General features: G+C 71.7%; 52 protein-coding genes and 1 pseudogene. 26 read left to right on the forward strand and 27 right to left on the reverse strand.

From position 1 onward, the window contains the following. Positions 1-69 precede the first annotated feature (69 nt). Positions 70-930, reverse strand: a complete 861-nt coding sequence (locus K7787_RS07080) for a helix-turn-helix transcriptional regulator (RefSeq protein WP_223000864.1) — start codon at positions 928-930, stop codon at positions 70-72. 135 nt (positions 931-1,065) lie between these two features. Between K7787_RS07080 and K7787_RS07085 the strand changes: the two genes are divergently transcribed. The 3 genes from K7787_RS07085 to gcl all read left to right on the forward strand — a co-directional run bounded on the left by K7787_RS07085 (position 1,066) and on the right by gcl (position 6,584). Then, positions 1,066-2,739, forward strand: a complete 1,674-nt coding sequence (locus K7787_RS07085) for an AMP-binding protein (RefSeq protein ID WP_009191353.1) — start codon at positions 1,066-1,068, stop codon at positions 2,737-2,739. Then, positions 2,736-4,373, forward strand: a complete 1,638-nt coding sequence (locus tag K7787_RS07090; RefSeq protein ID WP_223000865.1) for an AMP-binding protein — start codon at positions 2,736-2,738, stop codon at positions 4,371-4,373. The genes K7787_RS07085 and K7787_RS07090 overlap by 4 nt, the downstream gene beginning before the upstream one ends. A 426-nt stretch (positions 4,374-4,799) precedes the next feature. Next, positions 4,800-6,584, forward strand: a complete 1,785-nt coding sequence (gene gcl / locus K7787_RS07095) for a glyoxylate carboligase (protein WP_009191355.1) — start codon at positions 4,800-4,802, stop codon at positions 6,582-6,584. Positions 6,585-7,016: 432 nt separating this feature from the next. On the opposite strand, the gene K7787_RS07100 is transcribed toward gcl, so the two are convergent. The 4 genes from K7787_RS07100 to K7787_RS07115 all read right to left on the reverse strand — a co-directional run bounded on the left by K7787_RS07100 (position 7,017) and on the right by K7787_RS07115 (position 11,361). After that, positions 7,017-7,253, reverse strand: coding sequence for a hypothetical protein (locus K7787_RS07100; RefSeq protein ID WP_223000866.1), 237 nt, complete (start codon positions 7,251-7,253; stop codon positions 7,017-7,019). 528 nt (positions 7,254-7,781) lie between these two features. Beyond that, complete coding sequence (locus tag K7787_RS07105) at positions 7,782-9,245, reverse strand: catalase (RefSeq protein WP_019985030.1); 1,464 nt, start codon at positions 9,243-9,245, stop codon at positions 7,782-7,784. Between the two features lie 241 nt (positions 9,246-9,486). After that, positions 9,487-10,377: a 2-hydroxy-3-oxopropionate reductase gene (locus K7787_RS07110; RefSeq protein WP_223000867.1), complete on the reverse strand. Its 891-nt coding sequence runs from the start codon at positions 10,375-10,377 to the stop codon at positions 9,487-9,489. A gap of 144 nt (positions 10,378-10,521) precedes the next feature. Beyond that, a complete protein-coding gene (locus tag K7787_RS07115) occupies positions 10,522-11,361 on the reverse strand; it encodes a TIM barrel protein (protein ID WP_223000868.1) in 840 nt (279 codons plus the stop codon). A 168-nt stretch (positions 11,362-11,529) separates the two neighbouring features. On the opposite strand from K7787_RS07115, the gene K7787_RS07120 reads away from it, so the two are divergent. From K7787_RS07120 to K7787_RS07155, 8 genes are all read left to right on the forward strand, one after another. Then, on the forward strand, positions 11,530-11,781 hold the full coding sequence (locus K7787_RS07120; protein WP_009191360.1) for a YkoF family thiamine-binding protein: 252 nt from the start codon (positions 11,530-11,532) through the stop codon (positions 11,779-11,781). Continuing rightward, positions 11,778-12,140, forward strand: a complete 363-nt coding sequence (locus tag K7787_RS07125) for a helix-turn-helix domain-containing protein (protein WP_009191361.1) — start codon at positions 11,778-11,780, stop codon at positions 12,138-12,140. The genes K7787_RS07120 and K7787_RS07125 overlap by 4 nt, the downstream gene beginning before the upstream one ends. A gap of 166 nt (positions 12,141-12,306) precedes the next feature. Further along, positions 12,307-12,816: a 2-oxo-4-hydroxy-4-carboxy-5-ureidoimidazoline decarboxylase gene (uraD, locus tag K7787_RS07130; protein WP_019985034.1), complete on the forward strand. Its 510-nt coding sequence runs from the start codon at positions 12,307-12,309 to the stop codon at positions 12,814-12,816. A 90-nt stretch (positions 12,817-12,906) separates the two neighbouring features. After that, positions 12,907-13,308, forward strand: a complete 402-nt coding sequence (gene uraH / locus K7787_RS07135) for a hydroxyisourate hydrolase (protein WP_223000869.1) — start codon at positions 12,907-12,909, stop codon at positions 13,306-13,308. A 7-nt stretch (positions 13,309-13,315) separates the two neighbouring features. After that, the gene (gene pucL / locus K7787_RS07140) at positions 13,316-14,251 is read left to right on the forward strand and encodes a factor-independent urate hydroxylase (RefSeq protein WP_009191363.1); all 936 of its coding nucleotides are present in this window, start codon (positions 13,316-13,318) and stop codon (positions 14,249-14,251) included. Between the two features lie 64 nt (positions 14,252-14,315). After that, entirely contained in the window at positions 14,316-15,728 is a 1,413-nt protein-coding gene (locus tag K7787_RS07145; protein WP_009191364.1) for a nucleobase:cation symporter-2 family protein, read from the forward strand. A gap of 66 nt (positions 15,729-15,794) precedes the next feature. After that, on the forward strand, positions 15,795-17,180 hold the full coding sequence (locus K7787_RS07150; RefSeq protein WP_009191365.1) for an 8-oxoguanine deaminase: 1,386 nt from the start codon (positions 15,795-15,797) through the stop codon (positions 17,178-17,180). A 322-nt stretch (positions 17,181-17,502) separates the two neighbouring features. After that, on the forward strand, positions 17,503-18,831 hold the full coding sequence (locus tag K7787_RS07155) for a nucleobase:cation symporter-2 family protein (RefSeq protein WP_223000933.1): 1,329 nt from the start codon (positions 17,503-17,505) through the stop codon (positions 18,829-18,831). Between the two features lie 78 nt (positions 18,832-18,909). Here K7787_RS07155 and K7787_RS07160 read toward each other — a convergent pair whose 3' ends face one another. The 6 genes from K7787_RS07160 to K7787_RS07185 form a co-directional block, all read right to left on the reverse strand. Continuing rightward, positions 18,910-19,332, reverse strand: a complete 423-nt coding sequence (locus K7787_RS07160; RefSeq protein WP_223000870.1) for an acyl-CoA thioesterase — start codon at positions 19,330-19,332, stop codon at positions 18,910-18,912. Positions 19,333-19,403: 71 nt separating this feature from the next. Beyond that, entirely contained in the window at positions 19,404-20,063 is a 660-nt protein-coding gene (locus tag K7787_RS07165; RefSeq protein WP_223000871.1) for a hypothetical protein, read from the reverse strand. Between the two features lie 112 nt (positions 20,064-20,175). Further along, positions 20,176-20,793 carry a histidine phosphatase family protein gene (locus tag K7787_RS07170; RefSeq protein ID WP_223000872.1) on the reverse strand — a complete coding sequence of 206 codons (618 nt, stop codon included), beginning with the start codon at positions 20,791-20,793 and terminating at the stop codon, positions 20,176-20,178. A gap of 95 nt (positions 20,794-20,888) precedes the next feature. Further along, the gene (locus K7787_RS07175; RefSeq protein ID WP_223000873.1) at positions 20,889-21,086 is read right to left on the reverse strand and encodes a DUF397 domain-containing protein; all 198 of its coding nucleotides are present in this window, start codon (positions 21,084-21,086) and stop codon (positions 20,889-20,891) included. Next, a complete protein-coding gene (locus tag K7787_RS07180) occupies positions 21,086-21,295 on the reverse strand; it encodes a DUF397 domain-containing protein (RefSeq protein ID WP_223000874.1) in 210 nt (69 codons plus the stop codon). Before K7787_RS07180 ends, K7787_RS07175 begins: the two co-directional genes overlap by 1 nt. Further along, entirely contained in the window at positions 21,292-22,134 is an 843-nt protein-coding gene (locus K7787_RS07185; RefSeq protein WP_223000934.1) for a helix-turn-helix domain-containing protein, read from the reverse strand. The genes K7787_RS07180 and K7787_RS07185 overlap by 4 nt, the downstream gene beginning before the upstream one ends. Positions 22,135-22,301: 167 nt before the next feature. On the opposite strand from K7787_RS07185, the gene K7787_RS07190 reads away from it, so the two are divergent. Both K7787_RS07190 and thrS read left to right on the forward strand, forming a co-directional pair. Further along, positions 22,302-22,766 (forward strand): ATP-binding protein, encoded by a 465-nt coding sequence (locus K7787_RS07190; protein WP_164392578.1) that lies wholly within the window; start codon positions 22,302-22,304, stop codon positions 22,764-22,766. Positions 22,767-22,979: 213 nt separating this feature from the next. After that, positions 22,980-24,212, forward strand: a pseudogene (gene thrS / locus K7787_RS07195) (threonine--tRNA ligase); the annotation flags it as partial. Positions 24,213-24,265: 53 nt separating this feature from the next. Here the strand turns inward: thrS and K7787_RS07200 are convergent. The 3 genes from K7787_RS07200 to K7787_RS07210 form a co-directional block, all read right to left on the reverse strand. After that, positions 24,266-24,622 (reverse strand): hypothetical protein, encoded by a 357-nt coding sequence (locus tag K7787_RS07200; protein WP_223000876.1) that lies wholly within the window; start codon positions 24,620-24,622, stop codon positions 24,266-24,268. A gap of 197 nt (positions 24,623-24,819) precedes the next feature. Beyond that, a complete protein-coding gene (locus K7787_RS07205) occupies positions 24,820-26,259 on the reverse strand; it encodes a hypothetical protein (protein WP_223000877.1) in 1,440 nt (479 codons plus the stop codon). A 15-nt stretch (positions 26,260-26,274) separates the two neighbouring features. Then, entirely contained in the window at positions 26,275-26,739 is a 465-nt protein-coding gene (locus K7787_RS07210) for a hypothetical protein (RefSeq protein ID WP_164392586.1), read from the reverse strand. 243 nt (positions 26,740-26,982) lie between these two features. On the opposite strand from K7787_RS07210, the gene K7787_RS07215 reads away from it, so the two are divergent. The 4 genes from K7787_RS07215 to K7787_RS07225 are packed head-to-tail and all read left to right on the forward strand — an operon-like array spanning position 26,983 to position 30,731. Continuing rightward, positions 26,983-28,254 carry a DUF262 domain-containing protein gene (locus tag K7787_RS07215; protein ID WP_164392588.1) on the forward strand — a complete coding sequence of 424 codons (1,272 nt, stop codon included), beginning with the start codon at positions 26,983-26,985 and terminating at the stop codon, positions 28,252-28,254. Further along, entirely contained in the window at positions 28,251-29,405 is a 1,155-nt protein-coding gene (locus tag K7787_RS07220) for an AAA family ATPase (protein WP_223000878.1), read from the forward strand. Before K7787_RS07215 ends, K7787_RS07220 begins: the two co-directional genes overlap by 4 nt. Before the next feature lie 25 nt (positions 29,406-29,430). Further along, a complete protein-coding gene (locus tag K7787_RS31635) occupies positions 29,431-30,363 on the forward strand; it encodes a hypothetical protein (RefSeq protein WP_247720646.1) in 933 nt (310 codons plus the stop codon). Next, complete coding sequence (locus K7787_RS07225; protein WP_308036303.1) at positions 30,360-30,731, forward strand: ATP-binding protein; 372 nt, start codon at positions 30,360-30,362, stop codon at positions 30,729-30,731. The genes K7787_RS31635 and K7787_RS07225 overlap by 4 nt, the downstream gene beginning before the upstream one ends. A gap of 185 nt (positions 30,732-30,916) precedes the next feature. On the opposite strand, the gene K7787_RS07230 is transcribed toward K7787_RS07225, so the two are convergent. The 3 genes from K7787_RS07230 to K7787_RS07240 form a co-directional block, all read right to left on the reverse strand. Next, on the reverse strand, positions 30,917-31,321 hold the full coding sequence (locus K7787_RS07230; protein ID WP_223000879.1) for a hypothetical protein: 405 nt from the start codon (positions 31,319-31,321) through the stop codon (positions 30,917-30,919). Between the two features lie 61 nt (positions 31,322-31,382). Then, entirely contained in the window at positions 31,383-33,035 is a 1,653-nt protein-coding gene (locus tag K7787_RS07235; RefSeq protein ID WP_223000880.1) for a serine/threonine-protein kinase, read from the reverse strand. 74 nt (positions 33,036-33,109) lie between these two features. Beyond that, positions 33,110-34,318 (reverse strand): pyridoxal phosphate-dependent aminotransferase, encoded by a 1,209-nt coding sequence (locus tag K7787_RS07240; protein WP_169438120.1) that lies wholly within the window; start codon positions 34,316-34,318, stop codon positions 33,110-33,112. Positions 34,319-34,399: 81 nt separating this feature from the next. Here K7787_RS07240 and K7787_RS07245 point away from each other — a divergent pair, with 81 nt between their 5' ends. Next, a complete protein-coding gene (locus K7787_RS07245; RefSeq protein WP_223000881.1) occupies positions 34,400-35,026 on the forward strand; it encodes a winged helix-turn-helix transcriptional regulator in 627 nt (208 codons plus the stop codon). Between the two features lie 60 nt (positions 35,027-35,086). On the opposite strand, the gene K7787_RS07250 is transcribed toward K7787_RS07245, so the two are convergent. The 5 genes from K7787_RS07250 to K7787_RS07270 form a co-directional block, all read right to left on the reverse strand. Further along, entirely contained in the window at positions 35,087-35,899 is an 813-nt protein-coding gene (locus tag K7787_RS07250; protein ID WP_223000882.1) for a hypothetical protein, read from the reverse strand. Further along, positions 35,899-37,164 (reverse strand): VWA domain-containing protein, encoded by a 1,266-nt coding sequence (locus K7787_RS07255; protein ID WP_223000883.1) that lies wholly within the window; start codon positions 37,162-37,164, stop codon positions 35,899-35,901. The genes K7787_RS07250 and K7787_RS07255 overlap by 1 nt, the downstream gene beginning before the upstream one ends. Positions 37,165-37,238: 74 nt before the next feature. Beyond that, entirely contained in the window at positions 37,239-37,979 is a 741-nt protein-coding gene (locus K7787_RS07260; RefSeq protein WP_223000884.1) for an NUDIX hydrolase, read from the reverse strand. Between the two features lie 36 nt (positions 37,980-38,015). Beyond that, positions 38,016-39,554: a hypothetical protein gene (locus K7787_RS07265; RefSeq protein ID WP_223000885.1), complete on the reverse strand. Its 1,539-nt coding sequence runs from the start codon at positions 39,552-39,554 to the stop codon at positions 38,016-38,018. Between the two features lie 119 nt (positions 39,555-39,673). Then, the gene (locus tag K7787_RS07270) at positions 39,674-41,254 is read right to left on the reverse strand and encodes an IucA/IucC family protein (protein ID WP_223000886.1); all 1,581 of its coding nucleotides are present in this window, start codon (positions 41,252-41,254) and stop codon (positions 39,674-39,676) included. 82 nt (positions 41,255-41,336) lie between these two features. Between K7787_RS07270 and K7787_RS07275 the strand changes: the two genes are divergently transcribed. From K7787_RS07275 to K7787_RS07285, 3 genes are all read left to right on the forward strand, one after another. Next, positions 41,337-42,848: an IucA/IucC family protein gene (locus K7787_RS07275; RefSeq protein WP_372456617.1), complete on the forward strand. Its 1,512-nt coding sequence runs from the start codon at positions 41,337-41,339 to the stop codon at positions 42,846-42,848. A 254-nt stretch (positions 42,849-43,102) separates the two neighbouring features. Then, positions 43,103-44,623, forward strand: coding sequence for a catalase (locus K7787_RS07280; protein ID WP_169438114.1), 1,521 nt, complete (start codon positions 43,103-43,105; stop codon positions 44,621-44,623). 167 nt (positions 44,624-44,790) lie between these two features. Further along, positions 44,791-45,705 carry a HipA family kinase gene (locus K7787_RS07285; protein ID WP_223000887.1) on the forward strand — a complete coding sequence of 305 codons (915 nt, stop codon included), beginning with the start codon at positions 44,791-44,793 and terminating at the stop codon, positions 45,703-45,705. Between the two features lie 143 nt (positions 45,706-45,848). Here the strand turns inward: K7787_RS07285 and aceB are convergent, their stop codons facing one another. Both aceB and K7787_RS07295 read right to left on the reverse strand, forming a co-directional pair. Then, complete coding sequence (gene aceB, locus K7787_RS07290; RefSeq protein ID WP_169438112.1) at positions 45,849-47,474, reverse strand: malate synthase A; 1,626 nt, start codon at positions 47,472-47,474, stop codon at positions 45,849-45,851. 287 nt (positions 47,475-47,761) lie between these two features. Beyond that, positions 47,762-48,439 carry a nucleotidyltransferase family protein gene (locus K7787_RS07295; RefSeq protein ID WP_247720647.1) on the reverse strand — a complete coding sequence of 226 codons (678 nt, stop codon included), beginning with the start codon at positions 48,437-48,439 and terminating at the stop codon, positions 47,762-47,764. A 142-nt stretch (positions 48,440-48,581) separates the two neighbouring features. Here K7787_RS07295 and K7787_RS07300 point away from each other — a divergent pair, with 142 nt between their 5' ends. Further along, on the forward strand, positions 48,582-48,896 hold the full coding sequence (locus K7787_RS07300) for a DUF5955 family protein (RefSeq protein ID WP_164390858.1): 315 nt from the start codon (positions 48,582-48,584) through the stop codon (positions 48,894-48,896). 112 nt (positions 48,897-49,008) lie between these two features. Here K7787_RS07300 and K7787_RS07305 read toward each other — a convergent pair whose 3' ends face one another. Both K7787_RS07305 and K7787_RS07310 read right to left on the reverse strand, forming a co-directional pair. After that, positions 49,009-49,677: a response regulator gene (locus K7787_RS07305; protein ID WP_247720648.1), complete on the reverse strand. Its 669-nt coding sequence runs from the start codon at positions 49,675-49,677 to the stop codon at positions 49,009-49,011. Next, positions 49,674-50,891, reverse strand: a complete 1,218-nt coding sequence (locus K7787_RS07310; protein ID WP_223000888.1) for a sensor histidine kinase — start codon at positions 50,889-50,891, stop codon at positions 49,674-49,676. The genes K7787_RS07305 and K7787_RS07310 overlap by 4 nt, the downstream gene beginning before the upstream one ends. A gap of 134 nt (positions 50,892-51,025) precedes the next feature. On the opposite strand from K7787_RS07310, the gene K7787_RS07315 reads away from it, so the two are divergent. After that, complete coding sequence (locus K7787_RS07315) at positions 51,026-52,060, forward strand: ABC transporter permease (RefSeq protein WP_223000889.1); 1,035 nt, start codon at positions 51,026-51,028, stop codon at positions 52,058-52,060. Beyond that, positions 52,057-52,728 carry an ABC transporter ATP-binding protein gene (locus K7787_RS07320; protein WP_164390853.1) on the forward strand — a complete coding sequence of 224 codons (672 nt, stop codon included), beginning with the start codon at positions 52,057-52,059 and terminating at the stop codon, positions 52,726-52,728. The genes K7787_RS07315 and K7787_RS07320 overlap by 4 nt, the downstream gene beginning before the upstream one ends. A gap of 111 nt (positions 52,729-52,839) precedes the next feature. Here K7787_RS07320 and K7787_RS07325 read toward each other — a convergent pair whose 3' ends face one another. Continuing rightward, on the reverse strand, positions 52,840-53,640 hold the full coding sequence (locus tag K7787_RS07325) for an IclR family transcriptional regulator (protein ID WP_164390851.1): 801 nt from the start codon (positions 53,638-53,640) through the stop codon (positions 52,840-52,842). A gap of 227 nt (positions 53,641-53,867) precedes the next feature. Between K7787_RS07325 and allB the strand changes: the two genes are divergently transcribed. Further along, positions 53,868-55,205: an allantoinase AllB gene (allB, locus tag K7787_RS07330; RefSeq protein ID WP_223000890.1), complete on the forward strand. Its 1,338-nt coding sequence runs from the start codon at positions 53,868-53,870 to the stop codon at positions 55,203-55,205. Between the two features lie 107 nt (positions 55,206-55,312). Next, positions 55,313-56,428, forward strand: coding sequence for an allantoicase (gene alc / locus K7787_RS07335; RefSeq protein ID WP_223000891.1), 1,116 nt, complete (start codon positions 55,313-55,315; stop codon positions 56,426-56,428). Positions 56,429-56,469: the final 41 nt, after the last annotated feature.

Consider the following 56,469-nt stretch of genomic DNA (forward strand, 5'->3'; position numbering starts at 1 on the left):
CGCAGCGCCCGACCACCCCGCCGAGGCGTCCCTCGGCGGCCCGCACCCCGGAGACGGCGCCCCCGCCCCTCACGGCAGCACCCCCGCCCGCCGTGCGGCCGTCACCGCCTCGCCCCGCGTGTGGGCGCCGAGCTTGCGCATGGCCGAGCGGAGGTAGGCCTTGACCGTCTCGGCGCTCAGTCCCAGCCGGGCGGCGGCGCCCGCGTTCGTCGCGCCCGCGGCCACGCAGGCCAGCACGTCCACCTCGCGCGGCGCCAGCCGTACCGCCGCGGCCGGCTCCGGCGTGGCGGCCGTCAGCAGACCGCACGCGGACAGCAGCTCCGCCCGCAGCGCGGGGTCCGCGATCCGCGGCGCCAGCGCCCGCAGCGCCGCGTGCGCCTCCCGCACCTGTTCCCAGGCCGCCCCGGCGGCGGGCTCCCCGGCCCCGGCCCCGGACCCGGTCCCGGCCCCGGGCCGGGCGGCGGCGAGCAGCGCCCGCGCCTCCTCCCGCACCACCAGCGCCTGCTCCACGTCCCGCGCCGCCGCCACGGCCGCGCTCAGCGTGCGGTCGCCGAGCGGCTGCGCGGTGCGCAGCGCGCCGTACAGCACCCCGCGCACCCGCCGCCGCACCACCACCGGCACCGCCAGCACCGACCGCAGGCCCTCCGCGGCGACCGCCGCGTCGTACTCGTGGCTGATCTGCCGGGACATCGAGTAGTCGGTCACCGCGCACGGCCGGGCCAGCGCCACCGCCTTGCCGCCGAGCCCGTTGCCCGAGACCACCGCGAGGGCGCTCAGCGCGAGCGTCGCCGTGCCCGTCAGCTCGCTGATCCGCACTCGGGGGCGGCCAGGTTCGACCAGGCCGCCGAAGGCGACGGGCAGCCCCGTCGCACGCCGCAGCCGCACCAGCGCACCCCGGATCTCCGCCGCCCCGGACGCGTCCGCCGTCACCCGCTCGTCCCTTCGTCACGGACCCGTGCCCCACCACACCCCCGTTCGGGGGTAGTGAGACCTGCATCACGGATTACACGATGGAGCCGAGCCGCACGGCAATGGTCCGGATTCTGGACCGCACATGGAGGACAGATGACGACGGCGACGGAGATCTTCCGCGGGGCGCGGGACTTCCTGCTGGAACACCGTGAGGACTACGCCACGGCGTACGCCGGTTTCCAGTGGCCCCGCCCGGAGCACTTCAACTGGGCGCTGGACTGGTTCGACGCCGTCGCCGAGGGCAACGACCGCACCGCCCTGCACATCGTCGAGGAGGACGGCGGCGAGGTCCGCCTCTCCTTCGCCGAGATGTCCGAGCGCTCCGACCGGGTGGCGAACTGGCTGCGCGACCGGGGCGTGCGGCCCGAGGACCGCGTCCTCGTCATGCTCGGCAACCAGGCCGAGCTGTGGGAGACCGCGCTCGCCGCGATGAAGCTGCGCGCGGTCGTCATCCCCGCCACCCCGCTGCTCGGCCCCGCCGACCTGCGCGACCGCGTCGAGCGCGGCCGGGTCAGGCATGTGATCGCGCGCGCCGAGGACACCGCGAAGTTCGAGCACGTGCCCGGCGCCTACACCCGGATCTCGGTCGGCGGCCTGCCCGTGGCGGGCTGGGAGCCGTACGAGGACGTGTACGCGGCGCCCGCCGAGTTCGTGCCCGACGGCCCGACCCTCGCCGACGACCCGCTGATGCTCTACTTCACCTCGGGCACCACCGCCCGCCCCAAGCTGGTCGAGCACACCCACACCTCGTACCCGATCGGGCACCTGGCCACCATGTACTGGATCGGCCTCAAGCCCGGCGACGTGCACCTGAACATCTCCTCGCCCGGCTGGGCCAAGCACGCCTGGTCGAACCTGTTCGCGCCGTGGAACGCCGAGGCGACCGTCTTCATCCACAACTACACCCGCTTCGACGCCGCCCGGCTGATGGCCGAGATGGACCGCGCCGGCGTCACCACCTTCTGCGCGCCGCCCACCGTGTGGCGCATGCTCATCCAGGCGGACCTGAGCCAGCTGAGCACCCCGCCGCGCGAGGTCGTCGCCGCCGGCGAACCGCTGAACCCCGAGGTCATCGAACAGGTCCGGCGGGCCTGGGGCGTGCGGGTCCGGGACGGCTTCGGGCAGACCGAGACGGCCGTGCAGGTCTCCAACAGCCCCGGCCAGGTCCTGAAGACCGGCTCCATGGGCCGGCCGAGCCCCGGCTTCCGCGTCGAACTGCTCGACCCGGTCTCCGGCGCGCCCGGCGCGCGCGAGGGCGAGATCGCGCTCGACCTGTCCGCCCGCCCGGTCGGCCTGATGACCGGCTACCACGGCGACGCCGACCGCACCGCCGAGGCGATGGCCGGCGGCTACTACCGCACGGGCGACGTCGCATCCCGGGACGAAGACGGATATCTGACGTACATCGGGCGCAGTGACGATGTGTTCAAGGCCTCCGACTACAAGATCAGCCCGTTCGAGCTGGAGAGCGCGCTGCTGGAGCACGAGGCGGTGGCCGAGGCGGCCGTGGTGCCCGCCCCGGACGAGCTGCGGCTGGCTGTCCCGAAGGCGTACGTGGTGCTCGCGGCGGGCTGGGAGCCCGGCCCCGACACGGCCAAGGTGCTCTTCGAGCACTCCCGGCAGGTCCTCGCCCCCTACAAGCGCATCCGCCGCCTGGAGTTCGGGGAGCTGCCCAAGACCGTCTCGGGCAAGATCCGCCGGATCGAGCTGCGCGAGGCCACGGCCGGCGGCTCGGACGCCGAGTACCGCGAGGAGGACTTCCGGTGAGCGCTCAGCTGTCGTACGCCCACGGGACGAGCGGGACGACCCTGCTCGGCGACACCATCGGCGCCAACCTGGGCCGGGCCGTCGCCGCCTGGCCCGACCGCGAGGCGCTGGTGGACGTGCCGTCCGGCCGGCGCTGGACGTACGCGGACTTCGCCGCCGACGTGGACCGGCTGGCCCGCGCGCTGCTGGCGAGCGGCGTCGCCAAGGGCGACCGGGTGGGCATCTGGGCCGTCAACTGCGCCGAATGGGTGCTGGTCCAGTACGCCACCGCCCGGATCGGCGCGATCATGGTGAACATCAACCCCGCCTACCGCACGCACGAGGTCGAGTACGTCCTCAAACAGGCGGGCATCTCCCTGCTGTTCGCCTCGCTGCGGCACAAGAGCAGCGACTACCGGGGGATGATCGGGCAAGTGCGGCACGCCTGCCCCGACTTGCGGGAAGTCGTCTACATCGACGACCCGAGCTGGACGGAGTTCGTCGCCCGCGACACCCCGGACCGCGCCGACGAACTGCTCGCGCGGGCCGCCGAGTTGTCCTGCGACGACCCCATCAACATCCAGTACACCTCGGGCACCACCGGCTTCCCGAAGGGAGCCACGCTCTCCCACCACAACATCCTCAACAACGGCTACTTCGTGGGGGAGTTGATCGCCTACAGCGAGCAGGACCGGGTCTGTGTGCCGGTGCCGTTCTACCACTGCTTCGGCATGGTGATGGGCAACCTCGCGGCCACCTCGCACGGCGCGTGCCTGGTCGTCCCCGCCGCCTCCTTCGATCCGGCGGCCACGCTGGAGGCCGTCCAGCGGGAGCGCTGCACCTCGCTGTACGGCGTGCCGACCATGTTCATCGCCGAGCTGAACCTGCCCGGCTTCGCGGAGTACGACCTGAGCACCCTGCGCACCGGCATCATGGCGGGCTCGCCCTGCCCGGTGGAGGTGATGAAGCGGGTGGTGGCCGAGATGCACATGGCCGAGGTCGCCATCTGCTACGGCATGACCGAGACCTCGCCGGTGTCGTTGCAGACCCGGATGGACGACGACCTCGAACACCGCACCGGCACGGTCGGCCGGGTGCTGCCGCACCTGGAGGTCAAGGTCGTCGACCCGGCCACCGGCGTCACCCGACCACGCGGCAGGGCAGGGGAGTTGTGCACCCGCGGCTACAGCGTGATGCTCGGCTACTGGGAGCAGCCGGAGAAGACCGCCGAGGCGATCGACGCCGGCCGCTGGATGCACACCGGGGACCTCGCGGTGATGCGCGAGGACGGGTACGTCGAGATCGTCGGCCGGATCAAGGACATGATCATCCGGGGCGGCGAGAACATCTACCCGCGCGAGATCGAGGAGTTCCTCTACGCCCACCCCAAGATCCGCGACGTCCAGGTGGTCGGCGTACCGCACGAGAAGTACGGCGAGGAGGTCCTCGCCTGCGTGATCCCGCTGGACCCGGCCGACCCGCTGACGCTGGAGGAACTGCGCGCGTTCTGCGCGGACCGGCTGGCGCACTACAAGATCCCGAGCCGGCTGAGCGTCCTGGACGCCTTCCCGATGACGGTCTCCGGGAAGGTGCGCAAGATCGAACTGAGGCAGCGGTACGGCGCCGGGGAAAACGCGGCGCCCGAGGAGGTGTGAACCGCCGGACAACGAGTATCCGGTAGGGGCAACCGGGGGACCCCGGTCCGAGGAACCGAGTGCGCAGTCGGCGGCGCACACGGCCACGGGCCGGGGTCCTTTGCGTTCCGGGGCCCGCGGGGCGGAGGGGGCTGCGGGGCGGAGGAAGTCTGCGGGGTCGAGGAAGTCTGCGAGTTCCAGGGGGCCTGCGGGCCCCCTTCGTCGTTCCCGGACGCTCGCCGCTCCCGCACGCGCCCCCCGCGCCCGCCCCCGTCCCGGTGCCCGAGACACCCTTGACGCCCTTTCCGCACCCACCTACATTGCTTCCAGATCGTAGAAAACACTTTCCGCTATACGGAAGTACGGAGAAAGCTCACCGCGGGGCGCGACGGGCGTGCGAATCCGGCAGCCGAAGACAGCAGAAGACAGCCGAAGCAGGAGTACTCGATGGCTCGTATGACCGCTGCCCGCGCGGCAGTTGAGATCCTCAAGCGCGAGGGCGTCACCGACGCGTTCGGTGTGCCGGGCGCGGCGATCAACCCCTTCTACGCGGCGCTCAAGGCCTCCGGCGGCATCACGCACACCCTCGCCCGCCATGTCGAGGGCGCGTCCCACATGGCCGAGGGCTACACCCGCACCCACGCCGGCAACATCGGCGTCTGCATCGGCACCTCCGGACCGGCCGGCACCGACATGATCACCGGTCTGTACTCGGCCATCGGCGACTCCATCCCGATCCTGTGCATCACGGGCCAGGCCCCCACCGCCGTGATCCACAAGGAGGACTTCCAGGCCGTCGACATCGCCTCCATCGCCAAGCCGGTGACCAAGATGGCCGTCACCGTCCTGGAGGCCGCGCAGGTCCCCGGCGTCTTCCAGCAGGCCTTCCACCTGATGCGCTCCGGCCGCCCCGGCCCCGTCCTGATCGACCTGCCGATCGACGTGCAGCTGACCGAGATCGAGTTCGACCCGGACACCTACGAGCCGCTGCCCGTCTACAAGCCCGCCGCGACCCGCCCGCAGATCGAGAAGGCGCTCGCGATGCTGACCGCCGCCGAGCGGCCGCTGATCGTCGCGGGCGGCGGTGTCATCAACGCCGACGCGGCCGATCTGCTGGTGGAGTTCGCCGAGCTGACCGGCGTCCCGGTCGTGCCGACCCTGATGGGCTGGGGCATCCTGCCCGACGACCACGAGCTGAACGCCGGCATGGTCGGCCTGCAGACCTCGCACCGCTACGGCAACGCGACCTTCCTGGAGTCCGACTTCGTCCTCGGCATCGGCAACCGCTGGGCCAACCGCCACACCGGCAAACTGGACGTCTACACGGCCGGCCGGAAGTTCGTCCACGTCGACGTCGAGCCCACCCAGATCGGCAAGATCTTCGCCCCGGACTACGGCATCGCCTCCGACGCCAAGGCCGCGCTGGAGCTGTTCGTGACGGTCGCGGGGGAGCTGAAGGCGGCCGGCAAGCTGCCCGACCGCTCGGCGTGGGCCGCGTCCGCGCAGGAGCGGAAGGCCACGCTCCAGCGCCGTACGCACTTCGACGACATCCCGATCAAGCCGCAGCGCGTCTACGAGGAGATGAACAAGGCCTTCGGCCCGGAGACCCGCTATGTCTCCACCATCGGCCTCTCCCAGATCGCCGGCGCGCAGATGCTGCACGTCTACCGGCCGCGGCACTGGATCAACTGCGGCCAGGCGGGCCCGCTCGGCTGGACCGTCCCGGCCGCGCTCGGCGTCGCCAAGGCCGACCCGGACGCCCCGGTCGTGGCCCTCTCCGGCGACTACGACTTCCAGTTCATGCTGGAGGAGCTGGCCGTCGGTGCGCAGCACAAGATCCCGTACGTGCACGTCCTGGTCAACAACTCCTACCTGGGCCTGATCCGCCAGGCGCAGCGGGCGTTCGACATCGACTTCCAGGTCAAGCTGGAGTTCGAGAACGTCAACTCGCCCGAGCTGGGCGTCTACGGCGTGGACCACGTCAAGGTCGCCGAGGGCCTGGGCTGCAAGGCGATCCGGGTGACCGACCCGGCCGAGCTGGGCGCCGCCTTCGAGCAGGCCAAGAAGCTCGCAGCGGAGTTCCGGGTGCCGGTGGTGGTCGAGGCGATCCTGGAGCGCGTCACCAACATCTCCATGTCGGGCACCAACGACATCGGCAACGTCGTGGAGTTCGAGGAGCTGGCCACCGAGCCGGGCCACGCGCCGACCGCGATCAAGCCGCTGAAGGTCTGACGCACACCGGCACGCCAGCACACCGGCACGCCAGCACACCGGCACGCCAGCACACCGGCACACCGGCACACCAGCGCGTCAGCGCACCTGTTCATCCGCACAGCGCGAAGGGGTGGACCGTCCGAGGACGGTCCACCCCTTCGCCGTGCGCGCACAGCGGGCCCCGCGCCCCCGTACCGGCGGGCCCCGCTTCCCCCGTGCCCCCGTGCACCACGGGCCTTGCTTCCCCCGTACCCCCGTGCCCGTGGTCCGCGGGCCCCCTCGCCCCCGTGCCGACGGGCCCCGCGTGAGGGAAGTCTGCCCGCTCCCCACCCCGCCCGAAGCCCCCGTGCCCGGGTTCAGAGCTTGATTTGAGCATGACGTATCCGCACTGCGCCCGATGCAGTACGCGCCCCGGGGCACCGCCGGAGACCCGGGCCCGCCCGGGCCCTCTCAGATCTCCTCGTGTTCCGACAGTCCCGGCCACTCGTCCGGGCCGCCGCCCTGCCACTCGATGAGGTCGCTCTCCTCGACCTCGATGCGGTCCAGGTCGGCCAGGCGGAGGATCTCGACCACGTCGTCCAGGTGGGAGGCGAGCCCGAGCGTCACGTCGCCCTCGGTGACCCGCCGGGAGCCGTCCAGGGCCGGCGGATGCACCACGATGTGCGGATGCTGCGTGAGGTGGTCCATGCCCTCAGCCTCCCGCCCGCGCGCCCGCCCCGCACCCGGAACCGGAGCCGGCCGCAGGAGCCCGCGCACACGGAAAGGCCCGCGCACGCCGAGGAGCGCCGCGCACGCCGAGCAGCGCCGGGCACACCGAAGAGCGCCGGATGCGGGACCGTCCGCATCCGGCGCTCTTCGGCCCGGTGAGGTATCACGTGAGGGTTGGTGCCCGTCCGACGGCACGAGACTGGGCGCGACAGGACATTCGCGCCGCCGGACGGAGTCGGGTGGGGGAGGAGCCTCGCCGGGGCGAGGCGGGGGTTCCGGGCTGGGACCGCGGTGGGTGCGACGGCCGCGCGAGGCCTTCCCTCTGGTCGAGAAGGCGCTGCGCGCGAGCCTTCACCACCGCACTGGCTCGCACTCCACCGCGGTCCTCGCCCTGACCGCGCGGGTGCCGGAGCGACCACCCCTCATCCGGGTCGTCCGGCGCCCGCGCGGGGCGTTGCGCGTCCGGGTCCCGACCTCCCCGTCAGGACACCGGACGCGGTGTGCGGCTCAGTCCTCGCGCAGGGCGCGGACCGCCGCCTCCACGCGCTTGCCGTACTCGGGGTCGGCGGCGTGGAAGTGTGCGAGGTTCTTCTCGACGACGTCGTTGCGGGAGACCTGCGAGAGGCCGCCGGCGATGGTCGCCACCAGACGCTCCTTGGCGTCCTCGGCGAGCAGCCGGTACAGCTCGCCCGCCTGGAAGAAGTCGTCGTCCTTGGTGTGCTGCGGGGCCTCGTGCGTGCCGGTGTGGCCGGAGACGGGCAGCGGGGCCGACAGCGGGCGGCCGGTCTCCACCGGGCCGTCGTAGGAGTTCGGCTCGTAGTTCTTGGCGTACCGGCCCTGGGAGTTGGCGGCCATCAGGCCGTCGCGGCCGTAGTTGGCGGCGCCGCCGGGGACGGCCCTGGGGGCGTTCACCGCGAGCTGGGTGTGGTTGACGCCCAGGCGGTAGCGGTGGGCGTCGGCGTAGGCGAACAGCCGGCCCTGGAGCATCTTGTCCGGCGAGGGGCCGATGCCGGGCACGAAGTTGTTCGGGGAGAACGCGGCCTGCTCGACCTCGGCGAACACGTTGTCCGGGTTGCGGTCCAGCACCAGGCGGCCCACGCGCCGCAGCGGGTAGTCCGCGTGCGGCCACACCTTGGTCAGGTCGAACGGGTTGAAGCGGTAGTTCGCCGCCTCGGCCGCCGGCATGATCTGGACGTACAGGGTCCAGGACGGGTGCACCCCGCGCTCGATGGCCTGGAGCAGGTCGGTCTGGTGCGAGTTGGGGTCCTTGCCCGCCAGCTCGGCGGCCTGCTCGCCGGTCAGGCAGCGGATGCCCTGGTCGGTCTTGAAGTGGTACTTCACGAAGAAGGCCTCGCCGGCCTCGTTCGTCCACTGGTAGGTGTGCGAGCCGAAGCCGTCCATGTGGCGGTACGACGCCGGGATGCCGCGGTCGCCCATCAGCCAGGTCACCTGGTGGGTGGCCTCGGGGGAGTGCGCCCAGAAGTCCCACACATTGTCCGGCTCCTGGCGGCCGGTGAACGGGTCGCGCTTCTGGGAGTGGATGAAGTCGGGGAATTTGATCGGGTCCTTGATGAAGAACACCGGGGTGTTGTTGCCGACGAGGTCGTAGTTGCCCTCCTCGGTGTAGAACTTCACCGCGAAGCCGCGCGGGTCGCGCACCGCGTCCGCGCCGCCGAGCGAGTCGGCCACCGTGGAGAAGCGGACGAACACCTCGGTGCGCTTGCCGATCTCGCCGAGGAAGTCGGCGTGGGTGTAGCCGGTGACGTCGTCGGTCACCTCGAAGCGGCCGTAGGCGCCGGAGCCGCGGGCGTGCACGACGCGCTCCGGGATGCGCTCGCGGTTGAAGCGCGCCAGCTTCTCCAGGAGGTGCTGGTCCTGCAGGAGGAGCGGGCCGCCGATGCCGGCGGAAGCGGAGTTCTGGTTGTCGGCGACCGGGGCGCCGGACTCTGTCGTGAGCACGCGCTTCGACATCGAAGACCTTCCGTACGAGGGGCAGCGGAAACTTGTTTCCGCTTTGTGGAGCCTAGGTTCGGCGCGATCGGAACGTCAACAGTTTGTTGAAGAACGTCGATCGCCGCCGGGAGACGGTGGAGCGCCGCAGGTGAGCCAGGGCGGCACGTGGTTCCGGGCGACGCCGCCGCCTGGGCGCGACAGGACAGGTGTCAGCGGCGGCGTCGCCCGGAGTTCTCGGGCGGGACCCGTAGGAGTCCCGTCAGACCTGGGCGCCCGACAGGCGCTCCACGGCCCGCAGCAGGGCCGAGTGGTCCAGGCCGCCGTCGCCCTGGGCGCGCAGCGAGGCGACCAGCTGGGCGACCACGGCGCCCACCGGCAGCGCGGCGCCGACGTTGCGGGCGGCGTCGGTGACGATGCCCATGTCCTTGTGGTGCAGGTCGATGCGGAAGCCCGGCTTGAAGTCCCGGTTCAGGAAGTTGTCCTTCTTGCGGGTCAGCACGGTCGAGCCGGCCAGGCCGCCGTTGAGGACGTCCAGGGCCGCGGCGAGGTCCACGCCGGACTTCTCCAGGAAGACCACGGCCTCGGCGCACGCCTGGATGTTCACGGCGACGATCAGCTGGTTGGCGGCCTTCACGGTCTGGCCCGAGCCGTGCGGACCGCACAGCACGATGGTCTTGCCGAGCGCGTCGAAGATCGGCTTCGCCTCGTCGAAGTCGGCCTGCTCGCCGCCGACCATGATGGACAGCACCGCCTCGATGGCGCCGGCCTCGCCGCCGGAGACCGGGGCGTCCAGCACGCGGACGCCCTTGTCCTTGGCGGCCTTGGCCAGGTCGACCGAGGTCTGCGGGGTGATCGAGGACATGTCGATCAGCAGCGCGCCGGACCTGGCGTTCTCCAGGATGCCGTCCGGGCCGTAGGCGATGGCCTCGACCTGGGGGGAGGCGGGCACCATCGTGATGATCACGTCGGCGTCCTCGACGGCCTCGGCGATCGAGCCGGCCGCGGTGCCGCCGGCGGCGGCCAGCCGGTCCAGCTTCTCCTGCTCCAGCGTGTAGCCGGTGACCTGGTAACCCGCCTTGATCAGGTTCTCGGACATGGGGGAGCCCATGATGCCGAGGCCGACCCAGGCGATCTTCGGGAGGTTGCTCATAACGGGGGTGCCTCTCTCAAAAGCTGTGCTACGTCTGCGACTTCGGCGGGCCTGTGCGCGGCCCGAGTGCGCTCATCGGCCCGGGGTGCGCCCGGTGACCCGGTGCGCTCACGGGCCCGGAGTGTCCTCCGCGGCCCGGATTGCTCAGCGGGCCGCGCGGGCCTCGGCCGGCAGCCAGTCGAAGGCCTCGGCGCTCGGCCGGTCGCCCGGCTTGTACTCCAGGCCGACCCAGCCGTCGTAACCGGCCTTGCGCAGCTGGTCGAGCAGCTCCTCCAGAGGGAGGGAGCCGGTGCCGGGGGCGCCGCGGCCGGGGTTGTCCGCGATCTGCACATGGCCGGTCTTGGCCGCGTACCGCTCGATCACCGCGGGCAGGTCCTCGCCGTTCATCGACAGGTGGTACAGGTCCATCAGGAACTTGGCGTTGCCGAGGCCGGTGGCCGCGTTCACCTTGTCCACGACCTCGATCGCGGCGGGCGCGCTGACCAGCGGGCACAGCGGCGACTCGGGCTTGTTCAGCGCCTCGATCAGCAGGGTGCCGCCGATCCGGCCGACCGCGCGGGCCGCCAGCACCAGGTTCTCCAGGGCGAGCGCGTCCTGCTCGGCGGGGTCCACGCCCTCGACGCGGTTGCCGTACAGCGCGTTGAACGCCGTGCAGCCGAGGGAGTCGGCGAAGCCGATCGCCACGTCGATGTTGGCGCGGAACCTCTCCGACTCCTCGCCGGGGATCGACAGGGCGCCCCGGTCGGGGCCGGGCAGCTGTCCGGCGTAGAAGTTCAGCCCGGTCAGCCGGACGCCCGCGTCCTCGATCGCCTTCTTCAGCGCGTCGAGTGCGGACTGCTCGGGGGTGGGGGCGTCGACCCAGGGCCACCACAGCTCGACCGCGGTGAAGCCGGCGGCGGCGGCGGCCGCGGGGCGCTCCAGGAGCGGGAGTTCCGTGAAGAGGATCGACAGGTTGACGTTGAAGCGCTGGTCTGCGAATCCCATCGGGGCCGCGCTCCCTTCCGTATCGCTATTCCGTATTGCGGAAGTTCGTTTCTGCTTAATGGAAGACTGCCGGTGAGAGTCGCGGCTTGTCAAGAGGGGAGCCCCGTCCGCGCGTCCCGGACCGTCCGGGAAGGCCCCTGATCACCGCGCCCGCGTTAGGTTGAGCGGGTGCGATTGAGAGTTGAGTTCACGACCGAACCCTTCGACCTGGACGAGGCGCCGCCCCACGCGGTGGTGGCCCGCGAGGTGGTCGAGGCGGCGGAGCTGGACGCCGTGGACGTCGGGCCGTTCGGCAACACCGCGGAAGGGGGCGCCGACGCGGTCCTGACCGCCGTGGACGCCCTGCTGCGCAAGAGCCTGAAGGCCGGCGCCACCCGTATCTCGCTCCAGGTCAATGTGATCGGGGAGGGTGATAGGTGACCGGGCAGGAGCCGTTCATCGCGGCCGTGAAGCCGCTGGTCGACGCGATCGGCGGCGAGCTGCTGCCGCCGGACGAGGCGGGCCTGGACGACGTGGTGCTCGCCTGGGAGGGCGTGGACGCCGTCGCCGTGCGCCTGCCGCAGCTCGCCGACTCCCTCGACCACATCCTGGCCGCCATGGAGCGCCGCAAGGGCGTGCCGCTGGCGGAGCTGGACCGCAAGGCCAAACAGGAGGTCGTCCGGGTGCTGGAGGCGCGCGGCGCCTTCGCGGTGCGGCACGGCGTGGAGACCGTCGCGAGCGCGCTCGGCGTCAGCCGGTTCACCGTCTACAACTACCTCAACCGGGAAAAAGAAGCCTGAGCGGCGTCGACCGGGAGGAGCGCGACGAAGCCGCGGCCGGGCGTAACCGGCCCGACTCCGGGGTTTACCCGGAATTTTCAACAAAGTGTTGACGTGATGTTTCGGAGAGCGTTAGCTATCCGCAGCCCGTTCAGCACGAAGGCCGTTCGCGGCCACGGAGGCTCCCGTGACTACGACTTCCACGCCGTCGGGCCTCGCCCGCTTCAACGCCCTCCCGGATGCCGCGGCCCGCGCCGCGCTCCTGGAGGCGTGCGCCGCCACGGCGTGGGCGGAGCGGCTCCTGGCCGCCCGCCCCTACGCCGGCGCCGACGATCTGTACGCCGCCAGCGACGCCGCCATGGCCGAGCTGACGGAGGCGGACCTGGCCGAGGCGATGGCCGGCCATCCGCCGATCGGCCGGCCGAGGCCCGGCGACCCGACCTCCGCCCGCGAACAGAGCGGCATGGCCGGGGCGTCCGAGGACCTGAAGGCCGAGATGCTCGAACTCAACCTGGCCTACCAGGACAAGTTCGGCCATGTCTTCCTCATCTGCGCCACCGGCCGGACCGGCGAGCAGATGCGGGACGCGGTCAAGGAGCGGATCGGCAACTCGCCCGAGCAGGAGAGGGAGATCGTCCGCACCGAACTGGGGAAGATCAACCGTATCCGGCTCGGGCGGCTGCTCGAAGACGCCTGAGCCCCGCTCGATGACGACCGGGCCGGACCGGGGACGCCGGGCCCGCCCGGCGGCCTCGACACCCGCTCGACGACGCCCGAAGAGGAAACCATGAGCACCGAGACCACCGCCTCCGTGTCCACGCACATCCTGGACACCAGCGTCGGCCGCCCCGCCGAGGCCGTCGCCGTCCGCCTCTCCGCCCGCTCGGGGCGGGAGGCGGACTGGCAGGCGCTCGGCGGGTCCGCCACCGACGCGGACGGGCGGTGCAAGGACCTTCCGGCCCTGCCGGAGGGCACCACCCACGTGCGGCTCGACTTCGAGACCGAGCCGTACTTCGCCAAGAAACAAGCCGCGGCCCAGCAGGACGCCCCCGCGCTCCGGGACAGCGAGAACGGCCGGCCGGTGTTCTTCCCCGAGGTCACCATCACCTTCGCGGTGGTGCCCGGGGAGCACTACCACGTTCCGCTGCTGCTCAACCCGTTCGGCTACTCCGTTTACCGAGGGAGCTGACCGACACATGACCCGTTTCGTCCTGGGACAGAACCAGTACGGCAAGGCAGAGAACCGCGTAGTCAAGATCACGCGTGACGGCGACACGCACCACATCAAGGACCTGAACGTCTCCGTCGCCCTCTCCGGCGACATGGAGGAGGTCCACCGCAGCGGCTCCAACGCCAACGTCCTGCCGACCGACACCACCAAGAACACGGTCTTCGCCTTCGCCAAGGAGCACGGGATCCAGAGCGCCGAGGACTTCGGCGTCAAGCTCGCCCGCCACTTCGTGGACAACAACGAGCCCATCCACCGGGCCCGCATCCGCGTCGAGGAGTACGGCTGGGAGCGGATCGAGACCTCCAAGGGCGGCGCCCGCTTCGTCGGCGCCGAGGAGATCGCCCACTCCTTCGTCCGCACGGGCCAGGAGACCCGGGTCGCGCAGATCACCTACGACGGCCACGGCATCCAGGTGCTCTCCGGCTTCAAGGACCTCACCGTCCTGAACTCGACCAACTCCGAGTTCTTCGGCTTCCTCAAGGACAAGTACACCACCCTCCAGGAGGACCACGACCGCATCCTCGCCACCACCGTCTCCACCTGGTGGCGGCACAACTGGGACGGCATCGACTCGCACGCCCCCGACTGGGAGCGCTCCTACAACGGGGTGCGCAAGCACGCGCTGCAGGCGTTCGCCGAGACCTACTCGTACTCGCTGCAGCAGACCCTGTTCGAGATGGGCGTCCGGGTGCTCAACTCCCGTGACGAGGTGGACGAGATCCGCTTCTCGATGCCCAACAAGCACCACTTCCGCTCGGACCTGTCGCCCTTCGGGATCGACAACGAGGCCAAGGACGGCGCCGTGTACTACGCCGCCGACCGCCCCTACGGCCTGATCGAGGCCACCATCCTGCGCGACGGCGCCGAACAACTCATCCCGGTCGACATGACCAACCTCTGACGCGGGACGCGCGCCACCGGCCCGGCCGCCCGGGCCGGTGGCGCGCCACACCGGAGGGAACACCATGGCACAGCCTGCAACGGAGCCGGCGAAAGGCTCCTGTTCCACCCCGCCGGTGCACACCGAGGACGCCGTCACGTCCGTGCACCCGGTGGACGAGAAGCTCCACCCCTCGCGGCTCGTCCCCGCCGCGCTCCAGCACATCGCCGCCATGTACGCGGGCGTCGTCACTCCTCCGCTCATCATCGGCCAGGCCTGCGGCCTCGACATCGCGGCCCGCACCCGGCTGATCGCCGCCTCGCTGCTCATCGCGGGCGTGGCCACCATCCTGCAGACCATCGGCGTCAAGGGACTGGTCGGCAATCGCCTGCCCTTCGTGAACGCCGCCTCCTCGGCCGGCATCGCGCCCATCCTCGCCATCGCCGAGACCAACTCCACGGGACACCAACTCCCCGCCATCTACGGCGCGGTGATGGTCGCCGGCGTCTTCTGCCTCGCCATCGGACCGTTCTTCGGACGGCTCCTCAGATTCTTCCCGCCGCTGGTCACCGGCGTGGTCATCACGCTCATCGGCGTCACCCTGATGCCCGTGCCCGTCGGCTGGGCGCAGGGCGGCGACAAGACCGCCGCCGACTTCGGCTCGATGCGCAACCTCGCGCTCGCCGGCTTCACCCTCGCCGTCATCCTGCTGATCCAGCGTTTCGGCAAGGGCTTCGTCAAACAAGTCGCTCTGCTCTTCGGCCTGTTGGTCGGCACGCTGGCCGCGATCCCGTTCGGCATGGCCGACTTCAGCGGCATCCGGTCCGCGCCCGTGGCCGCGCTGCCCACCCCGTTCGCCTTCGGCGCCCCCGAGTTCCAGCCCGCGGCCATCCTGTCGCTGTGCATCGTGATGCTGGTGCTGATGACCGAGTCCAGCGCCGGGATGCTCGCCCTCGGCGAGATCTGCGACCGCCGCGCGGACGCCCGCACCATCACCCGCGGCCTGCGCACCGACGGCATCGCCACCCTGCTCGGCCCCGTCTTCGGCGGCTTCCCCACCTCCGCCTTCGCCCAGAACGTCGGCGTCGTCTCGCTCACCCGGGTGCGCAGCCGCTACGTCGTCGCCGTCGCCGGCGGCGCCCTGCTGGTCCTCGGCGCCTTCCCGGTGCTCGGCGCGGTCGTCTCCCTGGTGCCCATGCCGGTCCTCGGCGGCGCGGGCATCGTGCTGTTCGGCTCGATCGCCGTCAGCGGCATCCGCACCCTGTCCGAGGCGGGCCTCGACGACAGCTCCAACATCATCCTGGTGGCCGTCGCCCTCGGCGCGGGCATCATCCCGCTGGCCGCACCGACCTTCTACGCCGAGTTCCCGGCGTGGGCGCAGACCGTCCTCGGCTCCGGGATCAGCGCCGGCGCGATCGTCGCGGTCCTGCTCAACCTGTTCTTCCACCATCTCGGCACCCGGAGCCGCACCGCGGCCCCGGCACTCAAATCCTCCTAGGGTCCTGCCGTGCCCTCCCCGTGGTCCCTCCGGCCACGGGCCGCCACTGAAAGACAAGGAAGCGCAATGGCACCATCGGCAGCCCAGCGCATCGTCATCGAGAACTGTTCGATCGCGACCGTGGACGCGAACGACACCGAGTACGCCTTCGGCCACCTCGTCATCGCGGGCAACAGGATCGAGTCCGTCGGCGCCGGCCGGGCCCCCGAGAACCTGGCGGGCGTGGAACGCCGGATCGACGCGAGCGGCCATCTGGTCACGCCCGGTCTGATCAACACCCACCACCACTTCTACCAGTGGATCACCCGGGGCCTGGCCACCGACCACAACCTGTTCAACTGGCTCGTCGCGCTCTACCCCACCTGGGCGCGCATCGACGAGGAGATGGTGTACGCCGCGGCCCAGGGCTCGCTGGCGATGATGGCCCGCGGCGGCGTCACCACCGCCATGGACCACCACTACGTCTTCCCGCAGGGCTCCGGCGACCTGTCCGGGGCCGTGATCCGCGCCGCCCGCGAGATGGGCGTCCGCTTCACCCTGGCCCGCGGGTCGATGGACCGCAGCGAGAAGGACGGCGGCCTGCCCCCGGACTTCGCCGTCGAGACGCTGGAGGGCGCGCTCGCCGCCACCGAGGAGACCGTCAGGAAGCACCACGACGCCTCCTTCGACGCCATGACCCAGGTGGCCGTCGCCCCCTGCTCCCCGTTCTCCGTCTCCACCGAACTGATGCGCGAGGGCGCGGAGCTGGCCCGCCGTCTCGGCGTACGGCTGCACACCCACGGCTCGGAGACGGTCGAGGAGGAGAAGTTCTGCCACGAGCTGTTCGGCATGGGCCCCACCGACTACTTCGAGTCCACGGGCTGGCTGGGCGAGGACGTGTGGATGGCGCACTGCGTCCACATGAACGACAGCGACATCGCCGCCTTCGCCCGCACGAAGACCGGCGTCGCCCACTGCCCGTCCTCCAACGCCCGCCTGGCGGCCGGCATCGCGCGGGTCCCCGACATGCTGGCGGCCGGCGTCCCGGTCGGCCTCGGCGTGGACGGCACCGCCTCCAACGAGTCCGGCGAACTCCACACCGAACTGCGCAACGCCCTGCTGATCAACCGCCTCGGCGCGCACCGCGAGGCCGCCCTGAACGCCCGTCAGGCGCTGCGCCTGGGCACCTACGGCGGCGCGCAGGTCCTCGGGCGGGCCGAGCAGACCGGCTCGCTGGAGGCCGGCAAGCTCGCCGACCTGGTGCTGTGGAAGATGGACACCCTCGCCCACGCGTCGATCGCCGACCCGGTGACCGCGCTCGTCTTCGGCGCGGCGGCCCCGGTCACCGCGTCCTTCGTCGACGGCCGCCAGATCGTCGCCGACGGCCGACTGCTGCACGCCGACGAGGACGCCATCGCCCACGCCACCCGCACCGAGGCCCAGCGCCTGGCCAGGGTCGCCGCCCAGCGCTGACCCGCTCCGAGAACTCCGGTCGGGGGGGACGGCCCCCGACCGGTAGCCGCGGACCCGAGCGGGGTCCACGGCGGCCGGCTCCGGGGCGCGCGCGGACGCGCGCGCCCCGGGACGGTGTCCGTTCGCCACCCCCCGAGGGTCGCCTCCAAGACCCGCCCCCGGTCCCGCACGACCACACGCACCACCTCCCTGACACCCACGTCAGCAGACGTGTTAACCGACCGGAGGAGCAGCCGTGGCCACTCACCCCGCGTCCCGCGATGAGGCACGACAGCCAGCCGAGTCCACCCACCCCGTCGACGAGAAACTCCCCCCGCTCAAAATGGCGACCAGCGGCCTGCAGCACGTGGCCGCCATGTACGCGGGTGTGGTCGCCCCGCCCCTGATCGTCGGCGCGGCCGTCGGCCTGTCCGGCACCGAACTGACCTTCCTCACCGGAGCCTGCCTGTTCACGGCCGGTCTCGCCACCTTCCTGCAGACGCTGGGCATCTGGAAGATCGGCGCCCGGCTGCCCTTCGTCAACGGCGTCACCTTCGCCGGCGTCGCCCCCATGACCGCGATCGTCGCCTCCACCAAGGACAAGTCCGACGCGCTGCCGATCATCTTCGGCGCGGTCATCGTCGCCGGCCTCCTCGGCTTCCTGGCCGCACCCGTCTTCTGCAAGGCGGTCCGCTTCTTCCCGCCCGTGGTCACCGGCACCGTCATCACCCTGATCGGCGTCTCCCTGCTGCCCGTCGCCTTCGGCTGGGCACAAGGCCCGAACCCGGCCGCACACGACTACGGCTCCGCGAAATTCCTCACCCTGGCCGGCATCACCCTCGTCATCGTTCTGCTGCTGCGCCGCTTCACCCGCGGCTTCGTCAAGCAGATCGCCGTCCTGCTCGGCCTGATCGCCGGCACGATCATCGCGATACCCTTCGGCGTCACCGACTTCGGCCCGGTCGCCGACGCCGACGTGGTCGGCTTCCCCACCCCGTTCCACTTCGGCGCGCCGCAGTTCCACATCGCGGCGATCGTGTCGATGTGCGTGGTGATGGTGGTCTCCATGACCGAGTCCACCGCCGACATGCTCGCCCTCGGCGAGGTCGTCGAACGCCCCGCGAACGAGGACACCATCAAGGCGGGCCTGCGCGCCGACACCCTCGGCTCCGCCCTCAGCCCCCTGTTCAACGGCTTCATGTGCAGCGCCTTCGCACAGAACATCGGCCTGGTGGCCATGACCCGCATCCGCAGCCGCTTCGTCGTCGCCTTCGGCGGCGGCTTCCTGGTCCTGATGGGCCTGTGCCCGATGGCGGCCTCGCTGATCGCCGTCGTCCCGCGCCCGGTGCTCGGCGGCGCGGGCGTGGTGCTGTTCGGGTCGGTCGCCGCCAGCGGCATCCAGACCCTGGCCCGGGCCGGCCTCGACAAGGACAACAACGTCCTGATCGTGGCCGTCTCCCTGGCCGTCGGCGTCATCCCGATCACCGTCCCGGAGTTCTACCACGCCTTCCCGGAGACGGCCCGGATCGTCCTGGACTCCGGCATCTCCACCGGCTGCGTCGCCGCCGTCGTCCTGAACCTGGTCTTCAACCACCTCGGCAAGTCCCGCAAGGAGGAACGGGACGTCACCCACCCCATGGAGGCGGGCGAGGAGATCGCCGTCGTGCACTGAGGGCACCCGCGGAAGCCTTGAGGGGTACGGCCCGGCGACCACCGGGCCGTACCCCTTTCCCGCGTCCCGTACGCCGCTCTACAGGCCGAACAGGCCCGGGTCGGCGGCGAGTTCCTTGAAGTGCTCCTGGGGAGCGGCGACCAGCTTGCGCGTCTTCAGGTCCAGCAGGCCGCCGACGGCGGTGATCTCGGCGGCCACCGTGCCGTCGGTCTTGCGGACCGTCTGCTCGATGCGGAACGTCTTGCCGCCCGCCCACGAGAACGCGCAGGTGATGTCGATCTCGTCGCCCGCCAGCAGCTCCCTGCGGTAGCGGATCGTGGTCTCCAGCGCCACCGGACCCACGCCCCGCGCGACCAGCCCGGTCTGGGTGATCCCGGCCGCTTCGAGCAGCGACCAGCGGGCGTGCTCCGCGTAGTTGAGGTACACGGCCTGATTGACGTGGCCCTGCGTATCGGTCTCGTACCCCCGCACGGTCACCCGCACGGAAAACGGCTCGCTCACGGCATCCCCTTCGCAGCGTCTCGCATGTCGATTCCCCCCGATGTCACTCGCCCCCGATCCTGGCACGCCGGTCACACCCGGCGCGGGGACGCCAGCAGATACCTGGCCCGGGTCCGCGGCTCGGTGTACTCCCCGGCCTGCCACCCCGCCCGCTCCAGCGCGGCCCCGCACGCCCGCAGCGCCTCGCCGTCCGGGCCGTACACGGCGACCGCCTCCGGCTGCGCGGTCGCCCGCACCCGGTACCCGTCGTCCCCGTCCGGTCCGGCGGGACGGCACCCGGCCGCCTCCAGGGCCAGCGCGGCGGCCCGCACCAGATGCGTACGCTCCCACCCGCACGGGCGGTCCGGGCTGCCGTCCGGATTGGTCATCCGCCGCAGCTCCAGCAGCCCCTGCCAGGCGCTGTGCACCTCGCGGACGCGGGCGGGGTCGCCGTGCGGAGACGCCGCCCGGTCCTCGCCCCCGACGCGGGCGGCGAAGACCCCGCCGGAAGCGTCCTCAGGGGCGGTGGCCGCGTCCGTGGCGGCGGCGGAGCCGTCCGGCTCGGGCTCCGCCTCCCGTATCCGGTGTCCGGCCGGGGTGAGGAAGTGGTCGTGCGGCGGGCGCGGGTGCCGGAACGCGAGCCCCCGCTTGACCAGCGCGTCGAGCTGCGCCGGGGTGCCGCGCAGCCGCCCGGTCACCGGGTCGGCCGCGTCGATGACACGGCGCTGCGCCGCCGTGGGCGGTCGTGTCACGGCGTCCTCCCTCCCCGTGGCCGCAGCAGCATGGACGAGTGGGCCGGGAAAGTTCTCCCGACCCACTCAGAAGGCTACGACCCGGGTCTGACAACGCCCCGGGAGCCGGCCGTCAGTCCGAGGTCTCGACCGGTGCGGGGGGCCGGATGTTCCAGCCCGCGATCACCGGCCGGTCGTGCTCGGTGCCCAGCCGGCACACGGTCCCCGTGGCCAGCTGGAACAGCGCGCCCGCCGACGGCGGCAGACCGAGCCGCCGCGCGGTGAGCACCCGGAGGAAGTGGCCGTGCGCGACCAGCAGCACGACGCCTTCCGTGTTGGCGAACGCGGCATCCACCTTCGCCAGCATCCGGTCGGCCCGCTCGCCGACCTGCTCCACGGACTCTCCGGGATGTTCCGGCGGACCCGGCGCCACCCCGTCCGTGAACAGGAACCAGCCCGGCCGCGTCCGCTGGATCTCGGGCGTGGTGACGCCCTCGTAGCCGCCGTAGTCCCACTCGTGCAGATCCGCGTCGACGCGCGCGTCGTGCACGCCGATCAGCTCGGCCGTCTCCCGCGCCCGCAGCAACGGGCTGACGAAGGCCGCGCCGATGCGGTGCGAGCGGATCAGCGGCACGAGCCGCCGGGCCTCCTCGCGGCCGTGCTCGGTGAGCGGCACGTCCGTGCAGCCGGTGTGCCGCCCGGAGCGCGACCACTCGGTCTCCCCGTGCCGGACGAGAAAGAGGTCACCCACGTGCGCTGTTCCTTCCCTGACGTCGCCGAAGACACCCTGTCACGTGCCGGGTACCCCCGCAGCCGGGACTGCGCCGTACGGCCGGTAGGGGCGTTTCAGCACTCGGCGGCGTAGGGAAGGAACGCGGCCCACCCCTCCGGGGCGAAGGCGAGGTGGGGACGGCGCGTGTCCTTGGAGTCACGGACGTGGACGGTCCGGGGGGTGTGGGCGACCTCTACGCACTCGGGGCCGTCGTTGGTGCTGTAGCTGCTCTTGAACCAGTTCAGGGTGGGCTCGGACGAGTGAGCTGACATCAGATGAGTCCTCCGACGTTCTCGATGAAGGTGGTCCACTGGTGGGGGTGAAAGGCGAGCTGCGGGCCTTGCATGGACTTGGAGTCGCGCACGTGGATGGTCTTGGGTGCGTAGGCGACCTCGACGCACGAGGGGCCGTCGTTGGTGCTGTAGCTGCTCTTGAACCAAGCGAGTTCGCTACTTCTCTCGGCCGAGGGCTTCGCGGTCATGTCTCTTCCAGCACTTTCTTGATGAAGTCCCGCGATCTACGGGGCGTGAGAGCCTGCGCCCGGATGATCCCATAGCGCATCTCAAGGATCTGGACCTCCCTCGGGTCCGAGATCACACGGCTGATGAGCTGGACTTCGTTCAGCCCCACCGTCTTGCCGTTCTTGAGACGCAGCAGACGGAACGAGCCCGCGAGACCAGCGTTGTCCTCACAACCCAACGGCAGTACCTGAATGTCGATGTGGCGGGCATGCCCTACTTCCAACAGGCGTTCGAGTTGGTCACGCATCACCATTCTGCCCCCGATGGGTCGCCGCAGGGTCGCCTCGTCCTGAACGAAATTGCAGACGGGCTTCGCGGTCGAGCACTCGATGATCTGCTGGCGGGCGAGTCGGGCGGCGACCTGCCGCTCCAACTCCTCCTCAGGTAGCGGGGGCCGACGCGCCTCGTACAGGGCGCGGGCATAATCGGGAGTCTGGAGGAGCCCGTCGATGACGGAGGTCTCGTACGATCCCATCTCGATGGCCTCCGCCTCCAACTTTTTTACGTCCCGCACCTTCTTCGGGAACCGAGCTTCTTCTACGTCCTTCAGCAACTCAAGGATGAGCCCGCCTGCACCGAGTACCCGATCAGCCTCACCGAGGAACTGCTCACTCGGCGCCCGCCGCCCCCGCTCCACCGAGGAGACCTGTTCCTCGCTGTAACCGATGGCCGCGCCCAGCTCGGCCTGGGTCAGCCCCGCGCGCTCGCGGAACTTCTTGATGATCCTGCCGACCGTCCGGAGGACCGCCGCCGACTCCTCATCGTCCCAGCCCGCTTCCATCGCGTCGCCGAACTCCATCGCACCCACGCTCCGACACCTCCCGTACCTTGCCCGATCCCAACTCCCCGCCGATCCGCGGCGTAACGCGGCGCTGCCCGTACAGACCCGGACGGCACCCGGACAGTGACGCTGCGTACCGTCGTCGTCGCTGTGCAGCGTAGTGACGAGCCGCCACGCTGGGTGACATGAACGCCGAGATCTCCACCCCCGGGTGGACCGCAGAATCCCTCGCGCCCACGGGGCACTTCACGATCCGTCTGTCGGCGACGCCGAGGGGCGCACGACTGGCCCGCCGCCTGGCGACCCAGCAACTGGCGGACTGGGGCTGGGGGTACGAGACGGAGGCGAGCGGGACGGTCGCCCTGCTGGTCGCGGAGCTGACCGCGAACGCGGTGCGGCACGGCCGGGTGCGGGGCCGGGACTTCCGCATGTCGCTGACCCTGCACGCGGCGGACCCGGCGCTGCGGATCGAGGTCACGGACGCGAGGCCGGACCACCGCCCGCCCACGCCGGGCACGCTCCCGCAGTCGCCGCCGGACGAGGAGTCGGGCCGGGGTCTGCTGCTGGTGGAGGCCCTGTCGACCCACTGGGGAGTGACGAACGGGGACCCGTACACGAAGACGGTCTGGTGCGAGGTCCTCCTGAACTGACCGCGTCACCGCAGGCGCGTGGCCCCCGGCCCCGCCGCGAAATGAGGGTGCGGGCGCCGTGGGCCCCTGCTAGCGTCCGGGGCATGAAGCGCGCTGCGATGACGACGACGCCGGAGAGTGTCCCGGCGCGCTGACCGATGTCTCAGTCCGAAGCCCCGGGGCGAGTGCCCCGGGGCTTCGGCTTGCGGTCGCTCGCCCGATGTCCGCGAGGAGACCGCCATGCACGACCACCGCAAGCTCGGCCGTGAGCTGGACCTGTTCGACACCGACCCGCTGCTGGGCGCGGGGCTGCCGTACTGGCTGCCCGACGGCGCGACCGTACGGCACACCCTGGAGGAGTACATCCGCGACGCCGAGCGGCGGGCGGGCTACCGGCACGTGTACTCGCCGGTCCTCGGCAAACGCGAGCTGTACGAGATCTCCGGGCACTGGGATCACTACAGCGACGACATGTTCCCGCCGATGGACCTCGGCGGGGAGCAGGTCGTGCTGCGGCCGAGCCTGTGCCCGCACCACGCGGTGATCTACCGCTCCCGCGCGCACAGTTACCGCGAGCTGCCGCTGCGGATGGCCGAGCTGGGCGGCATGTACCGCTCCGAACTGTCGGGCGTCCTCGGCGGATTGACCCGGGTACGGGCGATCCAGCTCAACGACGCGCACATCTTCTGCACCCTGGACCAGGTCGCCGAGGAGGCGGGGGCCGCGCTGGAGATGATCCGCCGGGCGTACGAGGCGCTGGGCATCACCCCGGCCCGCTACCGCCTCTCCCTCCCGGGCCCCGGCGGCAAGTACGTGGCCGCACCGGAGAAGTGGCGGCGCGCCACCGCCCTGCTGACCGAGGTCCTCGACCGCTCGGGGCTGCCCTACGAGGCGGCCGAGGGCGAGGCCGCGTTCTACGGCCCGAAGATCGACGTCCAGGTCGCCGACAGCGCCGGCCGCGAGTCCACCCTGTCCACCGTGCAGGTCGACTTCCACCAGCCCGAGCGGTTCGACCTGCACTACATCGGCGCGGACGGGGCCAGGCACCGCCCGGTGATGGTGCACCGCAGCATCATCGGCAGCGTGGAGCGGGCCGTCGCCCATCTCGTCGAGGCGCACGGCGGAGCGTTCCCGGCCTGGCTGGCCCCGGTCCAACTGGCCGTCCTGCCGGTCTCCGCCGCCGAACTGCCGCACGCCGAGGCTTTGGCCCGCCGCTGCACCGACCTCGGCCTGCGCGCCGAGATCGCGGCCCCGGAACGCGGAACCCTCGGCGCCCGCGTCCGCGCCTCCCGCCTGGTCCCGTACCAGGCCGTCATCGGCGCGAAGGAGGCCACCGACGACCACGTGTCCCTCCGCCTGCGCGACGGCCGCCGCCTGCCCCCACAGCCGACCACCGACGCCCTCACCCGCATCAACGCCTTGACCGCCTCCCACAACCCCGAGTTGTGGCCCGCCGTCAAGGCGTAACGGGCGCAGCGACCGCATACGCGTTAGCCGTCGTCCTGCCTCCGGCCTGGACCTCAGTCCACGCCTCGGAGGTACACCCGGCTGTGCTGAGCGTCGAGCGGATGCACGGCGGCGCTGAGCGAGTTCAAGTCTCCCTGGCAGGGGGCGCACACCGGCCCTTCGGTGACGTCGGCGAGCGCCTCGGGCTCGGGCAGTCCGAGGTGGGCGAAGGGAGTGGTCGGTTCGCCGTCACCGGCGGAGGAGAGGGCGTGCGCGCGGTGCGACAGAGGGCTGTCGGGCCGCAGTTCCCGGACGAACGCCTCGGTGTCTTCCTTGGGCAGCGTGAACGCGAGCAGTAGCCCGTCGTCCTGGAAACCCTTCTGGTAGGCGGCCCGTACATCCGTTGCTCGCGCCGGGATCGTCGTACGCATACGTCGAGCCACCTCCGCCGGCGTCGTCCCCTCGACCCAGTACGGCACCCGCCGCCCAACGTCCGATTTCCCACGCCCGGAATCGTGCTGAGTCGGACCGGACGAGCACGCCCCCAACGCGCACACCAGCACGACACCCACCACCGCTCCGACCGCCCGGCCCGGGCCCCACGGCGCCGCGCGCAAGAATCGGTCCCTCACCGTGCGTCGCCGTTTCGCCCGATGTCCGTACGCGTTCCGTCCCGGCCAGGATCGGCCGGAGGGGGCAGCGGCGCTGAATCGCCGCTGCCGGTGCCCAAATCGTAGTGCCGCACTGTTCCAGTGCCTCGCATGTCGTACTCCTTCGCCAGGCCGGTCGTGTGCAGATGAGCCATGTCCGCGTCGGTCACGGTCGTCGGCCCGATCTTGGTGGCCTTACCGGGGTCCCAGTTGTACCGGTCCCAGACATTGACCTGGTAGTCGAGACTGACCTTCGGTTTGCCGTCCGGTCCCGGCACCACGGTGACAGCACCGGTGGTGTTGGTGTTGGCGCTGCCTACCGCCAGGTACCAGTTGCGGTCACTGTGCGTGTATCCGGCGCCGGCGGTCTCGACCGGGATCGTCACCGGCTTGCCGCCGGACTTCTCGTAGGCGTCCAGTGCCGTTCGACGCCATTCGTCCTGATGGTCCCGGATGGACTTCTCGGCCGCGGTACGAAGCGCGACGTCGTCACGCATCATCCTGTCCACATCGAGATCGAGAGTCGTCCCGGTGCCACGCAGGTAGTGGTCCATATTGCGGGCGGCGTCGGTGTTGCCGATGAAGTCGCCGCCGTTCGACATGGCCTTCGCTTGGGCGAGGACCCAGAAGTCGTGTGCACCGGGGTCGTCCACGTCATACGGACCCGCGCCGTCGTCAGGTGCCACCTGCTTGACCTGAGGGCTGAGGATGCCGGCGGAGAGCAAGTCGTCCTGGTGCTGAGTCCACAGTTCGGCGCGAGCCTGCGGGCTCAGTGACTCCCACAGCCGTCGTAGTTCAGCCTTCTGCTGCGCGTTGGCATCGCCGCCGAGTTCGGCGAGTTCCAGGGCGCGCGGCAGCATGTCCTCATCAAGCGAAGTGTAGGTGGCGTGGCCCGCGTTGTAAGGATCGTTGCCGTGGCTGCGGCCCAGTGCACGAACGACGGCGGCGTCGATCTCCGCGGCGTGACGCACGACGTCGGCGAGGCTGTCCGCGTACCACTGCATCAGATCCTTGGCCTTCTGCCCCTCCTCCTTGCCGTCGACCGTGCACATACCAGGCATGACCTTCACCGAGCCGTTCTCGCCGGCGACGACGAGGTAGCCGTCCTCGCGTGCGTCCGCCTCCAGACTCTTCGCCCTGTGCTGCAGGCCGACCAGCTCCTGGTGAGCGTCGTCCAGGACGCTCCAGATACTCTTGGCCTCACTGTGCAGATCAGTGCACTCCTTGGCCGTCTTGTCCACGAACTCCCGGGTCACAGTGGCGTTGACTCCGGCCCAGCGCGCCTTGTCGGCCTTCGCCTTCAGCCCGTCCTGGGCGTCTTTGGCCAGGGCTTCCAGGTGTTTGACCGCCTGTTCCCACGTATCCACCGCGGACCCCAGTTTGCTCAGGTCCACGTTCAGCAGATCGTGGTAGTCCATACTTCCTCCTCCCGGTCACTTGAAGTAGCTGTTCAGAACGGACACGGGGACGGCGGTGCCGTTCCGGCTGCGGACCTCGGCAGCGATCGCGTCGTCGTCGTGCGCATGCCGCTTCTTCGAGTAGTCCAGGTGATTCGATATGTGGGCGAACGCCTGCAGGACCGCCTTGACCTGCGAGGTCCACACCGAAACGGTCGTCTCCAACCCCGCCCCCATGCCGAAGTGATGACTCTTCAGCGCGGCGGCGGCCTGCATCGTCGTACCGGCACCGTGGGCATCGGCCCCCGCTCCCGCGATGTCGACCTGATCGTGCAGGCGGGTGTGCAGTTGGAAGGCCTCGTGCCCGACGGCACCCAAGTCGTCCTGATGAACGACGAGGTCCCCGTCACCGCCCGCGCTCGGCGCGTGGTCGAGGTGCAGACCGGTCGCCCTCTCCTCGGCGACGCGTCTCTTCGACCGTTCCCATTCGTCCCAAGTCATATGCTCCGAACCCCCGTTGCGACGGCTTGGCCCGCCTCGTCATACGTACACCTGATAGCAGCTTACGTACGTATGACCGCGTCGGCGCGGACGTTGGTTCCCCGCGCCGATGGTTCCCGGCGCTGGACCGAACGGTGGCGGAGCTGTACGGCGGTCACCGCGGGATCACGGCCGGTAGGCTGACGGTGAGGGAAATCGGCACGACGATCCGGCACCACACGAGGGCGAGGGCGACGAGACGACATGGCGCTGGACGACAGCAGCCAGGGGCGCACACGGGACCGGCGGTCGGTGTACGAGCGGTACCAGGTGAGTGGAGGAGAGGCAGCGGAGTCGGACGCCACCGGCCTGTCCTCGTTCCAACTGGAAGTCAGCGCCGACGGGCGGCCTACCGATGTCGAGCGGGAGGAAACCGACGAGGAGAGGGATCGGATCACTTCCCCGTTCGACCCTGAGCACATCGACATCGAGACCCGCACGACCACGGTCGACCTGCTGCTGTCCCGGCTGCGCAACGAGATGATCGACCTCGCTCCAGACTTCCAGCGTCGTGCGGGCATCTGGACCGATGAGAAGCAGAGCCGTCTCATCGAGTCGCTCCTGCTACGCATTCCCATTCCGTCCTTCTACGCTGCGGAGAAGAAGGATGGGAGTTGGGCCATCGTCGACGGAATCCAGCGACTGACCTCCATCGCACGCTTCTTGGACCCCGAGACGGTGCATGCTCAGCCGCTGAAGCTCACTGGCCTGGAATACCTGCGCAATTTTGCGGGAGCCGATTTCGCGGATCTTTCAGGCAAGCTTCAGATCCGGCTTCGTGAGACGGAGGTCGTCGTTCATGTCATCCGTCGAGGCACGCCGGAGCCAGTGATGTTCAACGTGTTCGCTCGTATCAACACCGGAGGCGAACCGCTCACGCGGCAGGAGATCCGACACGCACTGATTCCCGGCCGTGCCAGGACCCTGCTCGCGGAACTCGCGGAGTCCGAGGAGTTTCAGAGCGCGACCGGCCACAGCGTGGTGGGCGATCGGATGGCCGACCGGGAGATGGCCCTGAGATTCCTCGCGTTCCGGCTGACGCCGCCCAGCGCCTACCGCTCAGGCGACTTCGACTCGTTCCTGGCCGACGCCATGCACCTGATCAATCGCTTGGATCCGGAGGACGAGGAACGGCTGCGAGCGGAGTTCGCTACGGCCATGGTCGCGGCTCAGCGAATCTTCGGCATCCACGCCTTCCGTAAGTACCGGTGGCGTCAGCAGCGCAAGTCCCCCATCAACAAAGCCCTGTTCGAAAGTGTCGCTGTGAACCTCGCATCGCTTGGTGCCGAGGGTCGGAGAAAACTGGAGCAGCACGATGTGCTGAACGCCTTCGCGGACTTGATGGAAGACACCGAGTTCGAGCGATCCGTGTCCGTGGGAACCGGTGATCCCAAGAAGGTGCGGAAGCGGTTCGACGCGCTCCAGGAACTCTTCGAGGACCTTGTCGACCAACCGGTTCAGGAGGCAGGTAAGTGATCACCCGACTCGCTCTGGTCAACTTCAAGGCCTTTCGGAGTCTGGAACTGCCGCTCGGCCCACTGACCCTTCTCACCGGGCTGAACTCCTCGGGCAAGAGCAGTGTGCTCCAGGCGCTGGGCGTGCTGCGCCAGTCCTACGAGGCAGGCGGTCTACGCGAAGGGGGCTCCTTCGATGCGGATGGATTCCTCCTGAACGGTGAACTCGTGCGACTCGGCACTGCCCAGGACGTACTGCATGAGGACTTCGGACCGGTCGAAGGCCTGTTCCCCTTCGTCCACGCGTCTCAGATCGTCGTCGGATTCCTGATCACACAGGACGGGGTGGAGTACGGCTGGAACGCGGAATACGACCCGGCGCAGCCGGATCAGGACCTGATGCCGGTGTACACGCCTCAGATCCATGGCTCGGCCCCACTCGCCTACAACCCGTTCCAGTACCTGCACGCCGATCGCATCACGCCGGCGGTCACCTACCCCCGGTCACACCTGATCGCCATTGCCCGCGACTTCCTGGGGGTGCGGGGCGAACATACGGTCAACTACCTTCGGCACCATGCTGACCGTAGGGTCCTCGAAGGCCCTCTGCGTCACCCGCGAGCCGCCTCTCCCCGGCTCCTCGACCAGACCGTCGCCTGGATGCAGGAACTGTGCCCGGGGGTCAATCTCCAGGCCTCCGCCATCGAGGGCACCGACTCCGTCCGCCTTTCCTACGGCTTCGGCGGCACCGCGGGCATCAACGCCACCCGCCGGCGACGCCCGACCAACGTCGGCTTCGGCCTCACCTATGCCCTGCCGATCGTGGTTGCCTGCCTCAGTGCGACGTCCGAGAGCCTCATTCTGCTGGAGAATCCGGAGGCTCACCTGCACCCCAAGGGCCAGAGCCGCATGGCCGCACTGCTCTCTGCAGCCGCCGCCACGGGTGCCCAGCTGATCGTCGAGACGCACAGCGACCACGTTCTGAACGGTGTGCGGATCGCCGTGAAGGAGAGTGTCCTACGGCCCGAGGCCGCTGTCGTGCACTACTTCCGCGGGAACGGGGCGGGCGCCGAGGTCGTCACCCCTCATATCGACAAGGACGGCATGATCGAACACTGGCCCGAGGGCTTCTTCGACGAGTGGGAGCACTCGTTGGACCAGTTGCTTGACTGATGCAGAGCGTGGGGGAGAAGGCTGGATGCCGCTGCTGTTCCTGAACGAGAAGTCGTGGGGGATGCCCTGCGACCCAGCACGCGCCGACCGGGCGATGTCGGACTTCGTCGATGCCGTCCGGGCCGTTGCGGCCGAGGACAGAACCGGCACGGCCGTGGTGAGCGAGTTGCCGCTCAAAGCGCTGGAGATCGCCGAGGGATACCCGATCACCAAGTGGATCGGCAGCAACCCCCGCAACCACGCACGCTGGCAGCGCCTCCGCGCTCTGCAGAATCGGTCCCCGGTCCGCAGTGTCCTCCCGGCCGAGGATGCGGCGGACCATCTGGAATACCACCATCGGGAGACTGTCGTCCTCGGCCTCGGGGCCGCCCATTTCATGGACGGCCTCGCAGTGAGTCTGCCGGTCGTCCCGGACTGGCACACACCTTCTGTTCTCCTGCATCGCAGGGAACTGAGCGAGTCGGACGCCGGCTCGCTGACCTTGACGCACGACATCGTGAGTGTCCGAAACCTGTCGGCGCAACCGCACGTCGACGAACACCGTGCCTGGATTCGCCAGAGCCGCCTGCACGCCGTCACCTCAGGACGCGCGATCTGGGAACGGCGCGCGGACCTCTATCCGCACCTGGACTTCCTGCCACGCACCGAGGAGCAGCTGACCGCGCTCGGACCGCACTGGGTCGTCCCGGTGCGTCGTTGTCTGGAGAAGCTGGAGGAGGCGGTCGGGGCCTGGGAGCCGGCAGCCTCGGCCGAACCCGACTGGCTGACCAAGGTGACTCCGGAGGGCGAGACGCGCAAGCGTGAGTGCTGGTTCACCGACCTGGACGGGGCGAAGCACTGCTACCACCTGCATGCTCGCTTCACTCCGGGACCGGGTCGCATTCACTTCCGTCTGCTCCCGACGAAGCGGGCGATCCAGCTCGCACACATCGGCAGCAAGATCCGCCCGGACCTGTGAACCACCCCCGCCGTCTGGCGACCCAGCAACTGGCGGACTGGGGCTGGGGGTACGAGACGGAGGCGAGCGGGACGGTCGCCCTGCTGGTCGCGGAGCTGACCGCGAACGCGGTGCGGCACGGCCGGGTGCGGGGCCGGGACTTCCGCATGTCGCTGACCCTGCACGCGGCGGACCCGGCGCTGCGGATCGAGGTCACGGACGCGAGGCCGGACCACCGCCCGCCCACGCCGGGCACGCTCCCGCAGTCGCCGCCGGACGAGGAGTCGGGCCGGGGCCTGCTGCTGGTGGAGGCCCTGTCGACCCACTGGGGAGTGACGAACGGGGACCCGTACACGAAGACGGTCTGGTGCGAGGTCCTCCTGAACTGACCGCGTCGCCCCAGGCGTGGCCCGCGCCGGGATCGTCGTACGCATACGTCGAGCCACCTCCGTCGGCGTCGTCCCCTCGACCCAGTACGGCACCCGCCGCCCGACCGGCTCCGAGAAGCAGGCCCCCAGCGAACACACCGACACCGACCCCAGGAGGGCGCCGACCACCTTCGTCCACACCCTGTTCACGCCTCGTCCCCGTGCGTGAGCCGGCCGCCGGTGAGCCGCCAGAGGTGCTGATGATAGGTCAGCTGCCAGGTATCGTCGGCGGTGATCGCCCGCTCGATCCACTCGCGCAGTTGCGGGAGGGCCTGCTCCCGGAGGACCGCACGGGTGGCGGCGCGGTCCGCGGCGGCCAGCGGATGCACGTCGACGAAGCAGCCGACCGAATCCGGGTGGACGCCGCGGCCGTAGGTGCGGGAGAGCGGAGCGACCCAGGCCGCTCCGAGGACGATGTCCCCGCTGCCGCCCCCGGTGAGGAACCGCAGCTCCCTGACGTGGTCCAGGCGCGGGCCGAGACACTCGGCGACGTCGGTTCTCGTCAGGGGCCAGGCCCGGCGCCGGGGCAGCCGTCGATCGCGTGCGGACATGCCGGACAGGACCGCAGACGGGGACGCGGCGGGGCGGCCGCCCCCGGTATGCGAGGGCCGGTCAGCCCCAGACGGGCTTCTCGTGGTTCTCCGGTTCGTCCGTGAGGAACCCGTCGAGCATGCGGGCGGTCTGGAGCGCCATGCTCCTGCAGAACTCCTGCTGGCCCGATTCGTCCGCCGGGATCTCGGACTCGCTGTACGTCACCGTGATGAAGAGATTCTCACGCCGGAAGTGAACCCATGCCATGTCCCTCTTGCCGGACTTGTCGCTCTTCTCGTCCATGACCGCCTGCAGAACCTCCTCTCCGAGTGCGTCGGACGGCGGTACCTCGCTGGTGGTGATGGTGGAGTCGAAGGGGTTGGGGCCGGGCTCGATCGCGGCCATCCGCTTCCGCGCGTCCGCCTTGCTGTCGAGCAGGTCCGCTTCGACCACCACCTGGAACGGGATGGTGCCGTCCGCCTTCCACCCGCAGTTCGCGTTCTTGCTGTCGTTGGTGGACGGGTGCAGTTCGTAGGCCGCCAGTTGGGTGTACCCGCGCATCCGGTTGCGCTCCAGATAGCCGCACAGGTCCGGCATCCGCTGGAACCGGGCCGTCGCCGCGGTGCTCGGACTCGGGCTGGAGGTCGATCCGGTGTCGTCGGCGCGTGCGGCGCGGTGGCCGGCCGTGGCGTAGTAGGTGACGGCGGCCACCAGGACGAGGGCCGCCGAGAGGGACGCCAGAAGGACGGCACCCCTGCGGCCGGTCCAACGCCGGTCGGGCATGGGGAGCCTGGGCGGCTCGGCGTCCTCGCTGTCGCCTCCGGCGTCGGGAAGGGCGCGCGTGGGCGTGGCCGGCGGCAGCGGCGCGGTGTGGTCGGCGTCCGCGCGCAGCCGGGCGAGGCGCTCACGCACCGCCGCAGCCGGGCGGGGACGGCCGTCCGGGTCTCGCTGGAGGAGCTCCGTCAGCAACCGGGCCACCGGAGCCGGGACGTCGGGCCGCAGCGCGGTCACCGGCCGGGGCTCCTCGTCGAGTTTGCGGCGGACCACCGCCAGCGGGGTGCCGTCGCCGAACGGCGGCTCCCCGGTGAGCAGGGCGAACAGGACGCTGCCGAGGGCGTAGAGGTCGGAGCGTTCGTCACCGCGCTGGTCCAGGAACTGCTCGGGCGCCCCGTACTGGGCGGTGCCCACCGGCGAGAGCACGCTGGTCGGCGCGACCGTGAACGTGTGGGCGTGGGTGAAGCCGGCGATGCCGAAGTCCACGACCTTGACCGAGCCGTCGGCGGTGAGCATGACGTTGGACGGCTTGATGTCGTAGTGCACGACGTTGACGGTGTGCGCGGCGACGAGGGCGGCGCAGATCTCCTCGGCGATCTCCAGGGCGCGCCCCACGGGCAGGGGGCCGTGCCCGTGCAGATGCTCGGCGAGGCTGGTGCCCTCGATGTGCTCCATGACGAGGAAGTGCACGTCCTCGTGGACCCCGCTGTCGTGAAGGGCCACGACGTTCGGGTGGTTGATCTGGGCCGCGGCGACGGCCTCGCGTGCGAAGCGCTGGACCAGCTCGGACGATGCGCTGTCGTCGTGACGCAGGAGCTTGACGGCGACGGCGCGGTGCAGGCGCCGGTCCCGGGCGGCCCACACCTCGCCCATGCCGCCCCGGCCGAGCAGCCGGGTCAGCTCGTACCTGTCCGCGATGAGAGCGCCCCGCTCCACCCCGCCACCTCCCGTGATCGGCACCGGCGCCAGCATGACGGATCACGCCGGGGCGCGGCAGCCGGTTCCCGCCACACGGGGGTGAGCAACGGCGGCCCTTACTGCCGGTACCCCCCGAGGAACCGCCCGATCCTGCTGATCGCCGTGTCCAGGACGTCCGCGTGCGGGAGGGTGAGGATGCGGAAGTGGTCGGGGGAGGGCCAGTTGAAGCCGGTGCCCTGGACGACCTGGATCTTCTCGCGCAGCAGCAGGTCCAGGACGAACTTCTCGTCGTCGTGGATCTTGTGGACCTCCGGGTCGAGGCGCGCGAACGCGTACAGCGCGCCCTTCGGCTTCACGCACGAGACGCCGGGGATCTCGTTCAGCTTCTCCCAGGCCACGTTGCGCTGTTCGTACAGCCTGCCGCCCGGCGAGGTCAGTTCCTTGATGGACTGGCGGCCGCCCAGCGCCGCCTGGATGGCGTACTGCGCGGGCGCGTTGGCGCACAGCCGCATGGAGGCCAGCATGGTCAGGCCCTCCAGGTAGTTGCGCGCGTGCTGCTTCGGGCCGGTCACCACCAGCCAGCCCGAGCGGAAGCCCGCCACCCGGTAGGTCTTGGACAGGCCGCAGAAGGTGAGGACGACCAGGTCCGGGGCGAGCGCGGCGGTCGAGTGGTGCACGGCGTCGTCGTAGAGGATCTGGTCGTAGATCTCGTCGGCGAACACCATCAGGCCGTGCCGGCGGGCGAGATCGAGGATGCCCTCCAGGATCTCCTTGGGGTACACCGCGCCGGTGGGGTTGTTCGGGTTGATGATCACCACCGCCTTGGTGCGGTCGGTGATCTTCGCGGCCATGTCGTCCAGGTCCGGGTACCACTCGGCCTGTTCGTCGCACAGGTAGTGCACCGCCTTGCCGCCGGCCAGCGTCGTCACGGCCGTCCACAGCGGGAAGTCCGGCGCGGGGATGAGGATCTCGTCGCCGTCCTCCACCAGCGCCTGGACGGCCATGGAGACCAGCTCCGAGACGCCGTTGCCGAGGAAGACGTCGTCCACGCCGACCTCCAGCCCCCGCTCCTGGTAGCGCTGGGCCACCGCGCGCCGCGCGGAGAGGACGCCGCGCGAGTCGGTGTAGCCGTGCGCCTGGGGCAGCATCCGGATCATGTCCTGGAGGATCTCCTGCGGCGCCTCGAAGCCGAACAGCGCCGGGTTGCCCGTGTTCAGCCTGAGGACGCTGTGGCCCGCCTCCTCCAGGGCGTTGGCGTGCTCGATCACCGGGCCGCGGATCTCGTAGCAGACCTCGCTGAGCTTGTTCGACTGCCGGAACTCCATGCGCTCCTCCGGGAACTCGTGTTGCTTGGTTTTACCAAGTAGGAGCTTGGAAAGTCCAACGACATGTCTAGACTGCGTCGCATGTCACCTCGCCGAAGCTACGACCAGTACTGCTCCGCCGCCCGCGCGCTCGACCTCGTCGGCGACCGCTGGACGCTGCTGATCGTCCGTGAACTGCTGGCCGGTCCCCGCCGCTACACCGACCTGCACGCGGACCTGCCCGGAGTCAGCACGGACGTGCTCGCCTCACGGCTGAAGGACATGGAGCGCGACGGCCTCACCGCCCGCCGCCGGCTGCCCCCGCCCGCCGCCGCCTACGTCTACGAACTCACCGACCGCGGACGCGCGTTGCTGCCCGTGCTCCAGGCGCTGGGGGAGTGGGGGCAGCCCGAACTCGGCGTGCCCCGGCCCACCGACGCCGTACGCGCCCACTGGTTCGCCCTGCCCCTGCTGCGCGCGCTCGACGGCGAGGGCCTGGTCGAAGTGCGTCTGGAGGAAGGCGTGTTCCACCTCCACGTCGGCGCCGAGGACGGTCCCGTGTACGGCGACGGTCCGGCGTCCGGCGCGCCCGACGCCCGGCTCGTCCTCGACTCCGCCGTCTGCACGGCCGTCGCCCGGGGCGAGGTGGCCCTCGCGGACGCGGTGCGCGACGGGCGGGTGGACGTGAGCGGCGACGGCACCCTCGCCAAGGCGCTGCGGGAGGGATGACGGAAGGCCCGTCCTCCGGGGAGGAGAACGGGCCTTCGCGGGAAAAGATGTGACTGGGCGTCAGTTGCCCGGCGCCCGGGACGGGCGTCCCGAACCCCGCGTCAGCGCGTACCCGCCGATGCCCGCGAGCGCGGCCAGCACGGCGCCGATCCCGCTCCACACCCAGCGGTCCGACCACCAGGAGGAGGACCAGCCGCCGTCCGGCTCGATGCTCGACAGGACCGGGTGCTTCTTCGAGCCGTCCGCCGCGTCGCCGTCGTCCTTCGCGGAGGTGACCGCGATGCCCGGGACCAGCGGCTGCGCCAGCGAGCCGTCCACGGCCGCCGGACCGCCGATGTGCTTGGAGTCGGCCCGCACCTCGGCGTTCACCGGCTGCCCCAGGTCGGACGCCTGGAGGCCGACCACGGTGAGCCGGACGTAGTAGGTGCCGGGCAGCGGGTCGTTCGCCCACGGCTCCGACCAGGCGCGCACCGTGCGCAGGACGCAGGCCAGCTCCACGGTGGCGGTGCCCGCCGCCGCGGTGCGGGTCTGCGCGCCGTACTGGCACGCCTGGCGGCGGCGCAGCCCGTCGTACACGTCGAGCTGCCAGGTCTGCGCGGCGTGCTTCTCCGGCAGCTTCACCGTCGCCTTGACGGTGGGCCGTTCGCCCGCGTCCGCCGGGAACGACCAGTACATGTAGTCGCCCGTGGAGCCGGAGGCGGTCGCCTGCTGCCCCTGCTCGATCTCCGTCGCCGTACGGAACGACGTGCCCGCCTGGGTCGGCGCGTCCTTGTCGCCGGACGGGCTCGGGGAGGGCGAGGAGTCGGCCGCGGCCGGACCCGCGGCCAGTCCCACGGCCAGCAGCGCCGCGCTCAGCACACGTGTGAAACGCATCAGTTCGTCCTCCAGATCGTGACCCGCCAGCGCGAGAGCCAGCCCCAGACGAGGCCCGCCAGGAAGCCGACGACCACCAGCAGACCCAGCAGCCACCAGCCGCGGCCCAGACCGAACGCCGCCACGTCGTGCGCCGCGCTCGGACCGTCCACCACGTCCACGGTCAGCTCCAGCGGCAGACCCGGCGTGGTCTTCACCCCGGCCGCCGCCGAGAAGGAGTTGGTGACCTGGAGGCACACCGTCTCGGCCGGCGCGTCGTCATCGTCGCTGTCGGCCTTCGGGTAGCGCAGACCCGTCGAGATCACGTCCGTACGGCCGGTGCCCGCGGCCTCGCCGCGCACGATCTCCCGCCCGTGCAGCGTCACCGCCCGCAGCAGCACCCCGTAGTCGGGGTTGACCGTGCGGTCGTCGGCGACGCTCACCGAGGCACGCAGCTCCTGACCGGGCTCGACGTTCACCCGGTACCAGCGCTGCTGCCCGAACTCCTCGCGGTCGGTGTAGAGACCGGATTTCAGCTCGGGGGCCTTCACGCAGTCGGCGGCGCCCTGCACGGCCACCGGAGTGACCACCGGATCGGCGGCCCGGTCTACCAACTGGCCGACCCGGTCGCTCAGTTCGTCCTTGTGCCGGACGTCGGTGTAGGTGCCGCCGGTGGCGTCCGCGATACAGCTGAGCTGGTCACGCGTCTTGGCGTCGGGCACCAGGCCGAGGGTGTCGATGGTCAGGCCGATGCCCTTGGCGGCTATCTCGCGGGCCACCTCGCACGGGTCCAGCGGCTGGCAGGTGTCCTCGCCGTCGCTGATCAGGACGATACGGCGGGTGCCGTCACCGCCCTCCAGATCGGTGGCCGCCTTCAGCAGCGCGGGACCGATCGGCGTCCACCCGGTCGGCGACAGCGTCGCGACGGCCGTCTTGGCCTCGGTGCGGTTCAGCGGGCCGACCGGGTAGAGCTGCGCGGTGTCCTTGCAGCCCTCCTTGCGGTCGTTGCCCCGGTAGTCGGCGCCCAGCGTGCGGATGCCGAGCTGCACCTCCTCGGGCGTCGCGTCGAGCACCTCGTTGAAGGCCTGCTTCGCCGCGGCCATCCGCGTGCCGCCGTCGATGTCCCGGGTGCGCATGGAACCGCTGACGTCCAGGACGAGTTCGACCTTCGGCGCGGCCTGCCCGTCCGTCTCGTCGGCGACCGCGCCGGCGGGGAACGCGATCCCGGCCGTCAGGGCGGCGAGCAGAGCACAGACCCCTGCCGCCAGCCGTTGTCTTGTGATCATCGGCGGATCCTATTGACCAAACCCGTCCGGCTTCAAAACGGCGGGTGGCCGCGGCGGACATGTCCGTCACGTCGTCAGATCGCGCCGCCCTCCCGGTCCGTGGCCAGGAGGCCCGCGAGACGGGCCCGGTACAGCGCCGCGACGGTGAACCCGTCGGTGATCCGCCCATCGGCGACCATGGCCTCCGCCTCGGCCGGAGTCACCGTGACGACCCTCCCGATCGCCTCGCCCTTCTCCGGATCGCCGAAGCCGTCCACCCGGGCCGCGTACAGCTGCACCCGATGGGCCAGCAGGCCGGTGTCGGGGTGGACGTCGCCGAGCGCGATCACCTCCGTCGGGGTCGCGGCGATCTCCTCGCCCAGTTCCCGCGTGACGTTCTCCTCGCCCGTGGCGCCGGGGTCCCCGAAGCCGCGCACCGCCTCCCAGTGCCGCCGGCGGGTGGCGTGCCGGTAGTGCTCGATCAGCACGACCTTCCCCCCGGGCCCGAGCAGCGGCAGCACCACCACGCCGGGGGAGGCGCCGGGAGGCGGCAGGAGCCGGTCGTACAGACCCAGCCGGCCGTCGGGGAACCGCACGGGATCGCGCAGGTACCACAGATAGCGGTTGGCCGAGATCACACCGGTCCGGACCGGCCGGACCGCCGCCCTCAGCCGCGCCCACAGGGCCCCGGCCCGCCCCTGTGGGCTCTGCCCGGCCGCGGCGGCCGCGCGCCGGGCCCGGCGGACCGAGGCCGGTTCCGTCAGGATCTCGATCTCCCCGGGATCGTTGCGGAACCACTCGGGGACGGCCCGGCGCAGGGCCTCGTAACGGCTCATCGGACCTTTCGGGCTGTGCAAGGGCGTACTCCGGGGTCAGTACTCGGGCAGGTCTTCGTTGTCCTGGGTGGTCGTGGACGCCGTGCCGGTGGGGCCGGGCCCGGTCGCGTCCCGGTAGCCGGGCAGCCGCTGTACGAGATCGTGGAACTGCGCCCATTCTCGTTCACCGGCCAGCCGTACGGCGGCTATCTCGCGGGCGAACCGCTGCTCCCGCCGCCCGGCGATCCGATTGCGCAGCACCAGCTGCACCGATCCGGTGAGCGACCCGCTCACCGTCAGCGGCAGCACCGAACCCGCCACCTCCCACAGGTCGTTGCCGCTGACGGCGGTGAACACGGCCGCGCCCACGGTGACCACCACCTCGACCACCGGACGCCACGGGGCCGGCCGGGCCCGATCGCGATGCCGCGCCAGTTTGAGGATCTCCGAGTTGAGCCGGACGTAACGGTCGAAGACCCGCCCCACCGAGTCGTGGAACGCCTCCGGGGCGGCGGTCAGCGCGCTGAACGCCCGGACGTACTCGTTCCACGCGGAGGTCTGCCGCAGCTGATAGATGTCGTGCAGGGTCAGCGCGTTCACGGCGGCGGGCGTCAGATGGTCCTGGACCGTGGCGAAGCTCTGCCGCCGCAGCAGGGTGAGCAGTTGCTCCGGGTCCTCGATGAACCCGGCGGTGCTCCTGGCCTCCCGGGCCTCCTGCAGCACCACCCGGCGCAGGCTGCCCACGGGCGTGAGGGGGTAACGCCCCAGCGCGTCGGCCAGGTTGACGTTGTAGACCAGGTCGAGGAGCTGCTTGATCTCCGCCGCGAAGGGCTTGCCCCCGTCGTACCTGCCCTCCGCGATGTTCGTCCCGGGGACGGACACGAACTCCTCGTACAGCGTGTTGCGCACGACCGGCTGCCTGCGCACGCTGAGGTCGTTGCTGAACGCGACGACCTCGCCGAGCCGGCGCGCGAACCGGTCCGCGTCCCGCCGGTCCACGCCGACCTGGGCGGCGAGGACGTCGATGTCCTTGGCCGTGAGGCCCTGTACCCGCTCGGCGAACGGCTGGAACAGCCGGATCCGGGTCTGCTCCCGGTTCTCCTGGTCGCCCGAGGTGTCGTCCCAGGACATGCGCACACAGCGCACCCGGTCCGTGGCCGGGATCCCCGCCAGCGTCTCCTGCCAGGCGGTGAACCCGTCCGGCCGCGCGTGGAGATGGGCCGGCGGCTCCTCGGCCGGGTGCCGTTCGTTGAGCAGGAAGGGCACGATGGCCCCCGAGGCGAGGAGCTTCTGGTGCGCCGTGCGTGACTCGCCCTGCTGCGCGAAGTCGCGGCTGATCGCGTCGTTGTTGTAGAAGTAGGCGCGGTTGATCACCACCTGGCTCGCGTTGATCAGGCTGCGGAAGTACTCCGCGCGCACCTCCTGGAGCCGCTGCGGGGCGATCTGGTCGAGGGACCGCCCGCGCGCGATCATGTCCTTGGCGAGAGGCGCCGGAACCCACTGGTTGTCCAGCGATTGCGCGATCACCGCTCCGGACTCCAACTGCTCCGGGCGGATCGGCGTCATCAGGCCGTCACTGCTGTTGCCGTCAGTCATCTGCTGCTCTCGGGACTCTCGTGTCGGGTGGACTCCACAGAGCTACCTCCCGGTCGGCGTCGCAGGGGCCGATGTGTCCTTTTCGGTACACACGATGACCGATATCCAGCCGCCCGGCGTCATGCGTTCCCGACGCCGCCGAGAGGGTTGGGCAGTCGCGTCCAGATATCCCCCGAACGGCCCGGCGACAACCGCATCAGCGTCAACGCCTTCGTGGGCAAGGGCTCTTCGCGCAGTGCCCGGGTGTCCGGTGTGTCCGGCAGGTCCTCGACGGCCGCCTCCATGGCCGCCCGCAGCGCCGGGGCCGAGCCGGTCGTGCCCGCCAGCGCGCCCGCCACCAGGGAGCCGAACAGCTTGCGGCGCAGGGCCACGGGATCGTCGGTGAGGTTGCGGGCGGGCAGGTCCGGCGCCCGCATGCTGTGCCGGGCCAGCCGGTCCGGGCTCACCCGGATGTCCGCCAGGTCGCGGTAGACCAGCCGCAGCGGCGCGCCCGACGCGGAGAGCACCACCAGCAGGTTCTGGCCGTGCGCCTCCAGGGCCACGCCCAGCTCCAGCAGGCGCAGCCCGACCGTGAGGGCGAGGCGGGCGAAGTCGGCTGCCCAGGCGGGGGAGTTCGGCAGGTCCGTGGTGGCGAGGGCCGCCACCGGCAGGACGTGCTCGCCCGGCGCCGCGTAGGCGCGCGGGGACTCGCGCCACAGCGCCGCCAGGTCCGCCGTGCCGGCGGCGGCAGCACCGAGGGTGCGGGTGACGTGCAGCAACCCGTCCGTGCGGGCGGCCAGTTCCTGCGCGAAGGCCGACAGCACCGCCGAGGCCGCCACCGAGCCCACCGAGATGTCCCGCACCGACGAGGTGAGCCGCGCCGACAGCGCCGTCTTGACGTGCGGGCCGTCCGGCAGGGCCAGGGTGCGCAGGGACATCAGCGGATGCGCCACGAGCCCGGCGCGCCCGCCCGCCTCCACGCCCGCCCCCGCGCCGCCGCCCCCGCCTGTACGGCCGTCGCCCGCGCCCGTGCGCTTGAGCACATGCCGTGCCTGCCACGGATGCACCGGCAGCAACAGCCGTCCGCCCGACCGCAGTTCGCTCGGCCACTCCCCGCTCACCAGGCACTCCGCCACGGGCACCGGCAGCAGGCCCAGCTCCACCACCGGCCGGTGCTCCGGGCCGTACGCCAGCTGCTCGGCCACCGAGAAGCCGGGCCGGGAACGGCAGTTGGGGTGGAAGGGGTGCCCGTCCACCACCCGCTGCTCCCACTCCCAGTCCGTCGCGGGCCACTCGTTCGGGTGAGTGCCGGGGGACGGCGGCCGGTCGGCCCGCGACAAGGCCAACGAGGCGACGCTGTGCGCCAGTTCGGCGGCGAACGCCTCGCCGTGTGGCACGGCCAGGTCCGTCACCAGACGCGCCGGATGGTCGTAGGAGGTGCCGTCGAGACGGACGGCGGAGACGTACGCGGTGGTGGCGTACGGGTCCGACGGCGGGCCGTCGAGCATGCGACCGTCGGAAAGCCGCAGCACCAGGCCGTCGCGCACCCGCTCCCGGCCCGCGATCCACGGCAGCGGCTCGTGCGCCAGGGCGCGCCACAGGCGGGTCAGCACCGCCGCCCGCGCGCCGGGCAGCTCCCGGTCGTACCCTGCGACCAGGCCGGGCCGCTCGACGGCCAACTCCTCGCCGATCTCGGTCTCGGCGGTCGGGGAACGGTGCACGATCGGCCTTTCGGTTGCGGGTCGGGCGTCACGGTAGCGCGCGCCGGGCAGACATACTGATCACACCGCACCGTGTGGACGTATGGAACGAATGGAACGCGTGGAGCCCATGCCCCTCAGCGCCGACGCCGGAGCGCGCGCCGACGCGTACGCCGCCGCGCCCCTGCTGAACTGCCTGATCCGCGAACTGGCGCAGCCCTGCCCGGACCCCGCGGGACGGCAGACGTACCGGCTGCCCGGCGGTGGGCGGCTGCTGCGGGTGCGCACCGGACGGCGGCCCGCCGACCCCGAGGTCCGCACGGACGGCGGCTGGCGGCGCGTCGGCCACACCGAGCTGGTCAAACTCGTCGCCGACGAACTGCGCCGGCACACCGGCCTGACCAACGACGAGCTGCCCGCCGAGATGATCGACAGCCGGGAGGCGGTAGGGGCGCTGCTCGCCGCCCGCGACCGGACGGCGGCCCCCGCCGATCCGTATCTGCGCTCCGAGCAGTCCCTCGTCACCGGCCACCCCTACCACCCGGCGCCCAAGGCGCGCGGCGGCGGCCCGGTCGCCTCCTGGCTGCCGTACGCGCCCGAGGCGTACGCCCGCTTCCCGCTGACGCTGCTGGCCGTGCGCGAGGACCTGGCCGTCGAGGAGGGCGACACCTCGGCGCTCGACGCGCTCGGCCAGGCCCCGCCCGGCTACCGGCTGCTGCCCGCGCACCCCTGGCAGCTGGACCTGATCGGCGGCGACCTCGCCGAGGCGTTCGCGGACGGCCGGCTGCTGCGGCTCGGGCACACGCCGTTCGAGACGTGCCCGACGGCGGCCGTCCGCACCGTCCACGCCGCCGGCCCCGACCTCTTCCTGAAGTTCAGCCTGGACGTGCGGATCACCAACGACGTGCGCCGGCTGTGGCGGCACGACCTGCTGCGGCTGCGCCGCACGGACGCGGCCGCCGTCACCGCCTTCGCGGCCCTGGACGGCCCGGCGGCCTGGCTGAGCGACCGCGGCTACCGCACCGCCTCCTTCGCCTTCGAGGAGCTGGCCGTCGTCGTCCGCGACGGACTCGGCCGGCACGCGCTGCCCGGTACGACGGTGCTGCTCGCCGCCGCCCTCGCCGAGGGCTTCGACGGCAACCCGCTGGACCGCCCGATGGACCCGGCGGTGTGGTGGGCGGCGTATCTGCGCCAGGTCGTGCCGCCCGCCCTCGCGGCCTTCGCCGACCACGGCGTCGTCCTGGAGGCGCATCTGCAGAACTCGCTGATCGCCGTGGACGCGGCCGGGCTGCCCGTGCAGGCGCTGTTCCGGGACGCGGAGGGCGTGAAGCTGCTGCCGGAGACCAGCCGGGCGGCCGGCTGGGAGCGGCTGGTGTACTGCCTGGTCGTCAACCACCTCACCGAGATCGCCGCCGCCCTCGCCGAACGCCACCCCGGCTTCGACCCCTGGCCCGCCGCCCGCCGCGAACTCTCCCGCCACCCCCTCCCCGAGATCCCCGCCCTCCTCACCACCCCCCCCCTCCCCGCCAAGACCAATCTCCTCCTGCGCTGGACCGGCGCCGACGGCGCGGCCGCCCGCTACCGCCCGCTGCGCAACCCGCTGGCCGGGGCGTAGGAGACGCCGGGAGCGGAGCCGGGCGGGGCCGGGCGGGTCGGCCCAGGGCGGGCGGGAGCGGCCGGGAGCGGCCGGGGGAATGAGTGTTTAGTCCGCCTGCTACGGGTCACGCGACCTGTCGGAACGAGGTGACCCGTGCCGGCGGGCCGCGCGGTGCGCGATGCCCGGCGGCGACCGCCGTCACGCACCCGATCGGGCGTCGGAGCACGAGGAAGCCGCGACGTGACTGCTGACGCACCACGAAAGGCAGACCCATGACGGAGATCCGACCCGCCACGACGACCGACTCCGGGGCGCCGGTGGAGAGCGACGAGCATTCGCTCACCGTGGGCCCCGGGGGGCCGATCCTCCTCCAGGACGCCTACCTGATCGAGCAGATGGCGCAGTTCAACCGGGAGCGGATCCCAGAGCGCCAGCCGCACGCCAAGGGAAGCGGCGCCTTCGGCTACTTCGAGGTGACCGACGACGTCAGCGCGTACACGAAGGCGGCCCTGTTCCAGCCCGGCGTCCGCACCGACCTGGTCATCCGGTTCTCCACCGTCGCCGGGGAGCGCGGCAGCCCGGACACCTGGCGCGACCCGCGCGGCTTCGCGGTGAAGTTCTACACCAGCGAAGGCAACTACGACATGGTCGGCAACAACACGCCCGTGTTCTTCGTGAAGGACCCGATGAAATTCCAGCACTTCATCCGGTCCCAGAAGCGCCGCGCGGACAACAACCTGCGCGACCACGACATGCAGTGGGACTTCTGGACGCTGTCCCCGGAGTCCGCCCACCAGGTCACCTGGCTGATGGGCGACCGGGGCATCCCGCGCACCTGGCGCCACATGAACGGCTACACCTCCCACACCTACATGTGGATCAACGCCGACGGCGAGCGGTTCTGGGTGAAGTACCACTTCAAGACGGACCAGGGCATCGAGTTCTTCACCCAGGACGAGGGCGACCAGATGGCCGCGGCCGACACGGACTATCACACCCGGGACCTGTTCGAGCACATCCGGGACGGCGACTTCCCGAGCTGGACCCTGTACGTCCAGGTGATGCCGTACGCGGAGGCCGCGCACTACCGCTTCAACCCCTTCGACCTCACCAAGGTGTGGCCGCACGGCGACTATCCGCTCATCCGGGTCGGCCGCATGACGCTCGACCGCAACCCCACCGACAACCACGCCCAGATCGAGCAGGCGGCGTTCCAGCCCAACAACTTCGTCCCCGGCATCGGCCCGAGCCCGGACCGCATGCTGCTGGCCAGGCTGTTCTCCTACGCGGACGCCCACCGCCACCGCATCGGCGCCAACTACCAGCAGCTGCCGGTGAACGCCCCGATCGTGGACGTCCACACGTATTCCAAGGACGGGGCGATGGCCTACCGGTACACCACCGACCCGGTGTACGCCCCGAACTCCAAGGGCGGCCCCGCCGCGGACACGGAGCGCTACGGCTCGCCGCCCAGCTGGACGGCCGACGGCGAGATCACCCGGTCCGCCTACGTCTCCCACGCCGAGGACGACGACTGGGGGCAGCCCGGCACCCTGGTGCGCGAGGTGCTGGACGACGCCGCCCGCGACCGCCTCGTGGACAACGTGGTGGGGCATCTCCTGAACGGCGTGAGCGAACCCGTCCTCGAACGTGCTTTTGCATACTGGTCGAACATCGACGAAAACATCGGCAAGCGCATCGCCGCCGGGGTGCGTGCCAAGGCCGACGAGAAGGACCCCAAGGCCGCCGCGCAGAGCAACCCGGCGCGCAGCTCGATGCAGCACAAGGCGTGACGGGGCGGCGCAAGAGGTAACGGGCAGCACGCGGGACAGCACAAAGGCGTCACGGGAAGGGTGTGCCGTCGCGGGCGCTCGCGGGCCCGCCTCCCCGCCGGTTCGGCACGTGTGATCACTATGCTGGCGTCGGGCATGGTGGGCGACCGGTGGGGATGGACGGGAAGATGCTGCGAGAGGTCACTGCGACGCGCTATGTCGAGCCCCTGCACTCCGGCGGCTCGGTCCCCGGCGTCGTGGAGGCCGACGACCTCGGCACCTACGTCGTGAAGTTCACCGGCTCCGCCCAGGGCCGCAAGGCGCTCGTCGCCGAGGTGGTCGTGGGGGAGCTGGCGCGCGCCCTCGGGCTGCGGTTCCCCGAACTGGTGCTGGTGCACTTCGATCCGGAGCTGGCCGCGCACGAACCCCACCAGGAGGTACGCGACCTGCTCGACGCCAGCCCCGGCGTCAACCTCGGCATGGACTATCTGCCGGGCGCCCGCGACTTCACCCCGAAGGCCGCCGAGACCTTCGCGGTGGACCCGCTGGAGGCCGGGCGGATCGTGTGGCTGGACGCGCTGACGGCCAACGTGGACCGCACCGTCCACAGCTCCAACCTGATGATCTGGCCGACACTCGGCACCGTGCCGCCGCGGCTGTGGCTGATCGACCACGGCGCCGCCCTCGTCTTCCACCACCGCTGGGACACCTCGGCGCCCGACAAGGCGTACGACTTCCGGCACCACGCCCTCGGCCGGTACGGCCCCGACGTCCGGGCCGCCGACGCCGAACTCGCCCCCCGGGTCACCCCCGAGCTGCTGCGGTCGGTCCTGGCCGAGGTGCCGGACGCGTGGCTCGCCGACGAGCCGGGCTTCGCCGGCCCGGAGGAGCTGCGCGCCGCCTACGCCGACTACCTCGCCGCCCGGGTGGCCGCCTCCGCGGCCTGGCTGCCCACGGACTTCCCAGGCCGCGCCGAACTGGCCGCCGAGGAGGCCCGGCGCGCGGCGAGGACCCGGGCGGGACGGCCCGACTGGCTCAAGCGGGTGCCCGATCTGCACGGCAAGCCGGCCGCGGAGAAGGACTGGTCGGCCCACCTGGAGTAGCCCGCCCCGGGGGAGACACCGCACGAGAACGTGTGCCGGAAGTGTGCGGCAACGTGTGCGGCGATCCGCACGCGAACCCGTGCGGGCACACGTGTGAGCGGTCCCCGGGACGTGCTTCCCGGGGACCGCTCACCCCCCGCGGCTCAGCCCCGCAGCCGCTCGTACGCCGGCAGCGTCAGGAAGTCGGCGTAGTCCTCGTCCAGGGACACCTGCAGGAGCAGATCGTGGGCCTGCTGCCAGTTGCCCGCGGCGAACGCCTCCTCGCCGATCTCCTCGCGGATGGCGGCCAGTTCCTCGGCGGCGACCTTGCGGGCCAGCTCCGGCGTGGCCTTCTCGCCGTTCTCGAACTGGACGCCCGCGTTGATCCACTGCCAGATCTGCGAGCGGGAGATCTCGGCGGTGGCCGCGTCCTCCATCAGGTTGAAGATGGCGACGGCGCCCAGGCCCCGCAGCCACGCCTCGATGTAACGGATGCCCACCTGGACGGCGTTGACCAGGCCCGCGTACGTCGGCTTGGCGTCGAGGGAGTCGATCGCGATCAGGTCGGCCGCCTTCACGTCCACGTCCTCGCGCAGCCGGTCCTTCTGGTTCGGCCGCTCGCCGAGGACCCTGTCGAAGGACTCCATGGCGATCGGCACCAGGTCGGGGTGGGCGACCCAGGAGCCGTCGAAACCGTCGCCGGCCTCGCGGTCCTTGTCGGCGCGGACCTTCTCGAAGGCCACCTTGTTGACCTCGGCGTCCTTGCGGGAGGGGATGAACGCCGCCATGCCGCCGATCGCGTGCGCGCCGCGCTTGTGGCAGGTGCGCACGAGGAGTTCGGTGTACGCGCGCATGAACGGGGCGGTCATCGTGACCGCGTTGCGGTCCGGCAGGACGAACTTCTCGCCGCCGTCACGGAAGTTCTTCACGATGGAGAACAGGTAGTCCCAGCGGCCGGCGTTCAACCCGGAGGCGTGGTCGCGCAGTTCGTAGAGGATCTCCTCCATCTCGTACGCGGCCGTGATCGTCTCGATCAGGACGGTGGCGCGGACGGTGCCCTGCGGGATGCCGACGTAGTCCTGGGCGAAGACGAAGATCTCGTTCCAGAGGCGGGCCTCCAGGTGCGACTCCGTCTTCGGCAGGTAGAAGTACGGGCCCTTGCCGAGGTCCAGCAGCCGCTGGGCGTTGTGGAAGAAGTACAGGCCGAAGTCGACCAGGGCGCCCGGGACCTGGCGGCCCTCGGCGTCCACGAGGTGCCGCTCGCTGAGGTGCCAGCCGCGTGGGCGCATCACGACCGTGGCCAGTTCGTCGGCCGGGCGCAGGGCGTAGGACTTGCCCGACCTCGGGTCGGTGAAGTCGATGCGGCGGGTGTAGGCGTCGATCAGGTTGAGCTGGCCGAGGACGACGTTCTCCCAGGTGGGCGCGGAGGCGTCCTCGAAGTCGGCGAGCCAGACCTTCGCGCCCGAGTTGAGCGCGTTGATGGTCATCTTGCGGTCGGTGGGACCGGTGATCTCGACCCGGCGGTCGTTCAGCGCCGCGGGGGCCGGGGCGACCTTCCAGGAGTCGTCCGCGCGGATCGCGGCCGTCTCCGGGAGGAAGTCGAGGGTGGAGGTGCGGGCGATCTCGGCGCGGCGCTCCGCACGGCGGGCGAGGAGTTCGTCGCGGCGCGGCGTGAACCGCCGGTGCAGCTCCGCCACGAAGGCGAGCGCCGCGTCGGAGAGGACCTCCTCCTGCCGGGGCAGGGGCTCGGCGTCGACGATGGCCAGCGGGGACGGCGCTGGTGCGGACATGAGCTGTCACTTCCTTCGGGGGAGCTTCTTCAGCGAACCACGTTCACCGCCACCGCGCCGTGGCACTGGATGCCAGGAGGCACGAATGGGGTATATGGCGCCCACGGATCGGCCAGGCGCTTCTGATCAGTGGATACTAGTTTCCTCATGGTGGAAGTTCAATGGTTTGTTGATGTCGAGATTCTCTGAGTCGAGGGACTGTGGCGTTCAGTGCCACGCCGTTCACTCCAGGTCGCCGTTCGCTCCCGGCGCGCCGCACGGGCGCACTCCGGACGCGCCGGACCGGCTCACTCCAGGCACGCCAGATCGGCCTCGGTGTCGATGTCGTACGGCTGCGCCACGTCGCCGCACTCCACCAGCGTGATCTCCGCCGCGTGCTCCTTCAGATAGGCGCGTGCCCCCCGGTCGCCGGTCGCACTCGCCGCGATGCCCGCCCAGTGCGCCGCCCCGAACAGCACGGGATGCCCGCGCACCCCGTCGTACGCCGCCGCGGCCAGCGACGTGTCGTCCTTGAACGCGGCCCGCACCCGGCCCGCCGCCCGTGCGCCGATGCCCGGCTGGTCCACCAGGCACACCAGCGCCGCCCGCGCCCCCGAACCGGCCAGCGAGTCCAGTCCCGCCCGCAGCGAGGATCCCATGCCCTCCTCCCAGCCCGGGTTGTTCACCAGCACGCAGCCCGCGAGCCGCGCCCGCTCCCGTACGTCGCCGGAGCGCGCCCCCAGCACCACGTGCACCCGGGCGCAGCCGGCCGCCCGCAGCACCGCGACCGCGTGCTCCACCAGCGGCCGGCCCCGGTGCGTCAGCAGCGCCTTGGGCCGCCCGCCGAGCCGCCGCCCGCCCCCGGCGGCCAGCACCAGCCCGGCCACCTCGTCCGTCGGCCCGGCCACCTCGTCCGTCGGCCCGGCCACCTCGCCGGGCCCGGCGGCCCCGTCCGGCCCGCTCACCTCGTCGTCCGTGTGTGTCATGCGTCCTGCATACCTGACCACCGGACGGCCGCGCGGTTTCGTGGGGCTGAATTTCGGTCCCCGTGCTGGCGCGGCCCGCCCCCGGTGTCGTTTACTACCCGCGTCCGGGGACTGCGCACGACGACGTGCGAGGGGGAGGGCTGTGTTGCGGAGCTTGGACCAGCGGCCGGTGGCGGGCAGCGAAGAGGACCCGAGGGTGGCGGGACTGCGCACCGCCGTGTCCCGGTTACGCCGCGAACTGGCCGCTCATCCCGTGGAGTTCGCCGACCGCTCGATAGCCGAGGACGAACTCGCCGCTCTCGCCGCGATGGCCGCCCACGGCGTCCCCGAGATACCGCGGCTGCGCCGCTCCCTGCTGCTGATCGCCGGATCGATAGGCTCGGTGAGCGCCCTGCGCCCCGGCCTGTCCGAGGTGCGGGCCGCGGTGGACCTGTTCGGGCAGCCGCCACGCGGCTGACCGGCCGAGAGGCGATACGGGTACCGGCACGGGGGCGGGCACGCCCCGCCGCGGTGCGCAGCCCGCGCCGACACGGCGCTCAGGGCCCGTACGGGTACGGCGGATACGGCGCTCAGGCCCTGCGGCGTCGTACGAGCCCCTGTTCGGTCGCCGCCGCCACCGCCGCCGTGCGCGACTCCACGCCCAGCTTGGCGTAGACGTGCACCAGATGGGACTTCACCGTGGCCTGGCTCAGGAACAGGCGCTTGCTGATCTCCAGGTTGGACAGCCCGTCGCGGACCAGCTCCAGCACCTCCAGCTCACGGCGGCTGAGCGCGGCGGCCGGGGTGCGCATGCGGTCCATCAGCCGGTGCGCCACCGCCGGGGCCAGCGCCGAGCGCCCCGAGGCGGCGGTGCGCACCGCCGCCGCCAGCTCCCGCGGCGGGGCGTCCTTCAGCAGATAGCCCGCCGCGCCCGCCTCCACCGCCGCGAGGATGTCCGCGTCCGTGTCGTACGTCGTCAGCACCAGCACGCGCGGGGCCCCGGTGCGGGCGGTGATCTGCGCCGTCGCCTCCGCGCCGTGCGCCCCGCCCGGCCCGAACTGGAGGTCCATCAGCACCACGTCGATCCCGCCCGCGGCGGCCAGCTCCACGGCGCGCTCCGCCGTCGGCGCCTCTGCGGCGATCTCGAAGTCCGGCTCGGCGGCCAGCACCGCCCGCAGCCCGGCACGGACCACGGGATGGTCGTCGGCCAGCAGCAGCCGGATCGGCCCGCTCCCCTCGGTCATGTCCTCGGGTGTCATACGGCGCTCCCCAGGTCCGGGTCCGGGCGGGGCAGGGTGACCGCCACCGCCGTGCCCTGGCCGGGCGCCGACTCCACCGTGAACGTGCCGCCCAGCGCCGTGGCGCGCGAGCGCATCGCGGGCAGCCCGAAACCGCCGTCCGCCCCGCCGCCCCCGCCACCGCCGGCGCCCCCGCCCACGGCGGCCGGCACGGCGTCCGGCACGAACCCGACCCCGTCGTCCACCACGTCCAGCGCCACCGCCGTGTCCATGAAACTCAGGGTGATCTCCACCCGTCCGGCGCGGGCGTGCCGCAGCGTGTTGCCGAGCGCGGACTGCGCGATCCGCAGCAGCGCCACCTCGTACGGCGTCGGCAGCTCGGCCGGGACGCCGCTCACCGAGAACCGGACCGCCGGCGGCCCCGCCGTCTTCGCGCACAGCCGTTCGAGGGCGCCGGCCAGCGAGCCGCGCTCCAGATCCGGCGGCGTCAGCGCGTGCACGAACCGGCGGGCCTCGGCGAGGTTGTCCTGCGCGGTGGCGCGGGCCTGCTCGATGTGGACGGCGGCCGGGGACCCGTCCGGCACCGCCCGCTGGGCGGCGCGCAGCAGCAACTGGATGCTGGACAGACCCTGCGCCAGCGTGTCGTGAATCTCCCGGGCCAGCCGCTCCCGCTCCGCCAGCGTGCCCGCCGTGCGCTCGGCGGCGGCCAGCTCGGCGCGGGCGGCCACCAGCTCCTCGATCAGCCTGCGGCGCCGCTCGCTCTCCCGGTACAGCGCCTCGTAGCCGAGCACGGTCGCCACGGCGACCCCCGCGCCGAGCAGCGGCCCGATGAACGCGCCCGGAGCGAGCTGCCCGCCGTGCCCGACGAACCCGGCGATGGCCGCCGCAGCGGTCACCGCGACCGCGGGCAGCCCCCAGCGCACCGGCAGCAGGTGCAGCTGGAGGAAGTACAGCGGGAACGCCGCCCACAGCGCGTCCGGCGAGAACACCAGCAGCACCAGCCAGGACGCGCACAGCACCCCCAGCCACACCGTCGAGGCGCGCCGGGAGCGCCGTACGGACCGGTTCAGCACGCCGACGGCGAACACCGCGCCGGTGGCGAGCGCCGCTGTCACCGTCGCGGCCGCCGACGGGCCGTGCGCGCGGGCCGCGGCGAGGGCGAGCAGGCCGGTGAACAGGGCGTACAGGCACAGGCGCAGGGCGGCGACGACGGAGGAGTGGGGGCGGACGTCCATGACCGCTCCAGGGTAAGCGGGCGCCGCGCTCCGTCCGTCAACCGAAAGTTTGAAAGCCTCCCGCACCCTTCGGCGCCCGTGGAGCGTGCCCCGGCGCGATGCCCGGCGGGGGCCGCCGCACGCAGGGTGGGGGCATGTTCGTCGCATGGAGAGACCTCCGGTTCGCCAAGGGGCGGTTCGCCCTGATGGGAACCGTGGTCGTACTGATCACCCTGCTCGTGGGACTGCTGTCCGGGCTGACCGCCGGGCTCGCCGAGGAGAACACCTCGGCGATCGGGAAACTGCCCGCCGACCACCTCGCCTTCGCCGCGCCACCGGACGGCCGGCCGGTCTCCTTCACCGGTTCCTCGCTCGCCCCGGCCGTCCTCGACCGGTGGGCGGCGCGGGCCCCGTACGCGGAGCCGGTCGCGATCAGCACGGTCGACTCGGCCGCCGGGGACCGCACGGCGGCGGTGTCGGTGTTCGCCGTCCGGCCGGGCTCGGGCATCGCCCCGCCCGGTGTCGCGCCGGGACACGCGGTGCTCTCCGCCAAGGCCGCCGACGAGCTGGACGCCCGCCCCGGCGACCGGGTGCGCCTCGGCTCCGCCTCCTGGACCGTGGCCGCCGTCTCGGGCCGCGCCTCCTACAGCCATACGCCCGTGGTGTGGACGGCGTGGGACGGGGGCCGGGCGACGGTGATCGCGCTGCGCACCGGCGGCGCGGACGTCGCCGCCGCCGACCGGGCCGCCGGGACGCGGACCCTCGCCAAGGGCGACGCGCTCACCGCCATCGGCTCCTACCAGGCGGAGAACGGCTCGCTGCGGCTGATGCGGGGCTTCCTGTTCGCGATCTCGGCGCTGGTCGTCGGCGCGTTCTTCACGGTGTGGACCATCCAGCGCTCCGGCGACATCGCGGTGCTCAAGGCGCTCGGGGCGTCCACCCGGTATCTGCTGCGCGACGCGCTCGGGCAGGCCGCGGTGCTGCTGGCCGCCGGGACGCTGCTGGGGTCCGCGCTGGCGGGCCTCGCCGGACGGCTGGCCGGGGGCGGCTCGGTGCCGTTCGTCCTGGACGCGCCGACCCTGCTGGTGCCCGCCGCCGTGATGACCGTCCTCGGGACGGCGGGCGCCGCCCTCGCCGTGCGGCGGATCACCGCCGTCGATCCGCTGACCGCGCTGGGAGGCGTGCGATGAGCCTGCTCCTCGAAGACGTCACCCTCACCTACCCGGACGGCGACGGCCGGCTGACCGCGCTCGACCGGGTGCGCCTCGCCGTGCCCGCGGGTGCGCTGACGGCGGTGGTCGGGCCGTCCGGCTCGGGCAAGTCCAGCCTGCTCGCCGTCGCGGCCACCCTGATCGCCCCGGACAGCGGCCGGGTGTGCGTGTCCGGTACGGCGACCGGCGACCTGAGCGCGGCGGAACGGGCCGTGCTGCGGCGGCGGAGCATCGGCATCGTCTTCCAGCAGCCGAACCTGCTGCCCTCGCTGACGGCGGCCGAGCAACTGGAGGTGATGGCCCGCCTCGACGGACGCCGCACGGCATCCGGGCGCGCCCGCGAGCTGCTGGCCGCCGTCGGTCTGGACGGCCTGGCGCACCGGCGCCCGCACCAGCTCTCCGGCGGTCAGCGGCAGCGGGTGAACATCGCCCGCGCGCTGATGAACGAGCCGTCCGTGCTGCTGGTGGACGAGCCGACCAGCGCCCTCGACCACGAGCGCGGCGCGGCCGTCCTCGGCCTGCTGGCCCGCCTCACCCGCGACCGGGGCACCGCCACCGTCCTCGTCACCCACGACCGCGGCCGGCTGGACCTGGCGGACACGGTGCACGAGATGCGCGACGGGCGGCTGGCCGCGCTGACCCCGTAGCGCGCCGGGGTCCGGCCGGGCCGTCGGACCCGAGTTCGGCCGGGCGGCGGGACCGGGGCCCGGCCGGGCGGCCGGACCGGAGTTCGCCCGGGCGGTCCGACCGGAGTTCGGTCAGGCCGCCGGGCCCGGGTTGGTCAGGGCCTGGGACAGCTCGGCCGCCACCTGCTGGAGGACCGGGACGATGCGCTCGGTCACCGCCTCGGTGACGCGGCCCGCCGGACCGGAGATGGAGATCGCCGCGGCGGTGGGGGAGTCGGGGACGGAGACCGCGACGCAGCGGACCCCTATCTCCTGCTCGTTGTCGTCCATCGCGTAGCCGAGCTGGCGCACGTCCGCCAGGGCGGCGAGGAAGCCCTCCGGGGTGGTGATCGTCTTGTCCGTGGCGGCGGGCATGCCGGTCCGGGCGAGCAGGGCGCGCACCTCGTCCTCCGGAGTGTGCGCGAGCAGCGCCTTGCCGACGCCCGTGGAGTGCGGGAGCACCCGGCGGCCGACCTCGGTGAACATCCGCATCGAGTGCCGGGAGGGCACCTGCGCGACGTAGACGATCTCGTCGCCGTCCAGCAGCGCCATGTTCGCCGTCTCGCCGGTCTCGTCCACCAGCCGGGCCAGGTAGGGGCGCGCCCAGGTGCCCAGCAGCCGGGACGCGGACTCGCCGAGCCGGATCAGCCGGGGGCCGAGGGCGTAGCGCCGGTTGGGCTGCTGGCGGACGTAGCCGCAGGCGACCAGCGTGCGCATCAGGCGGTGGATGGTGGGCAGGGGCAGTCCGCTGGTCGCGGACAGCTCGCTCAGCCCGACTTCGCCGCCCGCGTCCGCCATCCGCTCGAGCAGGTCGAAGGCGCGCTCGAGGGACTGGACCCCACCGCTGGCGGAGGGCTTGGCGGAGTCGGTGGTGCTGGCGCTGGACGTCGGCACGGCGCGTTCCTTTCGGGGCGGGCAGGAAGGGCAAAAGCCTACCCGGGGGGCGGTTGACTCCCTGCCTGTACGGAACTACGTTCTGTCTGTTGGAATTCTAATTCCGCTTTGTGGAAACGTCCAGAGTGCGCCCGCCGTAACCTCCGTAGAGCAGTGTGCCTCTTGACGGGGTCTGAGCGGGAGTGAAGACTCCTTCAACAGAATGTTGAAACAAGAGAGGGGTCCGGGTGTCCGACGCTGAACTGGTCCTGCGCTCGACGCGTGTCGTCACGCCCGAGGGGACGCGCCCCGCCTCCGTGGCGGTCGCCGGCGGCACGATCACCGCCGTACTGCCCCACGACGCCGACGTGCCCGCCGGAGCCCGGCTGGAAGACCTCGGCGACGACGTCCTGCTGCCCGGCCTGGTCGACACCCACGTGCACGTCAACGACCCCGGCCGCACCGAGTGGGAAGGCTTCTGGACCGCCACGCGCGCGGCGGCGGCCGGCGGCATCACCACCCTGATCGACATGCCGCTCAACTCCCTGCCGCCCACCACCACCGTGGGCAACCTGCGGGTCAAGCAGGACGTGGCCCGCGACAAGGCGCACATCGACGTCGGCTTCTGGGGCGGCGCCCTGCCCGGCAACGTCAAGGACCTGCGCCCGCTGCACGACGCCGGCGTGTTCGGCTTCAAGGCGTTCCTCTCGCCGTCCGGCGTGGACGAGTTCCCGCATCTGACGCAAAATCAACTCGCCGTCTCCCTCGCGGAGATAACCGGATTCGGCGGCCTGCTCATCGTGCACGCCGAGGATCCGCACCACCTCGCCGCCGCCCCGCAGCACGGCGGCCCCAAGTACACCGACTTCCTCGCCTCCCGGCCGCGCGACGCCGAGGACACCGCCATCGCCGCGCTCATCGCCCAGGCCAAGCGGCTGGACGCGCGCGTGCACGTGCTGCACCTGTCCTCCAGCGACGCGCTGCCGCTGATCGCGAAGGCCCGGGCGGAGGGCGTGCGGATCACCGTCGAGACCTGCCCGCACTACCTCACCCTGACCGCCGAGGAAGTCCCGGACGGCGCCAGCGAGTTCAAGTGCTGCCCGCCCATCCGCGAGGCCGCCAACCAGGACCTGCTCTGGCAGGCGCTGGCCGACGGCACCATCGACTGTGTGGTGACCGACCACTCGCCCTCCACCGCCGACCTGAAGACCGACGACTTCGCCACCGCCTGGGGCGGCATCTCCGGCCTCCAGCTGAGCCTGTCCGCCGTGTGGACCGAGGCGCGCAGGCGCGGGCACGGTCTGGAGGACGTGGTCCGCTGGATGTCCGCGCGCACCGCCGCCCTCGTCGGACTTGGTCAGAAGGGCGCCATCGAGGCCGGCCGGGACGCCGACTTCGCCGTCCTCGCGCCCGAGGAGACCTTCACCGTCGACCCGGCCGCCCTCCAGCACCGCAACCGCGTCACCGCCTACGCCGGCCGCACCCTGCACGGCGTGGTGAAGTCCACCTGGCTGCGCGGCGAACGCATCGTCGCCGGCGGCGAGTTCACCGCGCCGAAGGGCCGCCTGCTGACCCGGCCCGAGTGACCGAGCGGCCCCGAGCCACCTCCCGCGCGTGCCACCGCGTCCGCACCGTGAGCGCACCGCATCCGCACCGGCCGAGCGCCGGCTCCCGAAAGGAAGAACTGATCACCGTGACGGCGACACCCCGTTTCACCGGCGACGCGAACCCCTACGGAGGCGGTGACCCGTACGCGGACTACCGCACCGCCGACTTCCCCTTCACCCAGTACGCCGACCTCGCCGACCGCCGGCTCGGCGCCGGTGTGATCGCCGCCAACGACGAGTTCTTCGCCCAGCGCGAGAACCTGCTGGTGCCCGAGCGCGCCGAGTTCGACCCCGAGCACTTCGGGCACAAGGGCAAGGTCATGGACGGCTGGGAGACCCGGCGGCGTCGCGGCGCCTCCGCGGACCACCCCTGGCCCACCGCCGACGACCACGACTGGGCGCTGATCCGGCTCGGCGCGGCGGGCGTCGTGCGCGGCATCGTCGTCGACACCGCCCACTTCCGCGGCAACTACCCGCAGGCCGTGTCCGTCGAGGCCGCCTGCGTACCGGGCTCGCCCTCGCCCGAGGAACTCCTCGCCGACGACGTCAAGTGGACGACCCTCGTCGCGCGCGCCCCGGTCGGCGGCCACGCGGCCAACGGCTTCGAGGTCGCCGTCGAGCAGCGCTTCACCCACCTGCGCCTCAACCAGCACCCCGACGGCGGCATCGCGCGGCTGCGCGTGTACGGCGAGGTCGTGCCCGACCCGAAGTGGCTGGCCGTGCTCGGCACGTTCGACGTGGTCGCCCTGGAGAACGGCGGCCGGGTCGAGGACGCCTCCAACCTCTTCTACTCGCCGGCCACCAACACCATCCAGCCCGGCCGCTCCCGCAAGATGGACGACGGCTGGGAGACCCGCCGCCGCCGCGACCAGGGCAACGACTGGATCCGCTACCAGCTGGTCGCCCAGTCCCAGATCCGCGCCCTGGAGATCGACACCGCCTACCTCAAGGGCAACAGCGCCGGATGGGCCTCGGTGTCGGTCAAGGACGGCGAGGACGGCGCGTGGACGGAGATCCTGCCGCGCACCCGCCTCCAGCCCGACACCAACCACCGCTTCGTGCTGCCCGCGCCCGCCGTCGGCACGCACGCGCGCGTGGACATCTTCCCGGACGGAGGCATCTCCCGGCTGCGCCTGTTCGGCTCCCTGACCGAGGAGGGCACCGCCCGCCTGTCGGCCCGCCACCAGGAACTCGGCGGCTGACCCGACCGACCCGCGGGGCGCCCCGGCCCGACAGCACCGGG

It is taken from the genome of Streptomyces sennicomposti (assembly GCF_019890635.1).
In the GTDB taxonomy this organism is placed as follows: Bacteria; Actinomycetota; Actinomycetes; order Streptomycetales; family Streptomycetaceae; genus Streptomyces; species Streptomyces sennicomposti.

What these genes read in the sequence shown, in the direction of transcription:
- K7787_RS07155 (WP_223000933.1), top strand. Translation starts at nt 17,503, where the DNA reads ATGGCGACCAGCGGCCTGCAGCACGTGGCCGCCATGTACGCGGGTGTG.
- pucL (WP_009191363.1), top strand. Translation starts at nt 13,316, where the DNA reads ATGACCCGTTTCGTCCTGGGACAGAACCAGTACGGCAAGGCAGAGAAC.
- K7787_RS07305 (WP_247720648.1), bottom strand. Translation starts at nt 49,677, where the DNA reads ATGACACCCGAGGACATGACCGAGGGGAGCGGGCCGATCCGGCTGCTG.
- K7787_RS07230 (WP_223000879.1), bottom strand. Translation starts at nt 31,321, where the DNA reads ATGTCCGCACGCGATCGACGGCTGCCCCGGCGCCGGGCCTGGCCCCTG.
- K7787_RS07265 (WP_223000885.1), bottom strand. Translation starts at nt 39,554, where the DNA reads ATGACTGACGGCAACAGCAGTGACGGCCTGATGACGCCGATCCGCCCG.
- K7787_RS07275 (WP_372456617.1), top strand. Translation starts at nt 41,337, where the DNA reads ATGGAACGAATGGAACGCGTGGAGCCCATGCCCCTCAGCGCCGACGCC.
- K7787_RS07255 (WP_223000883.1), bottom strand. Translation starts at nt 37,164, where the DNA reads ATGATCACAAGACAACGGCTGGCGGCAGGGGTCTGTGCTCTGCTCGCC.
- K7787_RS07215 (WP_164392588.1), top strand. Translation starts at nt 26,983, where the DNA reads ATGGCGCTGGACGACAGCAGCCAGGGGCGCACACGGGACCGGCGGTCG.
- K7787_RS07145 (WP_009191364.1), top strand. Translation starts at nt 14,316, where the DNA reads ATGGCACAGCCTGCAACGGAGCCGGCGAAAGGCTCCTGTTCCACCCCG.
- K7787_RS07110 (WP_223000867.1), bottom strand. Translation starts at nt 10,377, where the DNA reads ATGAGCAACCTCCCGAAGATCGCCTGGGTCGGCCTCGGCATCATGGGC.
- K7787_RS07280 (WP_169438114.1), top strand. Translation starts at nt 43,103, where the DNA reads ATGACGGAGATCCGACCCGCCACGACGACCGACTCCGGGGCGCCGGTG.
- gcl (WP_009191355.1), top strand. Translation starts at nt 4,800, where the DNA reads ATGGCTCGTATGACCGCTGCCCGCGCGGCAGTTGAGATCCTCAAGCGC.
- K7787_RS07295 (WP_247720647.1), bottom strand. Translation starts at nt 48,439, where the DNA reads ATGACACACACGGACGACGAGGTGAGCGGGCCGGACGGGGCCGCCGGG.
- K7787_RS07100 (WP_223000866.1), bottom strand. Translation starts at nt 7,253, where the DNA reads ATGGACCACCTCACGCAGCATCCGCACATCGTGGTGCATCCGCCGGCC.
- uraH (WP_223000869.1), top strand. Translation starts at nt 12,907, where the DNA reads ATGAGCACCGAGACCACCGCCTCCGTGTCCACGCACATCCTGGACACC.
- K7787_RS07285 (WP_223000887.1), top strand. Translation starts at nt 44,791, where the DNA reads ATGCTGCGAGAGGTCACTGCGACGCGCTATGTCGAGCCCCTGCACTCC.
- K7787_RS07105 (WP_019985030.1), bottom strand. Translation starts at nt 9,245, where the DNA reads ATGTCGAAGCGCGTGCTCACGACAGAGTCCGGCGCCCCGGTCGCCGAC.
- K7787_RS07205 (WP_223000877.1), bottom strand. Translation starts at nt 26,259, where the DNA reads ATGGACTACCACGATCTGCTGAACGTGGACCTGAGCAAACTGGGGTCC.
- K7787_RS07310 (WP_223000888.1), bottom strand. Translation starts at nt 50,891, where the DNA reads ATGGACGTCCGCCCCCACTCCTCCGTCGTCGCCGCCCTGCGCCTGTGC.
- K7787_RS07245 (WP_223000881.1), top strand. Translation starts at nt 34,400, where the DNA reads ATGTCACCTCGCCGAAGCTACGACCAGTACTGCTCCGCCGCCCGCGCG.
- K7787_RS07250 (WP_223000882.1), bottom strand. Translation starts at nt 35,899, where the DNA reads ATGCGTTTCACACGTGTGCTGAGCGCGGCGCTGCTGGCCGTGGGACTG.
- K7787_RS07210 (WP_164392586.1), bottom strand. Translation starts at nt 26,739, where the DNA reads ATGACTTGGGACGAATGGGAACGGTCGAAGAGACGCGTCGCCGAGGAG.
- K7787_RS07175 (WP_223000873.1), bottom strand. Translation starts at nt 21,086, where the DNA reads ATGTCAGCTCACTCGTCCGAGCCCACCCTGAACTGGTTCAAGAGCAGC.
- aceB (WP_169438112.1), bottom strand. Translation starts at nt 47,474, where the DNA reads ATGTCCGCACCAGCGCCGTCCCCGCTGGCCATCGTCGACGCCGAGCCC.
- K7787_RS07185 (WP_223000934.1), bottom strand. Translation starts at nt 22,134, where the DNA reads ATGGAGTTCGGCGACGCGATGGAAGCGGGCTGGGACGATGAGGAGTCG.
- K7787_RS07180 (WP_223000874.1), bottom strand. Translation starts at nt 21,295, where the DNA reads ATGACCGCGAAGCCCTCGGCCGAGAGAAGTAGCGAACTCGCTTGGTTC.
- K7787_RS07085 (WP_009191353.1), top strand. Translation starts at nt 1,066, where the DNA reads ATGACGACGGCGACGGAGATCTTCCGCGGGGCGCGGGACTTCCTGCTG.
- K7787_RS07200 (WP_223000876.1), bottom strand. Translation starts at nt 24,622, where the DNA reads ATGCGTACGACGATCCCGGCGCGAGCAACGGATGTACGGGCCGCCTAC.
- K7787_RS07190 (WP_164392578.1), top strand. Translation starts at nt 22,302, where the DNA reads ATGAACGCCGAGATCTCCACCCCCGGGTGGACCGCAGAATCCCTCGCG.
- K7787_RS07150 (WP_009191365.1), top strand. Translation starts at nt 15,795, where the DNA reads ATGGCACCATCGGCAGCCCAGCGCATCGTCATCGAGAACTGTTCGATC.
- K7787_RS07240 (WP_169438120.1), bottom strand. Translation starts at nt 34,318, where the DNA reads ATGGAGTTCCGGCAGTCGAACAAGCTCAGCGAGGTCTGCTACGAGATC.
- K7787_RS07260 (WP_223000884.1), bottom strand. Translation starts at nt 37,979, where the DNA reads ATGAGCCGTTACGAGGCCCTGCGCCGGGCCGTCCCCGAGTGGTTCCGC.
- K7787_RS07320 (WP_164390853.1), top strand. Translation starts at nt 52,057, where the DNA reads ATGAGCCTGCTCCTCGAAGACGTCACCCTCACCTACCCGGACGGCGAC.
- K7787_RS07115 (WP_223000868.1), bottom strand. Translation starts at nt 11,361, where the DNA reads ATGGGATTCGCAGACCAGCGCTTCAACGTCAACCTGTCGATCCTCTTC.
- K7787_RS07315 (WP_223000889.1), top strand. Translation starts at nt 51,026, where the DNA reads ATGTTCGTCGCATGGAGAGACCTCCGGTTCGCCAAGGGGCGGTTCGCC.
- K7787_RS31635 (WP_247720646.1), top strand. Translation starts at nt 29,431, where the DNA reads ATGCCGCTGCTGTTCCTGAACGAGAAGTCGTGGGGGATGCCCTGCGAC.